The 57671-nt window shown below is 30.2% G+C and carries 55 protein-coding genes (1 of these 55 running past the window's edge); 47 read left to right on the top strand and 8 right to left on the bottom strand.

Features of this window, described 5'->3' with window-relative positions; all coding sequences use genetic code 11:
• From ACX6CF_RS11655 to ACX6CF_RS11635, 5 genes are all read left to right on the top strand, one after another.
• Nucleotides 1-859, top strand: partial view of a carbohydrate ABC transporter permease gene (locus tag ACX6CF_RS11655; protein WP_458785506.1) — the 3' portion only. Its footprint begins 128 nt before the window's first position; 859 of the gene's 987 nt are visible here — the last part of the coding sequence; its start codon lies off the left edge, out of view; the stop codon is at nucleotides 857-859.
• Nucleotides 860-1247: 388 nt separating this feature from the next.
• On the top strand, nucleotides 1248-2249 hold the full coding sequence (locus tag ACX6CF_RS11650) for a LacI family DNA-binding transcriptional regulator (RefSeq protein WP_458785505.1): 1002 nt from the start codon (nucleotides 1248-1250) through the stop codon (nucleotides 2247-2249).
• A gap of 80 nt (nucleotides 2250-2329) precedes the next feature.
• Nucleotides 2330-3412: a Gfo/Idh/MocA family protein gene (locus ACX6CF_RS11645; protein WP_458785504.1), complete on the top strand. Its 1083-nt coding sequence runs from the start codon at nucleotides 2330-2332 to the stop codon at nucleotides 3410-3412.
• Nucleotides 3413-3447: 35 nt separating this feature from the next.
• Nucleotides 3448-4413, top strand: coding sequence for a sugar phosphate isomerase/epimerase family protein (locus ACX6CF_RS11640; protein ID WP_458785503.1), 966 nt, complete (start codon nucleotides 3448-3450; stop codon nucleotides 4411-4413).
• A 121-nt stretch (nucleotides 4414-4534) separates the two neighbouring features.
• The gene (locus ACX6CF_RS11635; RefSeq protein WP_458785502.1) at nucleotides 4535-5554 is read left to right on the top strand and encodes a Gfo/Idh/MocA family protein; all 1020 of its coding nucleotides are present in this window, start codon (nucleotides 4535-4537) and stop codon (nucleotides 5552-5554) included.
• Between the two features lie 78 nt (nucleotides 5555-5632).
• On the opposite strand, the gene ACX6CF_RS11630 is transcribed toward ACX6CF_RS11635, so the two are convergent.
• From ACX6CF_RS11630 to ACX6CF_RS11620, 3 genes are read right to left on the bottom strand one after another with little or no spacing between them, the layout of a single operon-like run.
• The gene (locus ACX6CF_RS11630) at nucleotides 5633-6397 is read right to left on the bottom strand and encodes a hypothetical protein (RefSeq protein ID WP_458785501.1); all 765 of its coding nucleotides are present in this window, start codon (nucleotides 6395-6397) and stop codon (nucleotides 5633-5635) included.
• A complete protein-coding gene (locus ACX6CF_RS11625) occupies nucleotides 6397-7086 on the bottom strand; it encodes an ABC transporter ATP-binding protein (RefSeq protein WP_458785500.1) in 690 nt (229 codons plus the stop codon). Before ACX6CF_RS11625 ends, ACX6CF_RS11630 begins: the two co-directional genes overlap by 1 nt.
• Nucleotides 7087-7446: a GntR family transcriptional regulator gene (locus ACX6CF_RS11620; protein WP_458785499.1), complete on the bottom strand. Its 360-nt coding sequence runs from the start codon at nucleotides 7444-7446 to the stop codon at nucleotides 7087-7089.
• Between the two features lie 285 nt (nucleotides 7447-7731).
• Here ACX6CF_RS11620 and ACX6CF_RS11615 point away from each other — a divergent pair, with 285 nt between their 5' ends.
• On the top strand, nucleotides 7732-8376 hold the full coding sequence (locus tag ACX6CF_RS11615) for a CBS domain-containing protein (RefSeq protein WP_458785498.1): 645 nt from the start codon (nucleotides 7732-7734) through the stop codon (nucleotides 8374-8376).
• A 40-nt stretch (nucleotides 8377-8416) separates the two neighbouring features.
• Here the strand turns inward: ACX6CF_RS11615 and ACX6CF_RS11610 are convergent, their stop codons facing one another.
• Nucleotides 8417-9610 (bottom strand): FprA family A-type flavoprotein, encoded by a 1194-nt coding sequence (locus ACX6CF_RS11610; protein ID WP_458785497.1) that lies wholly within the window; start codon nucleotides 9608-9610, stop codon nucleotides 8417-8419.
• A 503-nt stretch (nucleotides 9611-10113) separates the two neighbouring features.
• On the opposite strand from ACX6CF_RS11610, the gene ACX6CF_RS11605 reads away from it, so the two are divergent.
• From ACX6CF_RS11605 to ACX6CF_RS11585, 5 genes are all read left to right on the top strand, one after another.
• Nucleotides 10114-11496, top strand: coding sequence for a TrkH family potassium uptake protein (locus ACX6CF_RS11605; protein WP_458785496.1), 1383 nt, complete (start codon nucleotides 10114-10116; stop codon nucleotides 11494-11496).
• Between the two features lie 55 nt (nucleotides 11497-11551).
• Entirely contained in the window at nucleotides 11552-12211 is a 660-nt protein-coding gene (locus ACX6CF_RS11600) for a potassium channel family protein (protein WP_458785495.1), read from the top strand.
• 14 nt (nucleotides 12212-12225) lie between these two features.
• Nucleotides 12226-13011 (top strand): TrmH family RNA methyltransferase, encoded by a 786-nt coding sequence (locus ACX6CF_RS11595; RefSeq protein WP_458785494.1) that lies wholly within the window; start codon nucleotides 12226-12228, stop codon nucleotides 13009-13011.
• A 136-nt stretch (nucleotides 13012-13147) separates the two neighbouring features.
• A complete protein-coding gene (locus tag ACX6CF_RS11590) occupies nucleotides 13148-13753 on the top strand; it encodes a DUF3793 family protein (protein WP_458785493.1) in 606 nt (201 codons plus the stop codon).
• A 16-nt stretch (nucleotides 13754-13769) separates the two neighbouring features.
• Nucleotides 13770-14201: a flavodoxin gene (locus ACX6CF_RS11585; RefSeq protein ID WP_458785492.1), complete on the top strand. Its 432-nt coding sequence runs from the start codon at nucleotides 13770-13772 to the stop codon at nucleotides 14199-14201.
• Nucleotides 14202-14354: 153 nt separating this feature from the next.
• On the opposite strand, the gene ACX6CF_RS11580 is transcribed toward ACX6CF_RS11585, so the two are convergent.
• Nucleotides 14355-15281 (bottom strand): tetratricopeptide repeat protein, encoded by a 927-nt coding sequence (locus ACX6CF_RS11580; RefSeq protein WP_458785491.1) that lies wholly within the window; start codon nucleotides 15279-15281, stop codon nucleotides 14355-14357.
• A gap of 412 nt (nucleotides 15282-15693) precedes the next feature.
• Between ACX6CF_RS11580 and ACX6CF_RS11575 the strand changes: the two genes are divergently transcribed.
• The 9 genes from ACX6CF_RS11575 (at nucleotide 15694) to ACX6CF_RS11535 (ending at nucleotide 24934) form a co-directional block, all read left to right on the top strand.
• Nucleotides 15694-16128, top strand: coding sequence for an NfeD family protein (locus tag ACX6CF_RS11575; protein ID WP_458785490.1), 435 nt, complete (start codon nucleotides 15694-15696; stop codon nucleotides 16126-16128).
• Between the two features lie 32 nt (nucleotides 16129-16160).
• Nucleotides 16161-17090 (top strand): SPFH domain-containing protein, encoded by a 930-nt coding sequence (locus ACX6CF_RS11570; RefSeq protein WP_458785489.1) that lies wholly within the window; start codon nucleotides 16161-16163, stop codon nucleotides 17088-17090.
• Nucleotides 17091-17247: 157 nt separating this feature from the next.
• A complete protein-coding gene (locus ACX6CF_RS11565; RefSeq protein ID WP_458785488.1) occupies nucleotides 17248-19083 on the top strand; it encodes an LTA synthase family protein in 1836 nt (611 codons plus the stop codon).
• A gap of 102 nt (nucleotides 19084-19185) precedes the next feature.
• A complete protein-coding gene (locus ACX6CF_RS11560) occupies nucleotides 19186-20322 on the top strand; it encodes an MGDG synthase family glycosyltransferase (RefSeq protein ID WP_458785487.1) in 1137 nt (378 codons plus the stop codon).
• Nucleotides 20312-21442, top strand: coding sequence for an MGDG synthase family glycosyltransferase (locus ACX6CF_RS11555; RefSeq protein WP_458785486.1), 1131 nt, complete (start codon nucleotides 20312-20314; stop codon nucleotides 21440-21442). The genes ACX6CF_RS11560 and ACX6CF_RS11555 overlap by 11 nt, the downstream gene beginning before the upstream one ends.
• Before the next feature lie 12 nt (nucleotides 21443-21454).
• A complete protein-coding gene (locus ACX6CF_RS11550; RefSeq protein WP_458785485.1) occupies nucleotides 21455-22156 on the top strand; it encodes a polysaccharide deacetylase family protein in 702 nt (233 codons plus the stop codon).
• Nucleotides 22157-22188: 32 nt separating this feature from the next.
• The gene (locus ACX6CF_RS11545) at nucleotides 22189-22713 is read left to right on the top strand and encodes a YkoP family protein (protein ID WP_458785484.1); all 525 of its coding nucleotides are present in this window, start codon (nucleotides 22189-22191) and stop codon (nucleotides 22711-22713) included.
• 2 nt (nucleotides 22714-22715) lie between these two features.
• Nucleotides 22716-23741, top strand: coding sequence for a lysylphosphatidylglycerol synthase transmembrane domain-containing protein (locus ACX6CF_RS11540; RefSeq protein ID WP_458785483.1), 1026 nt, complete (start codon nucleotides 22716-22718; stop codon nucleotides 23739-23741).
• 11 nt (nucleotides 23742-23752) lie between these two features.
• Entirely contained in the window at nucleotides 23753-24934 is a 1182-nt protein-coding gene (locus ACX6CF_RS11535; protein WP_458785482.1) for a patatin-like phospholipase family protein, read from the top strand.
• A 12-nt stretch (nucleotides 24935-24946) separates the two neighbouring features.
• On the opposite strand, the gene ACX6CF_RS11530 is transcribed toward ACX6CF_RS11535, so the two are convergent.
• Nucleotides 24947-26752, bottom strand: coding sequence for a sensor domain-containing diguanylate cyclase/phosphohydrolase (locus tag ACX6CF_RS11530; protein ID WP_458785481.1), 1806 nt, complete (start codon nucleotides 26750-26752; stop codon nucleotides 24947-24949).
• Nucleotides 26753-27162: 410 nt separating this feature from the next.
• Here ACX6CF_RS11530 and ACX6CF_RS11525 point away from each other — a divergent pair, with 410 nt between their 5' ends.
• Nucleotides 27163-29283 (top strand): RNA degradosome polyphosphate kinase, encoded by a 2121-nt coding sequence (locus tag ACX6CF_RS11525; RefSeq protein ID WP_458785480.1) that lies wholly within the window; start codon nucleotides 27163-27165, stop codon nucleotides 29281-29283.
• A gap of 198 nt (nucleotides 29284-29481) precedes the next feature.
• On the opposite strand, the gene ACX6CF_RS11520 is transcribed toward ACX6CF_RS11525, so the two are convergent.
• Together ACX6CF_RS11520 and ACX6CF_RS11515 are read right to left on the bottom strand one after the other, a co-directional pair.
• Entirely contained in the window at nucleotides 29482-31047 is a 1566-nt protein-coding gene (locus ACX6CF_RS11520; RefSeq protein ID WP_458785479.1) for a putative ABC exporter domain-containing protein, read from the bottom strand.
• A gap of 3 nt (nucleotides 31048-31050) precedes the next feature.
• A complete protein-coding gene (locus ACX6CF_RS11515; RefSeq protein WP_458785478.1) occupies nucleotides 31051-31746 on the bottom strand; it encodes an ABC transporter ATP-binding protein in 696 nt (231 codons plus the stop codon).
• 310 nt (nucleotides 31747-32056) lie between these two features.
• On the opposite strand from ACX6CF_RS11515, the gene ACX6CF_RS11510 reads away from it, so the two are divergent.
• The 26 genes from ACX6CF_RS11510 (at nucleotide 32057) to ACX6CF_RS11385 (ending at nucleotide 57546) form a co-directional block, all read left to right on the top strand.
• The gene (locus ACX6CF_RS11510) at nucleotides 32057-33433 is read left to right on the top strand and encodes an MATE family efflux transporter (protein WP_458785477.1); all 1377 of its coding nucleotides are present in this window, start codon (nucleotides 32057-32059) and stop codon (nucleotides 33431-33433) included.
• Between the two features lie 14 nt (nucleotides 33434-33447).
• Nucleotides 33448-34047, top strand: coding sequence for a TetR/AcrR family transcriptional regulator (locus ACX6CF_RS11505; protein WP_458785476.1), 600 nt, complete (start codon nucleotides 33448-33450; stop codon nucleotides 34045-34047).
• A gap of 283 nt (nucleotides 34048-34330) precedes the next feature.
• A complete protein-coding gene (locus tag ACX6CF_RS11500) occupies nucleotides 34331-34513 on the top strand; it encodes a ribbon-helix-helix protein, CopG family (protein WP_458785475.1) in 183 nt (60 codons plus the stop codon).
• A gap of 132 nt (nucleotides 34514-34645) precedes the next feature.
• The gene (locus ACX6CF_RS11495; RefSeq protein WP_458785474.1) at nucleotides 34646-34828 is read left to right on the top strand and encodes a ribbon-helix-helix protein, CopG family; all 183 of its coding nucleotides are present in this window, start codon (nucleotides 34646-34648) and stop codon (nucleotides 34826-34828) included.
• A gap of 140 nt (nucleotides 34829-34968) precedes the next feature.
• Entirely contained in the window at nucleotides 34969-35250 is a 282-nt protein-coding gene (locus ACX6CF_RS11490; RefSeq protein WP_458785473.1) for a DUF6809 family protein, read from the top strand.
• 126 nt (nucleotides 35251-35376) lie between these two features.
• Nucleotides 35377-35649 carry a helix-turn-helix domain-containing protein gene (locus ACX6CF_RS11485; RefSeq protein WP_458785472.1) on the top strand — a complete coding sequence of 91 codons (273 nt, stop codon included), beginning with the start codon at nucleotides 35377-35379 and terminating at the stop codon, nucleotides 35647-35649.
• Between the two features lie 115 nt (nucleotides 35650-35764).
• Nucleotides 35765-36700, top strand: a complete 936-nt coding sequence (gene argF / locus ACX6CF_RS11480) for an ornithine carbamoyltransferase (protein WP_458785471.1) — start codon at nucleotides 35765-35767, stop codon at nucleotides 36698-36700.
• Between the two features lie 103 nt (nucleotides 36701-36803).
• The gene (locus ACX6CF_RS11475) at nucleotides 36804-37784 is read left to right on the top strand and encodes a biotin--[acetyl-CoA-carboxylase] ligase (protein WP_458785470.1); all 981 of its coding nucleotides are present in this window, start codon (nucleotides 36804-36806) and stop codon (nucleotides 37782-37784) included.
• 28 nt (nucleotides 37785-37812) lie between these two features.
• Nucleotides 37813-38139, top strand: coding sequence for a DUF6145 family protein (locus ACX6CF_RS11470; RefSeq protein ID WP_458785469.1), 327 nt, complete (start codon nucleotides 37813-37815; stop codon nucleotides 38137-38139).
• A gap of 35 nt (nucleotides 38140-38174) precedes the next feature.
• Nucleotides 38175-38480, top strand: a complete 306-nt coding sequence (locus ACX6CF_RS11465; protein WP_458785468.1) for a Dabb family protein — start codon at nucleotides 38175-38177, stop codon at nucleotides 38478-38480.
• Nucleotides 38481-38632: 152 nt separating this feature from the next.
• Nucleotides 38633-39220, top strand: coding sequence for an ECF transporter S component (locus tag ACX6CF_RS11460; protein WP_458785467.1), 588 nt, complete (start codon nucleotides 38633-38635; stop codon nucleotides 39218-39220).
• Between the two features lie 104 nt (nucleotides 39221-39324).
• Entirely contained in the window at nucleotides 39325-40095 is a 771-nt protein-coding gene (locus ACX6CF_RS11455) for a type III pantothenate kinase (protein ID WP_458785466.1), read from the top strand.
• Nucleotides 40096-40104: 9 nt separating this feature from the next.
• Nucleotides 40105-41082, top strand: coding sequence for a tRNA dihydrouridine synthase DusB (dusB, locus tag ACX6CF_RS11450; protein ID WP_458785465.1), 978 nt, complete (start codon nucleotides 40105-40107; stop codon nucleotides 41080-41082).
• Nucleotides 41083-41255: 173 nt separating this feature from the next.
• A complete protein-coding gene (locus ACX6CF_RS11445; protein WP_458785464.1) occupies nucleotides 41256-42092 on the top strand; it encodes a hypothetical protein in 837 nt (278 codons plus the stop codon).
• Nucleotides 42093-42386: 294 nt separating this feature from the next.
• Nucleotides 42387-42863 (top strand): transcription elongation factor GreA, encoded by a 477-nt coding sequence (gene greA, locus ACX6CF_RS11440; protein ID WP_458785463.1) that lies wholly within the window; start codon nucleotides 42387-42389, stop codon nucleotides 42861-42863.
• A gap of 73 nt (nucleotides 42864-42936) precedes the next feature.
• Nucleotides 42937-44433 (top strand): lysine--tRNA ligase, encoded by a 1497-nt coding sequence (lysS, locus tag ACX6CF_RS11435; protein WP_458785462.1) that lies wholly within the window; start codon nucleotides 42937-42939, stop codon nucleotides 44431-44433.
• A 384-nt stretch (nucleotides 44434-44817) separates the two neighbouring features.
• Nucleotides 44818-46062, top strand: a complete 1245-nt coding sequence (locus ACX6CF_RS11430) for a putative glycoside hydrolase (protein ID WP_458785461.1) — start codon at nucleotides 44818-44820, stop codon at nucleotides 46060-46062.
• A gap of 42 nt (nucleotides 46063-46104) precedes the next feature.
• Nucleotides 46105-46482 (top strand): hypothetical protein, encoded by a 378-nt coding sequence (locus ACX6CF_RS11425; protein ID WP_458785460.1) that lies wholly within the window; start codon nucleotides 46105-46107, stop codon nucleotides 46480-46482.
• Between the two features lie 32 nt (nucleotides 46483-46514).
• Nucleotides 46515-47456, top strand: a complete 942-nt coding sequence (locus ACX6CF_RS11420; RefSeq protein WP_458785459.1) for a hypothetical protein — start codon at nucleotides 46515-46517, stop codon at nucleotides 47454-47456.
• Nucleotides 47457-47803: 347 nt separating this feature from the next.
• Nucleotides 47804-48670 (top strand): diadenylate cyclase CdaA, encoded by an 867-nt coding sequence (gene cdaA, locus ACX6CF_RS11415; RefSeq protein WP_458785458.1) that lies wholly within the window; start codon nucleotides 47804-47806, stop codon nucleotides 48668-48670.
• Nucleotides 48663-49976 carry a CdaR family protein gene (locus tag ACX6CF_RS11410; protein WP_458785457.1) on the top strand — a complete coding sequence of 438 codons (1314 nt, stop codon included), beginning with the start codon at nucleotides 48663-48665 and terminating at the stop codon, nucleotides 49974-49976. The genes cdaA and ACX6CF_RS11410 overlap by 8 nt, the downstream gene beginning before the upstream one ends.
• Before the next feature lie 334 nt (nucleotides 49977-50310).
• Nucleotides 50311-51663 carry a phosphoglucosamine mutase gene (glmM, locus tag ACX6CF_RS11405; RefSeq protein ID WP_458785456.1) on the top strand — a complete coding sequence of 451 codons (1353 nt, stop codon included), beginning with the start codon at nucleotides 50311-50313 and terminating at the stop codon, nucleotides 51661-51663.
• Nucleotides 51664-51675: 12 nt separating this feature from the next.
• Complete coding sequence (gene glmS, locus ACX6CF_RS11400; RefSeq protein ID WP_458785455.1) at nucleotides 51676-53508, top strand: glutamine--fructose-6-phosphate transaminase (isomerizing); 1833 nt, start codon at nucleotides 51676-51678, stop codon at nucleotides 53506-53508.
• Between the two features lie 111 nt (nucleotides 53509-53619).
• Entirely contained in the window at nucleotides 53620-55530 is a 1911-nt protein-coding gene (locus ACX6CF_RS11395; protein ID WP_458785454.1) for a DUF5050 domain-containing protein, read from the top strand.
• 1115 nt (nucleotides 55531-56645) lie between these two features.
• The gene (locus ACX6CF_RS11390; protein WP_458785453.1) at nucleotides 56646-57272 is read left to right on the top strand and encodes a hypothetical protein; all 627 of its coding nucleotides are present in this window, start codon (nucleotides 56646-56648) and stop codon (nucleotides 57270-57272) included.
• Nucleotides 57262-57546 carry a hypothetical protein gene (locus tag ACX6CF_RS11385; protein WP_458785452.1) on the top strand — a complete coding sequence of 95 codons (285 nt, stop codon included), beginning with the start codon at nucleotides 57262-57264 and terminating at the stop codon, nucleotides 57544-57546. Before ACX6CF_RS11390 ends, ACX6CF_RS11385 begins: the two co-directional genes overlap by 11 nt.
• Nucleotides 57547-57671 lie beyond the last annotated feature (125 nt).

Here is a 57671-nt window from a genome sequence, read left to right as displayed (position 1 = left end):
TTTTATACTTATCGTGTTTGGTTTTGTGTTTCTATACCCACTTATATACATGTTATCAATCAGTTTGATGTCCAATCTAGACTTAGTTGATAATACAGTCCAGTGGATACCTTCAAAACTGTATACCTTCAATTACAAGATGACATGGAAAGCACTTAACCTACCTTATTCCTATTTTACAACCACTTTGCTGGCGGGACTATCCATGCTATGTGTAGCTATTTCCTCAGGTATAATAGGATACGGTTTGGCAAGATTCAATTTCAGAGGCAAGAAGTTAGTGCTCATATTGATGTTATTTACATTTATCGTACCTAAAACACTATTTTTCATACCTAGATTCCAGATATATTCAGCCCTTGGACTAAAAGGCAATCTTGGAGCTATACTAGTTCCTGCACTAACTGGACAGGGAGAACAGGCAGCACTTTTTATACTTATTTTTTATCAGTTTTTCAAAATGATACCAAAATCCTTAGAAGAAGCAGCATTCATTGATGGAGCAGGACCATTCAAAACATTCATTAAAATAGCAGTCCCTATGGCAGGCCCAGCACTAATTATTGTATGTGTATACAGTTTCTCACTATACTGGAATGAGACCTTCTTAACATCTCTCTATCTTGATGGAAAGATAAAGACAGTACCCATGCTATTAGGCAACTTACAAAATAATTTTGGGCAAGTAGTCTCACAGAGCGTTAAAGGAGACTTCAGCAGAAATCCTAATCTGAATTTTACAGAAGCCAAGATATTCGCCGGAACCATACTATCAATTATTCCCCTTGCAGTTTTTTATCTGATTATACAAAGATGGTTCGTAGAAAGCATTGATAAAACAGGTATCACAGGCGAATAATACCTATATAATTTCATACATTAAAGTAATATTTTTTTACTAATTAAGAGTGGCTATAATACAAAAAACCATATATAGTGATAATAACGACTTTTACGGCTTGTTGTCATACCCTATAAACAGATAAAAACAACAAACGTAACGAGAGTTATTATCACTATATATGGTTATACTCTATAACCGTTGTCTATCACCAACTCAACATTTTCCACAAATACTTTTTACATAACCATAAAACAAATTTTTTTTCTGCCAAAATACATATTGACATTTGTAACGATCTGTTGTAAATTAAATGTAACGGATTACATAAGATTTTACATAAGGATACATCATATAAAATAATAAATATATGTAAACAATTACAATGATTATTAGGAGGTTAAATATGCCAACTATACAAGAGGTGGCTAAACAAGCTGGAGTATCTGTAGCTACTGTTTCTAGAGTGTTGAATGACAATGGACCAGTTTCATCAAGTACCAGAAAAAGAGTTCAAGCAGTTATAGACGAACTTAACTACCAACCTAATCTACTAGGAAGAAACCTAAGAAGATCAGAAACTAGAATGATACTAGTATTACTAGAGAATATCTCCAATCCATTTTATTCTAAGATAGTAAAAGGGATGGAAGATACAGCCCATGAAAATGGTTATAATGTATTGATCTGCAATACTAATACAGATATTGATTTGGAAAGCATATATTTGGATTTTCTAAAAAACAAGTTGGTAGATGGAGTTATCTTTACTTGTACGGCTATGGTTACCAAAGAATTCAATAAATTAGCCAAACATTATCCTGTTGTATTATGTAATGAATATAATAAGGACATAAAAGCCCCTATTGTAACTATTGATAATGAAATTGCAGGTTATGAAGCAACATCCCATCTAATAAAGCTAGGACATAAAAAGATTGGAATGATATCCGTTGATAATGTAGGATCATCTTATGACAGAATGAAAGGTTATATTAGAGCTATTGAAGAAGCAGGTTTAGTGGTTAATGATGATTATATTGTTTATCATACATTTTCATATAAAGGTGGAATGAGAGGAATCAAACAATTATTTGAAGTGGATGATCCGCCAACAGCAATATTTTGCATATCAGACTTAATAGCAGTTGGAGCTATAAAAGAGTTGAAAAGTATGGGACTTAGTGTTCCTAAAGATGTGGCAATCGTAGGATTTGATAATAATAGTATTGCACCTATGTATGATCCATCTATTACTACAATTGCTCAGCCTAGATATGATATTGGTAAAAAAACAATGGAAATCATGTTGCAAAGGATTAAAGGTAATGCAGAGAATAATTCTGTTGTAAAACTAGAGCATGAACTTATCATAAGAGATTCAACTTTACCATCTGTCAATTACTAGTATTATAATTCGTTTAATGATTACGCTATTAAAAATATAAAATTTATATAATTTAAAACAATTCAATAGGAGGAATAATAATGAGTGACAAATTAAAAGCAGGAATCATAGGTTGTGGAGGCATAGCTAATGGAAAGCATATGCCAAGTATCAAAAAGGTAGAACAAATCGAAATGGTTGCTTTTTGTGACATTATAGAAGATAGAGCAGTGGAAGCAAGCAAAAAATTTGGAAATGAAAATGCAAAATATTATACAGACTATAAGAAAATGTTATCAGATAATAATTTAGATGTTGTATATGTATGTACACCTAATAGAGAACATAGTTTCATTGCAATCGATGCGCTTGAAGCAGGTTGTCATGTTATGTGTGAAAAACCAATGGCTAAGACAGTAAAAGAAGCAGAAGAAATGCTAGAAGCTGCTAAGAGAACAGGTAAAAAATTAACAATAGGTTATCAAAATAGATTTAGAGCAGATTCACAATACCTTAAGAAATCTTGTGAAAGAGGAGATCTTGGAAATGTGTATTTCGCTAAAGCTCATGCGATAAGAAGAAGAGCAGTACCAACTTGGGGAGTATTCCTTAACGAAGAAGAACAAGGTGGAGGTCCATTAATTGATATTGGAACACATGCTCTTGACTTAACACTATGGTGTATGGATAACTACAAACCAAAAAGAGTTGTTGGTACTACATATAAGAAATTAGGAGATCAAAAAGATACTGGTAATGCTTGGGGAGACTGGAACCAAGATGAATTCACTGTAGAAGATTCTGCATTTGGATTTGTTACTATGGAAGATGGTGCGACTATTATCTTAGAATCAAGCTGGGCACTAAACACTCTTGAAACAGGTGAAGCTAAGACAACACTTTGTGGAACAAAAGCAGGAGCTGATATGAAAGACGGACTTAGAATCAATGGAGCGGATCTTGGTAAATTATATGTGAAGAAGCCAGGACTTAGTGCTGATGGTGTTGATTTCTTTGAAGGAGATAGCAATAATCCAGCAGATGTTGAAGCTCAAAGTTTTGTAGATTGTATAATCAATGATACAGAACCAGTAGTAAGACCAGAACAAGCTCTAGTTGTTACTAAGATATTAGAAGCAATCTATAAGTCAGCAGAATTAGGAAAAGAAATTATATTAGATTAATAATAATGATAGAGATACGAAAGGAGTAAATAAATATGAAATTAGGAGTTTTTACACCATTACTAAACAACCAGCCTCTAGATGAAGCGCTTAGTTATTTAAACAAATTAGGCGTAACTATGGTAGAGATCGGAGCAGGAGGATATCCAGGAACATCACATGCTAATCCTGATATATTACTTAATGACGATGCAAAATTAGAAGAATTCAAAAATACTATCAAAAAACATAATATGGAAATAAGTGCACTCAGCTGTCATGGAAATCCAGTACACCCTAATAGAGAAGTAGCTAAAAAGTTCCATGAGGATTTTGAAAAAACTATATTACTAGCTGAAAAACTTGGATTAAAACAAATAAATACTTTTTCAGGTTGTCCAGGTGGTTCAAAAGAAGATAAGACACCTAACTGGGTAACATGTCCTTGGCCAGAAGATTTTACAGAAGTTCTAGATTATCAATGGAATGAAGTATTGATTCCATACTGGAAGAAAGCTGTAGCTTTCGCTAAAGAGCATGGTGTTACTATGATAGCACTTGAAATGCACCCGGGATTCTGTGTATACAATCCATATACATTATTGAAGCTTCGTAATGCAGTTGGAGAAGAGATTGGAGCTAATTTTGACCCTAGTCATCTATTCTGGCAAGGAATCAATCCAGTAGCGGCAATCAGGGAATTAAGAGATTGTATTTTCCATTTCCATGCAAAAGATACTAAGATAGACGATATTAATTGTGGTATCAATGGTGTTCTTGATACAAGACACTATTCAGATGAAATCAATCGTTCTTGGATCTTTAGATCAGTTGGATATGGTACTGATTATGCTACATGGAAAGATATAATCAGCGCACTTAGAATGGTTGGATATGATTATGCCATTAGTATAGAGCATGAAGATTCATTAATGTCAGTAAATGAAGGTTTGACAAAAGCTGTAACATTCTTAAAAGAAGTCATGACTTTTGAAAGTACAGGTGGTATGTGGTGGGCATAATTTCATAATTATGTTTCATTGCCAAGTAGCACTTGATTAATATGATAAAATAGTTTATAGTGTGATAAAAAGCAACAAAAAAATCAAACAAAAATTATATTAATGATGGAGATGAATGACAATGTTTAGAGTTGGGATTGTAGGATGTGGAAATATTTTTCCAATGCATGCATATCCTGTAAATGAACTTAGCTGTACAGAATTAGTGGCTGTTTGTGACATCAAAGAAGATAGGGCTAAGGCAAAGGCACAGGAATTAGGTTGTAAATATTATACAGATTATAAAGAAATGATTGATAAAGAAAATTTAGATGTTGTACATATTTGTACACCACACTATATGCATCCATTAATAGCTATCTATGCAGCAGAAAAAAAGGTAAGTGTATTAACTGAAAAACCAATGTCAATTAAACTAGAAGACGCTAAGAAAATGATTGATACTGCAAAAGATAATGATGTAACTCTTGGTGTAATCTTCCAAAATAGATATAATAAAGGCTCACAGCTTATTAAAAGTACTTTGGAATCAGGTGAATTAGGTAAGATAATCTCTGGAAAACTATCTGTTACTTGGGATAGATCAGATGAATATTATACTAACAGTGATTGGAAAGGGACTTGGGACAAAGAAGGCGGCGGAGTTATTATTGACCAAGCTATTCACACTATGGATTTGATGCGTTGGTTCATGGACAGCGAAATTGAATATGTTGATGCCAATATAAGCAATAGAGCGCATGAAATCATTGAAGTTGAAGATTCAGCTGAAGGTGTTATAAAATATAAAAACGGTATATTTACAGGATTCTATGCTATTAATTATTATGGTTATGATGCACCTGTAGAGATAGAGATCTACTGTGAAAATGGAATTGCCAGTATGGTAGCAGATAAGGGAATAGTTAAATTCAAAGATGGTAGAACTTTGACAGCTGATTCAGACCCTAATGAAATATTCAATTATGGAAATGTGAAAAGTTATTGGGGAGTAAGCCATGTAAAACAAATCAAGAATTACTATGATAGCCTTACTAATGGTACTGAACCAGAGATAACAGGTGAAGAAGCTTATAAGACTCAAAAAATGATTTGTGCAATTTACGATGGTGGAAAAGAGAAGAAAAGAATAAATTTCTAAATGTAAACTAATAAAATATATAATAATAAGGGGCTGTCATCTTGACGCCCCTTGAATTTATCCTATGTTCTATCTATTTTATAAATCTACACCTTTGGATAGTAATGTAGATGATGATATATACAGGATTATACTAACAATAGAACTATATATTAATGAGGTAGTAGAATAATCCATAGTTGCACCTTTGCCTATACTTACACCAGTATCTATACTACCAACTATTTTATACTGTACATAAGTTATTAGAACTTGAAGTATCAAGAAGAATAAAAAGCTAAATATTCCACCTAGTTTAACATTCGCTAATAATGTTTTCCTTATAGTTATAGCTAGATAAATAGTTAGTATTAAAGCAAACCAGCCAATAATAAATGATACAATACCTAAAATTATTTCACTAGGTGAAGGTAAAGCTGAAAAGCTTTCAAAGAAATCCATTATCATACGTGCATTACTAGCAGGGTCATTTAGATATTTAGCATATACTATTTTATAATTAAGTAGCATAAATCCGATATACATACCTAAGCCGATAGTAGCTTCTATTAAACTAATAATTAATTTTGAACCAATTATTTGATATGAATTAGTAGGTGTCAAAAATAACATATATCCGGGTTTTTTATATAAGTCCGATGAGTACATATTAATACTGTCTATAAGTAAAAATATCAGGCCTCCAAAACCAAGTAAAAATATTAAGATTACTGTAAAAACAAGGGCTATTCCGCCTTTATAAATAGTAAAAAGTATTGCTAATTCAATTAAACCAAACATAACTAGGGCGATTACAATTAATTTTGCTTTTTTAAGTGATTCATATTTCATTAATCTAAGCATTATGCGTATACCTCCTTATAAAGATCTACAATAGATTTACCTCTTTCTTCTCTTACCGTTTCAGCATCTCCCATAAGTACTAATTCACCGTTTTTGATAAAAATAACTTCGTCAAGGATTTTCTCCATTTCATCTACTAAATGACTAGATACGATAATTGTATTTTCATCATTAGAACATTTAACTATAGTATTTAATATTTTTTCTCTTGCAACCAAATCAATACCATTTAATGGTTCATCTAACATAATTAATTTAGAATCTCTAGAAAGAGTTACAGCAATTTTCATTTTTGAAGCCATTCCAGAAGATAAAGAAGATACTTTCATATCCATTTCAAGATCCATATAAGCAATTAATTCTTTGTATCTTTCCATGTTGAAATCTTTATAAAAATCTTGATAGAAATCGCCTACAGTTTTTATTTTCATATATGGATATATGAAATTCTCAGTTGACATGTAAGCAGTCTTTTGCTTAGATTTTACACCAACATTATTCCCTTCAACTAAAATATTACCAGATGAAGGATTCAACAATCCTGCTACCATTTTCATGAATGTAGTTTTACCACTACCGTTAGGACCCAAAAAACCATATATTTTACCTTGTTCTACAGTTAATGATAAATTTTTAACTGCTTTTTTTGATAAATAACCTTTTGATAGATTTTTAATTTCAAGTAACATCTATTTTTCCTCGCTTTCTTTTTTTATTATTGATATGAGCATTTCACTAGTATAACCAAGTTCCGTCATACCTTTTATGAAATCATTGATTAGTTCTTTTGCCATATCATTTCGTATATGTTCTATTTTAGATTTTGATTCTGTAACAAAAGTTCCTAAACCTCTCTTAGTAAAAGTGATTTCTTCCCTTTCCATCTCTTTATATATTCTGCCAGAAGTGTTAGGATTAATACTATATTTAATAGCTAACTCTCTTGTTGAGGGGAGTTTTTCTCCAGGTGATAGTTTCCCAGTTATAATATCTTTCTTTAGCTGATTGATTATTTGTATATAGATAGGAATACTATTATTAAAATTCACTTATCCACCTCCATAAACTTCATGCAACAACTAGTGCACTAGGTATATAGTACACTATGAAAATAGACTTGTCAACACTTATTTTTAATTCTTCCCATTTTTTTAATTTGCTTGCATAATACTTGCTGATATAAGTATATTTTCGTTTTATAAAGAGAAAAAGAAATATATCTTATAAAAAAAGGTTTATAATAGATAATAAAGAATACTATAGTATATAGAAAAATAATATTTTAATAGTTATTATAATTATCATTTTAGCTATTAATAAAAAGAGGTGATTAAATGAATATCGGTACAATCATAAAAAAAGCAGAAGAATTAAATACTATTTCAATTGATGATACTTTAGGAAAAGGTCTTAAGATCATTGAAGAGAATGACTTGCTTTCGCTACCTGTAGTAGAAGGAAAGAAGTTCATAGGTATATTATCAAGACGATATGTTTATGAAACTTATTTCAAGGAAGACGGGGGAGACAAGAAAGAATTTCTAGAAAGAAAAGTAGAGGAATTCATGAAAACAAAAGTTCCTTCTGTTGATAATCTGAATATGCTGATCGAAGAAGCTGCTGCAATGTTCTTTGCTAATAATAAATTAAGATTTATACCTGTTGTTAATGAGAATGAAGAATTATTAGGAATAATAACTAAAAAAGCTATATTAGAAAGGTTTAGATTCATATATGGCATGAATGAACCTAGACTAGTTATTTACATATATGATTTTAAAGGAAAACTTGCTAAGATAACTGATATCATTGCAAAAGCAGGTGGCAATATTAAAAATATTGTTCAAGCTGACACAGAAGTATTAGGTTTGCAAGAAATATCCCTAAGAGTTAAAGCTAATGACATACGCAAAATTGTTAAGAGTTTGAACAGTCATGGATTCGAAGTAAGAGAATTCAATGAAAATAATTATAAATAAATTAAGAGGGGCTGTGAAACAACACAGCCCCTAATATTTACTATCCTATGACAGCTTCACCAAATTTTTCACCAAATTCATAAGCTTCTTTTAATTGTTCATCTGAAGGATTGAATTTGATCTTAAGACCTTCTACAGGCATTTTAAAACGAAGTTGTTTAAAACGACCTTCCATATTAGGAACTGCTTCACCGCTCCAGCCATATGAACCAAATGCTCCAGCTAATTTTCCTTTATGGATTATTGGATTAAGGGAAGTAAGGATATCCCATATTGGTGGTAGAGCATCAGATACAATTGTAGGCGAACCAAGTAAGAGTCCTTTGGCTAGATTGATTTCTTTCATGACTTCATCTTTTTTGGTTTCTACAAGATCATAAAGTAATACATCCAGACCATCGCTTTTTTTAATACCTTCTGCAATTTTATTTGCAATCTTTTCAGTATATCCGTAAGCTGATACATAAGCTATAACAACACTTGGTGTTTCTCTTTTATCTTCAGTTGCCCATGTTTTATATAGCTTCAAGTATTTATCAAGATCTTTTCTAAGGATTGGACCATGACCAGGGCATATGATATCAATATCAATATTATTTATTTTTTTAAGTGCTTGTAGAACATAAGATTTGAAGGGACCTATGATGACATCAAAATAATATTTATAACTGTCTAAAAAATCGCCTTCTATTTCATCATTGAATAATTTTTCATCACAGTAATGACATCCAAAAGAGTCACAAGTAATTAATGTTTTTTCTTCTTTTATATAAGAGTACATTGTATCTGGCCAATGAAGAAATGGTGCCATGATGAATTCTACGGTCCTGTCACCTAATTCAAGAGTAGAACCTTCTTTAGTTACAATTGATTTAAATGATTTATTGGTAATTTCTTTCAAGAATTTTATAGCCATTGCTGTTCCTACTATTGTTACATCAGGATTCATTTCCAAAATCTTAGAGATAGAACCAACATGATCTGGTTCTGTATGATTAACAACAATATAATCTATTTCATCTATTGATGAAACCTCATTCAATCTTTCTAAAAACTCATCAAAGAATTTCACTTTTACAGTCTCAAATAATGCTGTTTTATTGGAGCCTTTCACTAAATACGAATTATATGTAGTACCATATTCTGTATACATTACTACGTCAAATAAACGTATATCATAATCAAGAGCTCCAACCCAGTAAATTCCATTGTTTATTTCTTTAGCTTTATTCATAATAATCTCCTTTCACCCTATTTTATATAGTTATAGTATTTTTCCTTTTACAGAAGTTATACTTTTAATTTAAAAGTTTAATAAGAAAGTCATATTTTCTAGTTACTAATAGTTAGTTGATAATTAGTATTACTTAGTAGTAGATTAACACAGCTTTTTATTAAAGTCAATATAAGTATAACATTAATAACCATATAATAAGTATAATTAATTTTTGTAGTATAATATGAGAATTCAATTTAATATATTAAACTAAAATATCTATACACCCATTTTAATAAGTTCAACATATCATTGATTTTATGAGCTTATTAGAGCTAAAAGATTGCTGTTTCTATATCAATTATTTAATTCATCTGATATAGATGAATTAAATAAAATGATAACAAGTTATAAAAGTAGGTTGAAAATTATCTTTGTCCATAATGAATATTATGTTATAATGAATTAATTAAGAAACGCTTAACGTATCTTATCTTAATAACATAGCGGAGGATAAAGTAATGAATAAGAAGGGATTAAGTAAATTAAAGATTGACATAAAACCTACACAAATTCTTGTGTTAGGATTTTTATTTCTAATAATTGTCGGTGCAATATTATTGAATTTACCTATAGCTACTAATAATGGAGGAAGTATCGGATTCATAGATGCTTTATTTACATCTACTTCTGCAGTATGCGTAACAGGACTTGTTGTTGTTAATACTCTGGAATATTGGAGTATGTTTGGTAAGATTGTAATTATAGTATTAATCCAAATCGGTGGACTTGGATTTATGACTTTTGCAACAACTTTCTTTATAATCATGGGAAGAAAAATAAGATTGAAAGAAAGACTTATCATACAAGAAGCATTAAATCAATACACTTTATCTGGTATGGTAAGATTAACTAAGAATGTATTACTAGGGACTCTATTAATAGAAGGAATTGGAGCTGTGCTTTTATCTATAAGATTTGTTCCCAAAGATGGAGCGTATGGTATATTTAAAGCAATTTTCCATTCTATTTCAGCGTTTTGTAATGCAGGATTTGATATTGTAGGTGATAGTAGTTTGAGTCCTTTTGTTGGTGATATCATTATTAATATAACTATAATGTTACTAATAATATTAGGTGGACTTGGATTTACTGTTTGGATTGATATACTTAGAGTAGTGAAAGAGAAGTTTAATAATAAGTGGAATCTAAAAAGAACATTTAGAAAATTTACTTTGCACACTAAAATAGTATTAGTTTTAACATTATCATTAATAGTGATGGGATTTGTGTTCTTCTTTATATTAGAAACTACTAATCCTGATACCCTTGGTAATTTATCTATGAAAGATAAAATATTAGGTTCGCTTTTCCAAGCAGTTACACCAAGGACGGCAGGATTTAATACCATGCCTCTAGGGAATATGACTCATGGTTCAAAGTTCATGACAATAATCTTAATGTTTATTGGTGGTTCGCCAGCAGGTACAGCAGGTGGTGTGAAAACAGTAACTATGGGTGTCATTATACTGACTGTTATATCAGGCATTAGAGGTAAAGAGAGAACAGAAGCATTTGAGAGAACTATACCTGAAGATATAATAAAAAGAGCATTAGCTGTTATAACTATAGGTATCGCTGTTGTTATCACCGTAACTATGATATTATCAGTTACAGAAACAGGAAGCTTTATGGATATACTATTTGAATCTGTGTCAGCTTTTGCAACAGTTGGATTGACTCTAGGAATTACAGGGAGTTTAACGACTATTGGAAAGATTGTTATCTGCATTACTATGTTTATTGGTAGACTTGGTCCATTAACAATGGCGGTAGCTCTTTCAATGAGAGCTAGATCAAAAGCCAGTATGAAAAAACCAGATGAAAAAGTAATGGTAGGATAAATGATTATATAGATGTTTATGGTTAATATATATATTGAAAGGAAGGTAAATGGTAATGGGTAAAAAAAGAGATTTTGTGGTATTTGGATTAGGAAAATTCGGACAAAGTGTTGCACAAACACTCAGTAAGAATGGTTGTGATGTCCTTGCGATTGATAAAAACGAAGCAATTATACAAGATATAGCATCTTCGGTAACCCACGCTGTACAGGCAGATGTTACAGATCAAGATGCATTAAGTGCTCTAGGGGTTAGGAATTTTGATGCTGCTATAATTGCTATATCAAATGATATGCAGTCAAGTATTATGGCGACTATATTAGTAAAAGAATTAGGAGTTCCATATGTACTTGCAAAAGCACAAAATGATATCCATAAGAAAGTTCTTGAAAAAGTTGGTGCAGACAAAGTTGTTTTCCCAGAAAGAGAAATAGGTGTTAGAATAGCTAATAACCTAATCTCAGAAAACTTTGTGGATTATATTGAATTATCAGAAGACTATAGTATTGTGGAGGTCTCTATACTAGATGAATGGATAGGTAAGAGTTTGAAAGAACTAGACATGAGAGCTAAATTTGGTATGAATGTCATGGCTATTAGACAGGGCGCTAATATCAGTATCACACCAGGTCCTGATGTAACCCTAAAAGATGGGGATATACTAGTTGTAATTGGTAGCAATAATGATCTGAAAAAGATTAATATAATAAAATAGTAGGAATGAAGTATATGATTACAAGTATGCAGAATACGAAAGTGAAAAAAATAATACAGTTACTTAATAAGTCCAAGGCAAGAAAAAAAGAAGGATTATTTATTGTTGAAGGCAAAAAAATAATTAGTGAGATAGAAAAGAGTCGTATCAGTGAAATTTTTGTTACTGACAAATACTATGAAAAAGAACGTATGTATGTAGATAAATTGATCGAGGAAAAAATAAAAGTTGAGATTGTTAACGAGTCTATTATGAAACATATATCTGATTCTGTAACACCTCAAGGAATACTTGGCATCATTAAGATAGTTCCTATGGAATTAAATATTTTGATGGATGAAAAGCCGCTTATCATCATATTAGAGAATATACAAGACCCAGGGAATCTTGGAACTATTATTAGAACAGCAGACGCAGTAAAAGCAAGTGGTATCATTATATCAAAAGGTTCTGTTGACGTATATAATCCAAAAGTCATAAGAGCCACTATGGGTTCTATATTTAGAGTACCTGTTATTGCAGAGAGTAATTTGATAGAAGACATCAATACTCTTAGAAACAATAATATAGAGATACTAGCGTCTCATCTACAAGGTAGTCTTAATATATATGATTGTGATTTGACCAATGGTGTTGGTATATTGATTGGTAATGAAGGTAATGGCTTAACAGAGGGTATTACTAAACTTGCTCATAAAAACATTAAAATTCCAATGATAGGAAAGTCAGAATCTTTGAATGCAGGAGTTGCTACAAGTATAATAGCATATGAAGTATTAAGACAAAGAAATTACATTTAATGATAGATTAATAAGGATTTGAATATAATTATAATAAGAAATTGTAAAGAATTTGAAAATAACTCTTTTCAACTTCTTTTTTTTATGTTATTATGTATTTGATAATGAATGTCATTATCAAAATGGAGGTGTCTTTATGAGAACTTGTATAAATAACAAAGAATGTATACTTAATCATGTGTGTAATGATTATGAAAAGCGATTAGTGAAAACCATAAGTCCGGTAATAAATGGAATAAAGCCAGCAGAAATAATAAGCCTACCGAAAAAAGAAGAAGATGTTAAAGGTAAATTAAAATTATTAACTAACATGTATACCAGATGTAGTAAAATAAAAGGTGAAATCATTAATTACTCTAGTAAGAGTATTAAAGTATTTATCTATAATGAATATGCTCTAAAGAATATATTACATAAAAGAAATATAATAAATTTTCTAGCAACATGCGGGTATAGTCCTAGTTATTCTTTCAATGATTACTTAAATAAACTGTTTGCAAAAATAAGTATGGGACAGATACCTGATGAAATAGGTATATTTCTAGGGTATCCGCTAAAAGATGTAATGGGATTCATGGGAGTTGTTAATTTGCCTTTGACAAAAGTTAATTATTGGAGAATTTATGGTGATGCAAATATATCAGATAAACTATATGATAATATCCAAAAAGTAAAACATCATACAGAAAAACTACTTACACATAAGACACCTCAACAAGTTTTTGAATTACTAATAAGTTAATATGGAGGTCAATATAATGGATAAAGCATTAATTATTTATTGGAGTGGTACAGGTAACACAGAGGCAATGGCTAATGCTATTGCAAAAGGTATAGAATCAGAAGGTAAAGAAGTTCAGATCGTACCTGTTGATTCAGCTAACAAAGACATGGTGAAAGAAGCAACACATGTAGCTCTTGGATGCTCAGCTATGGGAGCAGAGGTATTGGAAGAAGATGAGATGGAGCCATTTGTTGAAAGTTTAGAAGATATTGATTGGTCAAATAAAAAATTAGCCCTATTCGGTTCTTATGACTGGGGAGACGGTGAATGGATGAGAAACTGGCAGGAAAGAATGGAATCATGTGGTGCCACTTTAATTAAGGATGGTCTTACAGTTAATCTAGATCCACAAGGGGAAGAATTAGAAAATTGTATTGATTTAGGTAAATCACTGGCAACTGCATAATTCTATAATTATAAAAGGAGCAATTATTACATTTATAGAAATGAAATAAGCTCCTTTTTATAATATTTTAATATAACATGTACACAATTAATATTTGAATACCGATCGTAGGTAATATTTCCCTATACTACCTATGCGACTGTTAGCCTAGATCTAACTATATTTCTCCAATTTTCTCTCAACATCTTTACGTGTAACAGTATTAAGAGCATTAATATTACAAGAAGCAGTTTTCTTGAAGTATTTTCTAGCTTCTTCAATATCATTTTTCTTTTCAAATATTAATCCCATATAATAGTTACTATCAGCCATATTAGGATTAATCTCTAATGCAGACTTTAGATATTTGATTGCTTCACCGTAATCGTTTAATTCATAATATATCTGTCCAAGATTATCAAGTGCAGGAGCATGTGTTGCATTTAACATTAAAGCTTTTTTACTATTTTCAATAGCTTTATCATAATCTTTTTTAAGTAAATACAAAAATCCTAGAGTCGTATAATCCTGAGCATATACATATGAATTAGTTGTTATGATATATTCTTTGGTTTGCTCATTATCATCTATTGATTCTTCTAGTTCTTTTGGTTCATCTTCATCTGTGTCTGTTGCTTTTTCAAAGTCTTTGAATACTTTTTCATACATATTGATGGCTTCATCAATATTACCAAGCTTCCAATGACATATGGCAATATTACATTTTATAATTTTATCTGCAAGAAACTGAGGTTTAAGGCTAAGGGACTTATTAAAAATTTCAATAGCTCCATTGATGTTGTCTTTTTTAAGTAGAACCAATCCATATGAAGTTATGATACTAATATTATTGGTATGTAGTTTATATGCTAACCTATAATATTTATATGCTTTTTCATCATTTTTAAACGCCGCTTGAACTAATATTCCTATAAAACCTATTGTAGTACCTAAGAAGAGAAGAATTGTTAAAAGTATAAAACCAGCATAAAAGAGTAATAATGTACTTAATGGCATATGTTTTATAACTATAACAAAGATGTAACAAACTATAAAATAAACTATTGCAACTAATTTCCATTTTTTTCCTAAAAATTCCATGCTTTTTCATCTCCTATACATAGCTATTTATAAATGATACTACATTAATATAAGGTTTTCAACATTAATAATATTTATTTATAAAAATTACCATGTAAATGTCAATAAATATAAACGAAAACATAATTATAAATTAAACAGTTTTTAATTAAAAATTAATATATATATATTACAATTATTATTATCATATAAAATAACCTCAAAAATTATCAAAAAGTTAAGTTTTAACTTATAAAAACTATATCTATGATAATAAATCAATCCAATAGTAGCACAAAAATAATAAAGTTGCATTATGTAAGTTTTTTTTGTAAAATATAATAAGGTAGAATCATAATAGCTAGCATAAATATATTAACATAAGATTATGATAGAACATATCAAACTCTTTACTAAAAGGAGGAAGTAAGATATGCCAGAACCATATTTAATTTGGCTTGGAGTATTAATTATATGTATAGTACTTGAAGCTGCTACACTTGGATTAACAACAATTTGGTTTGCATTCGGAGCTTTGGCTTCACTACTAGTATCTTTATTTGGTGCAGGAATTATTATTCAAGTATTAATTTTCATCATTGTTTCCATATGCCTATTGTATTTTACAAGACCAATAGCATTGAAAGTACTTAAGATTGGTCATGTAAAAACTAATTATGAATCAATAATAGGTAAAGAGGGAATAGTTATAGAAGATATTGACAATCTTTCTGCAAAAGGTCAAGTAAAAGTTGACGGACAAATATGGAGTTGCCGTTCTTTTTACGGTAGTTCAATAGAAAAAGGTATGAAAGTAAAAGTTAACGAAGTAAAAGGTGTTAAATTAATTGTTGAGAAAGTCAAATAAAAATTTGTATAATTTATGAGGAGGAATTCAGTATGGAATATGTAGGAATTGGAATTATTGCTATTATAGTTATTCTAATTATAACTAGTATCAAGGTGGTACCACAGGCACATTCTTATGTAATTGAAAGACTTGGTGCATTCCAAACGGCATGGTCAGTGGGATTACATATTAAAATACCACTAATTGATAAAGTAGCAAGAAAAGTATCATTAAAAGAACAAGTTTTGGACTTTCCACCACAACCAGTTATTACAAAAGATAATGTTACTATGAGAATAGATACAGTTGTATATTACCAGATAACTGACCCGAAAGCTTATGCATATGGTATAGTCAATCCATTATCAGCAATTGAAAACTTGACAGCAACAACACTTAGAAATATAATTGGTGATTTGGAACTTGATGAAACATTAACATCTAGAGAACTTATCAATACAAAAATGAGAAGTATTCTTGATGAAGCAACAGATCCTTGGGGAATAAAAGTTAATCGTGTTGAACTTAAGAACATCATACCACCTGCTGAGATTCAAGATGCAATGGAGCGTCAGATGAAAGCGGAAAGAGGTAGAAGAGAAGCTATCCTTCGTGCAGAAGGTGAGAAGAAATCAGCTGTCTTAGTAGCAGAAGGTAGAAAAGAATCAGCAATACTTGATGCGGAAGCGCAAAAAGCAGCAGCAATCCTTCGTGCAGAAGCTACAAAAGAAGCAGCCATAAAAGAAGCAGAAGGTGAAGCACAAGCTATCTTAACAGTTCAGACAGCTACAGCAGAAGGTATTATCAAGATTAATGAATCACATCCTTCAAGAGAAGTAATATCAATAAAAAGCCTAGAAGCATTTGCTAAGGCAGCTGATGGAAAAGCAACTAAGATAATTATTCCATCAGAGATTCAAGGATTAGCTGGTTTAGCTAAATCCGTTGTAGAAATTGCAAAAGATGATAAAGTTGACTAAGATATATACTATTTAACTTAGTAGATACATTTAAATTATGTCAAAATTTTAATATAAGTTAAATAATATAATGGGCTAGCTTATTAAGAGGATAATTTTATGGTTAGCCCATATAAAATGTATAATTTTAGTGTGTCAAATAAGGGAGAAATATTGAATGAAAGAATTGAAAAAAATATCGTATAAAGATTTTATTATGTTAGCTATATTATTAACAAAAATAACTTGTTTTTATTTGTTAATAGGATTCAACAAATCTAGTATTATTATAGGGAGTATAACATTTTTATTTTTTGTAGTAATTTTTATTTCATATTTATTTAGTAATAGTAAACATTGCAATAGATCATTTTTAATTGTATACTCTTTACTTACATTATTGATGTTTGCAGATTGTTTATATTACAGCTATTTTAATCAATTACCATCAGTTAATCAGGTGGCACAGATGAATAATTTAATTGTAGTAGATGAAAGCATCAAATTTACTACACCACCAATAAGTATTCTATTATTTCTTGATATACCTATATACTATATCTATTTTAAAAAGAAAAGAGAACAAATAACAGGTAATGATGCTATAAAGTTCAAACCATATAAGAAAGTTCTTACATCACTATTATTAGGCTTGATGTTATTAATGTCATGGAATCCAATGAATGCAGATGCTATAAAAGCAGTTAGTAATACGGAATTCTTAACATATCATATAAATGATATATACACTAAAGTATTTGGCTATAAAGATAATCAAGTTAAGTCAAATGAAACTGTTGACAAAGTTCTTAACGAATTAGAAGAAAATAGATCATTAGATAATAAATATATTGGAATTGCAAAAGACAAGAACTTAATCGTTATTCAAGTTGAATCATTACAGGATTTCCCAATCAATGCTTATTATGAAGGTCAGGAGCTGACACCTAATCTTAATAAACTAATTAAAGGAGATTCATTATACTTTGAAAACTACTACCAGAATATTGGAAGAGGAAATACATCGGATGCAGAATTTTCAACACAAAATTCGATCTATCCAGTAATTGATGGAGAATGTTATAGATTATATCAGGATAACACATTTTATGGTCTACCATGGATTATGAGAGATCAGGGATATAGTACTAAGGTATTTCATGGTTACGAAGCAAGCTTTTGGAATAGAGAAGCTGCATATCCTAACCAAGGATTTGAAGATTATATAAGTCTTGAAGATATGGAACTTGATGAGAAGATTGGCTTTGGTCTATCTGATGTTAGTATGTTTGAACAAGCGGCAGAACATATTGAAAAAATGGAAAAACCATTCTATTCTTTCTTGATAACATTATCATGTCACCATCCATATTTACTACCTGAAAAATATAATACCATTCAGTTGAATGAATATGATGAAGGAACAGTATTTGGTAACTATTTACAAGGCGTACATTACTCAGATATGGCTATTGGAAAATTCTTAGATACATTAAAAGAAAAAGGATTGTATGATGATACAATCATAGCTATATACGGTGACCATCATGGACTTAATTGCAAGGACGCAAGTAACTACGAATGTATGACTAGATATCTAGGCAAGGAATACGACTATAATGAAATGCTTAATATTCCTTTGATTATTAACATACCGGGTTCAGGTGTTAATGAAACTATCTCTACAGTAGGAGGGCAAGTTGATTTCTTACCAACTATAGCTAATCTATTAGGCGTAAAGATAAAGAATGAATATATACTAGGACAAGACATTGTTAATGCCAAAAAAGGGTACGTTGCTTCTGTGACATATATGTTAAGAGGATCTTTTATAGCAGATGATGTTATATTTGAAATGTCAAGAGAAGCACTATTTAGTACCAGCAAAGCAAAAGATTTAATGACTAATGATGAAATTAAGGATAATACAAGTTTAGAGACTTACTATAATAAAGCATTACAATTATTGGATACATCTAAGTACATACTTGAGAATAATCTAATAAAAAGATGATAATAATTCATAGCACAAACTTATATGCATCTAAATTATAAGAAAAAAGTAGTTCTAATTACTAAACTGACTTTTAGCTTGAATTAATTTAGGGGGATAATTATGAAGAAAACAATAGTAATAGTATCAGCATCTACAGGTTATGGACATAATCAAGTAGCTGGTGCATTAAAATTAGAATTTGAAGAAAAAGGATATGAGGCTATAATTGTTGAGCCATTAAAAGAAGTAAGTAAATCATTAGATATATTGGTATCAGATGGTTATAAGATACTTGCAACTTTAATGCCCAAGATGTATGGAACCATATACAAGATCAGTAACAATGAGACTATGAATAAACCTGTTGCTAAGATATTCATAAAAGCATTGAGAGATAAAATAGAAGAAATAGTTGATTTTGAAAATGCGAGGATGATAATAAGTACGCACCCTTTATTGGTAGATGTAATCTCTTCACTAAAAGGTGATGGTATTATTGATATACCATTTTTATCCATAGTAACTGATTTTCTTCCGCATCAAAGCTATATAAGTGATAATGTAGATGCTTATCTCGTAGGTAGCAGTTATACTAAAAATGGTATAGTAGCTAGAGGAATATCTCCAGATAAAGTTTATAGCTACGGTATACCTATTAAGAGGATTTTTAGAGAAGATGTTATAACTGAGAAAAAAGAAGACATATTTACCATCTTATTAATGGGTGGAAGTATGGGAGTAAGCTCTATTAAGAAGGCACTGAAAAATCTGCTTAATATCGAGGATAAGCTTAAGATAATTGTTGTCTGTGGTAATAACGATACTCTAAAAAACTCAATAGATGAAAAATATAGTGAGTATATTCCTAATAAGTATATAGAGATACTTGGATTTACTGATAAGATACCTGAACTTATGGAGTTATCAGATGTAATTATAACTAAGCCAGGTGGTCTTACAGTAACAGAGGCTCTTACTAAGAATATACCTATGATTATACCTTATTTCATTCCAGGTCAAGAAGAAGAAAATGCAGAGGTTCTTGTTAATGCTGGAGCAGCGATAAAAGTAGATAGTGTTAAAGAATTAGACGAAGTCGTAGGAGTTTTGATGAATGACCCTAGTAAAATAAAATGGTTAAAACAAAATATGAAAGAAATGTCCAAGGATCATTCAATAGATAAAACCATTAATCTATGTCTAGAATTAATGGAAGAATATAAACCCTTTACGGAGATAATAAAAGATGCAAACTAAGTGTGATATTCTGATTCTTACTGCTAATTTTGGAAGTGGACATAAATCTGTTTCAAATGCAATCAAAAGTTATATAAATGATGTAGATAGGGATGTAAATATTCAAATTGTTGATATGTACCAGATTATTAGACCAAACCTTTATAAGTATATTTATAAAGGTTTTGGGCTGCTAATCAAGTATGGTACCCCTATATATAACTTGGATTATTATAAAAAGAATAATAACGATAACTTTGGTAAGTTGCACTCTTGCTATAAATCTAGTTCAAAAAGATTAGCTAGGTATTTGGAAGATGTGCAACCTTCCATTGTTATATCTACTTTTCCTACATGTTCTGCATATATAACCAAATACAAAAATGATGAAAACGTTAGTATACCATTGATAACATGTATAACTGACATTGTAAAAGGTTCAGAATGGCTACATGAAGGAAATGATATGTATTTGGTTGCTACAGATAGTGTAAAAAAGAGTTTAGTTGATAGAGGAATAAGAGAAGACTCAGTAATAACAACAGGTATTCCTATTCGCCAAGAATTTTTAGAAGATAAAAACATACAGAATCTAAAAAAAGAATATAAAATATTACAAGATGATTTTGTTGTACTAATGATGGGTGGAGGCTTAGGTCTTATACCAAAAGAAGTTTCTTTTTATAATTGGATTGCTTCTAATAAGCAAATAAAACTATATATCATTACTGGAAATAACACAGATCTATACAACCAAATAAGTAAGTATAATGAATATGACAATATTAATATTCTGAAATATACTAATAAAGTGGCTGATATAATGGCTGTAACTGATCTGTTAATAACAAAACCGGGAGGGATTACTTTGTTTGAATCAATAGCAAGTAATTTGCCATTTATTATATATAAACCAGTTTTGGGACAAGAACTAGAAAATTGCCGTTATATAGAAGAAAAAGAACTAGGATATGTTGTTTACAATGATAAGGAATTAATAGATAAAATAAGTTTAGTCATGAATAATGAAAATATTAGATATAAAATGCTTAGAAGTATAGAAAAAGAAAAAAAGAATATTGATATGCAGTCATTGACAAATAATATTATGGCTGTTTATAATAAGCATTTACTAAGGTAAGGTGATTTTACTATGATAGCATTATATATTTTCCCAGCATTATTACTTGTATTCATATTTTATATGGTTATACCTAATTACATTGCAAGAAATAGATCAAAAGAAGTAATAAAAACTATTAGTGAAGGTACTAAAAAAACTATAGCTTTGACGTTTGATGATGGTCCTGATCCACTATATACAAATAGGTTACTCGATATACTTAAAAAGTACAATGTAAAAGCAACATTTTTTTTAGTGGCAGATAAAGCAGAACAAAATAAAGAGATAGTAGAGCGAATGACAGAAGAAAACCATGGAATAGGTATGCATACATTGTATCATAAATCTGCATGGTTAAGTTTACCTCATGAAACAATAAATGAATTTAAAAAAGGCTTAGCAATATTTGATGGGCTAGGACTTGATATTACATATTATAGACCACCATGGGGAACATTTAATGCACTAACTCTAAAAAATGCCATAAAGAATAATCTTAAAATAATTCTATGGACTGTAGAGGCTTATGATTGGAGAAAAAACAATTCATCATCCAATATAGAAAAAATTCTACTTGATAGAATCAAGGATAAGGATATCATTGTTTTACATGATAGTGGAGGTGCCAAGGGTGCTCCAAATAATACACTTGGTGCATTAGAATCTACCATACCGAAGTTGTTAGATTCAGGATTTGATTTCATTACAATTGATGAAATGATTAAAGGTTAAGTTGGTTATAATAATCTGTATAGGAGAAAACGATGAAAAAATTATTAAAAAAGTTTTTTACTTTCATGAATAAAAGATATATAAAAACCCATAATTTGATTTTTATACCTGGTTCAGAATATGACTACGTCTATATGGATGTTCTAAAACATAAAGGGAAAGAAGTAAGATTATCTGATGGTACGGTTATCAATAAAGGAGATACAGTAGCCGAGATACACATTAATAACGATACAATTAAAGAGGTTCCTGTTACAAAGGTCATAAGAGTATTTCAAGCTGAAGTAGTGGCAATGGCAAAACTACTTAAGAATAATGAAGAATATAAAGATATAAAAGCAGTATTTGGAAGAACTGTTTTGTATCCTTTAACTAAAAGATTAGGTTTTGAAGTATTTGAAATGAAAAATGGTTACATGAAGAAATTTTTAAAAGTATGGGATAATTTGATTAAAGTTGTATTTTCTTCAACTGAAAAGGATAAAGTCAAATTTAGAGAACCAAGAGAAGTATGGATGTCTAAAGAGGCTATTATTAAGAATTTGGGAGAAAAATAATTATGAAGAAAAAGATAATAGGAATTATTATAGTAGTAGTATTTACTGTAATAACGCTATATCTACTAGCCAATAGTAAAGAAATAGCTGAGTTTCCTGAACTAATAAAAAGATTAGACATGAAATTTTTGTATATAGCAATAGGATTAATGTTATTATATCTAGTAATTAATTCGACAATAATATATATAATAGGTAAAGAAATAAGTAAAGAGATGACATTTTTGAAATCAGTATATCTATCATTTGTGGGACAATACTATAGTCTAATTACTCCTTTTGCAGCGGGTGGACAACCTGCGCAAATAATAGCGATGAAGACGAGATATAATATCCCTATTTCTGTAGGTACAACGATTACGGTTAAAAAGTTCTTGATATTTCAAGTTGTAGTTTCTCTTTATGCAATTAGTATGTTTTTTACTAAGATCCATTTTATAATGAATAAATATAGCGGTATCATAGTCTTTATAGTCATCGGTCTTAGTGTTAATCTTATTGGTGGAGTACTAATTATTTTACTATCTTATTCTAAGACGGTAGTTGTTAAGATACTTGATGTTATAATAATAATTGCTAATAAATTTCATCTAGGAAAGCGTATCAAGAGAGATTTAATAATTGAACATATAGACGATTACGTAAAGAACATTGAAGAGATAAAGAATAATAAGAAAACCATGCTATCATTAATTGTCATGACTTTCATACAATTGACTATTTATTTTTCTATAACTTATTTTGTATATTTATCATTAGGATCAACAGGTGCTAATTATATTGATATATTAGGTATACAAACTATTGTGTATGTAGTAGTCAGTTTTATACCTACACCAGGAGGCGCTGGTGCATCAGAAGGAAGTTTTTACTTGTTGTTCAAAGTATTCTTCTCAAGAGATGTACTATTATATGCTATGGCACTCTGGAGAATCATTACCTACTACGGAAATATGATTTTTAGTGGATTAGTATTGCTGTTAGTAAGAATCTTCGGATACTTCAAGAAGAAAAAGAAATATGCTTAGAGGGTGAATGAATGGATCTAAGATTAGACATAAACAAGGAATACGGAGTTGTTCTAGAAGGTGGGGGAGCCAAGGGTGCTTATCAAATAGGTGTCTTAAGAGCATTAAAAGAATTAGATATTAATATAAAAGCGGTGGTAGGAACATCTGTAGGAGCTCTCAATGGTGTTTTCATTGCTCAAGATAACCTAGACAAAGCAGTTGAACTTTGGCAGAATATTAAATACTCACATGTCATTGACGTTGAAGATGATATATTAGAAAGAATAACTAGACTAGATTTCAAAGAGCTAGATTTCAAGAGAATTTTTAATAAAGTCATGCAAGTTATAATGGATAGAGGCGTGGATGTAACTCCTTTAAAACAAATGATTGCAGAAGCGGTTGATGAAGAAAAAGTAAGAAATTCAGATATAGAATTTGGTTTAGTCACCATATCTTTATCTGATAGAAAGCCTTTGGAACTATTTATTGAGGATATTGAAGAAGGAAAACTAAATGATTTCTTATTAGCTAGTTCTTATTTACCTGTTTTCAAAAGTGAAAAACTAAATGGTACAAGATATCTAGATGGAGGATTTTATAATAATTCGCCTATGAGTATGCTGATAGATAGAGGCTATAAGAATTTAATCGTCATTAAAATAAAAGGTATAGGATTTGATAAAAAGTCAGACCTTAGAGATATTAATGTGTTTGAAATAGCCCCGTCCGAGAATCTAGGTGGTATACTAGAATTTGATACTAACAAATCGAATTATAATCTTAATCTAGGTTATTATGATGCTATTAGAAGGATTAAAGGATTAAGAGGAAGACATTACTATATTGATACAGACAAAGAAGAAGAATATTTTATTAGTACACTTATACAAATAGATAATGAGAATAAAGCTAAATACTGTAGCGCTAGTAATCTTAAGAATAAATCGGTGAATCGTGCAATTCTAGAAGATGCAATTCCTAGATTAGCAAAAAAATTAGGTATTAGAGATAGTTGGGATTACGGAGATTTTTTTATTGAATTACTGGAGTATTTTGGTAAGAAATTAAAGGTTGAAAGATTTAGAGTATATACTTTTGAACAATTCTTTACATTAATCAAAAATAGATTGAGGAGAACTAGATTAGAGATTGAAGAGGATGAAAAAATGTTTAAAAACTTATTAGAGGAGTTGGTTCTTATTTCATAAGTCCAACTCCTCTTAAATGATTTCAATGAATTTATAAACTATAAAAGGATCAAATTGTTTACCTGCACATCGTTTTAACTCTTGTATAGCATCTTCTTTGGAGATTGCTTCTTTATATGGTTTATCAATAATCATTGCTGTATAACTTTCCACAATAGAGAATATACGGCATTCCAACGGTATGTTATCGCCCTTAATGTTAAGGGGATATCCCTCGCCATTCCACCATTCATGATGCTTCAATATTAAATCAGCAATATGAAAAAGGTTAGGTATGGACAACGAAATTTTATATCCGACTTCACTATGTCTCTTGATGATGTTAAGTTCTTCTGTTGTTAAAGGTTCGGTTTTATATAAAATATTATTTGGGATGCTTACTTGACCTAGATCATGGAAGTTAACAAATAATTTTAGATTATCGATGTTATGTTCGGGATAATTTACAGCTTTAGCTAGTTTAACAACATGATCTAGTAAAAACTGTTTGGTATCTTCATTTTTATATTCTTTGCTGGATAATGATTTTATCAGACCTTGAACAATATTATTTCTGTTTTTTATACCCTGTAATAATTTTTCGTGATACATATTGTTGTCTGCTGCAATAAATATGGTTTCCATATCTGTATCTACAGTTTCTTTTAGACTGTATCCAATCGAAAAGCTAAGAGGCAGTTTTGGATTAGATAAATTATATTTGTCTAATCGTTCAAGGAGTGTTGCTTTATATTTCTCAAGTAAAGATTTACTACAATTTGGAAAGAAAATAGCAAACTCATCGCCGCCGATTCTACAGGCTTCTTCATAGCTACTGAGAGGGAATTTGATAATATTAGCGGATTCTTTTATTATAGTATCACCGAATGAATGACCAAGGGTATCATTAACCAGTTTTAGACTGTTAAGGTCGCATATGACCAATCCCATTGGCAAAAATGCAGGGTCATTATAATATTCTAATTTATTTTCAAAATAGGCTCTATTAAAGAGACCTGTAAGCGGATCATAAATGTTTAGATACTCCAATTTATTTTCTATAGAAATTTTTTCGGAGATATCTCTAGCAAGACACATAACATGTTCATCAATGTCTGGATAAATTCTAATTATAAAATAATAATTTTTTTCATGAAGTAAAATATTTGATTTGAAAGAACTAGGGTTTTTAGTGGATAAAACTTTATCTAAAGTTGTTTTTATCTGTTGTGCAGTATCAATAGGAAGTACCTCGAAAATATTTTTAGTAATTATTTTATGAGGATTAATGTCAATGTCTTTGGTTAATCCGCAGTTAAAATACGTGATATCACCTTTTTTATTGAGCCGCATTAATACATCAGGAGTATTATTAACAAGTATATCGTATTTAAGTTTCGAAATTTCTAATTGTTGTTTGAGATTTTTTTCAGTGGTTATATTTTTTAGAGTTACCATTAAATAAGTATTATTAGAAAGAGTATTAAAAGTAATATTGTATGTAGAGATTTTGTTATTAGAATATGTGAATTTATAATCATAATCATCAATTTTTTTAATAGTTGTAATATTTTTATGTTGAAATAATAACGAGATATCTTTGATATTATAATCTTCTTTATGTAAGTTAAGTGCTCGTTTGGCTTCATTGTTCATAAACAGTATATAATTGGAACTGTTCATAATCATTACTCCATAATCTATTTGCTGAATCATTTCTATTAACATAGTATTGTCAAAAAAACTATCATCAGGTTTCTTAAAGGTGTTGTCGGTATTTAATTTTTGGACGTGAGATAATATAAAAGATATAAATTCATTTATATTTTCGGTATTCATAATAAAGTCCCCTTAAGATATATATTATAGATAAAATGTTTTTTAACCCATAAAAAACATTATAAATCCATTATAGCATATAATAAAGAAAAATAAATATAAATTACAGAACTTGTAAAGCAAAATAATATGTTATAATGAATAACAAATAATGTGCTATTGCAATAAAATATAATATATAAGATGAATTAAATAATTGCTATGGAGCCAGCAATTATTGGATTCTATTTAACTTATAAAATAAAGAAAGTATATTGAACTTATTGAAATGGGTGTATAGATGTTTAAGTTCAATATATATAGATATTTGGTTTAACAATTGGAGATAATATCTATAATGAAGTTATTTAACATTTTAATATCATAAGATATAATTAGTAAATATATATTTTGAAAGGGATGTAAGTAGTATGGTAGAAAATACATTTGATAATCCTTTATATTTTGAAAATAGAGAACTAAGTTGGTTAGAATTTAATCAAAGAGTACTCGATGAAGCTAAAAATTCAGATAATCCATTATTTGAGAGATTGAAATTCATGTCTATAGTCGGTTCTAATTTAGATGAATTCATTATGGTAAGAGTGGCTTCGCTAAAGGAGCAATTAAATGTTGGACTCAATAAACCTGATATTGCAGGTCTCACACAAAAACACCAGTTAAAAAAGATTTCTGCGAGAACTCACAGGTTGGTTGATGAACAGTACAGTCATTACAAAAGATCGATAGTTCCTCTTCTAAAAACGAAAGGTATAAATCTTATACATACAAAAGATTTAAACGAAAAGCAGAAGAATTATTTAGAAGAATATTTTACAGAGGTGATTTATCCTGTACTTACACCTTTGGCAGTTGATTCAAGCAGACCATTTCCATTGATACTTAATAAAAGTTTGAATTTGGCTATTCTTATAAAGCGAAATGGAGAAGAAGTATTTGCAACCGTTCAGGTACCAGCTATGTTATCAAGGTTCATAGAAATACCTAATAATGGTGATAAACATACTGATTTCATACTCTTAGAAGATGTAATGAAATTATTTATGCAACGTTTATTTGTAGGTTTCAAGGTAATATGCACTTACCCATATAGAATCACTAGAGATGCAGATCTTACAATAGATGAAGAGGATACGCAAGATTTATTGATAGAAATTGAAAAATCTGTTAAGAAGAGAAAATGGGGAGAAGCTATAAGATTAGAAGTAGCTTATGACATGGATGAAAGACTAGTGAATATTCTAAAAGAATCTCTCTCAATCAATAACAAAGATATATACTATATTAACGGTCCACTGGATCTAACATTTTTAATGAAATTATATGATTTGAAGGGATTTGACCATCTGAAATATGATAATTATAATCCTAGTACTCCTATGGATTTATTAGGAGAAGAGAATATATTTGAAGTAATAAGAAAAAGGGATGTATTTCTTCATCATCCTTATGAATCTTTTACATCGGTAGTAAAATTGATTAAAAAGGCAGCAAGAGATGAAAAGGTATTGGCGATAAAGCAAACCCTTTATAGAGTAAGTGGAGAATCTCCAATAATTAAAGCATTAGCTGAAGCGGCTGAATCCGGTAAGCAAGTAACTGTGTTAGTTGAGCTAAAAGCTAGATTTGATGAAGAAAATAATATACAGTGGGCAAGAAGATTAGAAAAATCAGGTTGCCATGTTATATATGGTCTAGTTGGATTGAAGACTCATTGTAAAATTACTCTCATCGTTAGAATGGAAGAAGATGGAATAAGAAGATATGTGCATCTTGGTACAGGTAACTATAATGATATAACAGCAAAATTGTATACCGATATGGGAATATTGACTTGTAATGAAAAGATAGGCGCAGATACATCTGCGGTGTTCAATACATTATCAGGATACTCAGAACCACCAAAGCTCAATAAATTAACAATGGCACCAACTGGACTTAGAAAAAAATTCATGATGCTTATTGAAAGAGAAGAAAGTAATGCCATATTAGGTAAAAAAGCTAAAATTATCGTTAAGATGAATTCTATATGTGACCCTGGTATCATGAAAGCTCTATACAAAGCTTCATCTGCTGGAGTAGAGATTGAACTCATAGTCAGGGGGATCTGTGGAATAATTCCTAATATAGAAGGAGTAAGTGATAATATTACTGTTAGAAGTATAGTTGGAAGATATCTGGAGCATAGCAGGATATTTTATTTCTATAATAATAAAAATGAGGAAATCTATCTATCTAGTGCAGATTGGATGCCTAGGAATCTTAATAGAAGAGTGGAATTGATGTTTCCTATAGAAGATCAAAGAATTAAACAAAGAATCATAGATATTCTAAAGGTCATTTTAAAAGATAATTTGAAAGCTAAGACCAAGAATAGAGATGGAGAATATATTAAAATCAATAAAAAAGGGAAGAAGATTATTAACTCACAGGAATACTTTGCTGGATTTGCCCAGAATACTATGAAGGAATACACTGTGGAGAAGGAGCATGATATATTTATTCCTATAATGAAGAATCATAAGTCATAGATTGCTAGGATATGTATGATTTAAAGATATAAGTGTAGTTGTTGAGGGACAACGGCAGTGAGAGAAGAACATATATATGTTTCTTTGTGTGTTCTGCCACTTTTGGGGTGTGTGAAAAAAGTAGTTAGTTAATATAATTGAATAAAGAACTATATGTATGGAAAATATAGGTAATAAAAAAGGACGTTACGTCCTTTTTTATATTTCGGAGATTTCGAATATTTTTCTTCCTGATAGTAGAAGCAGGAATGATATAGTGAGGTTATAGGCTACCATGATGATGTAATTGAAGAATGCGCCAGAGGATGATCCTCCAAAGACGAGATATTCAACTAGAGAACCGCCAACTATACCAGGTATTATAATAACTAGTATGATTAGCATTTTCATGATTAGTCTAAATACTTTACTATGTGCTGAACCGAATAATCTTCTGGCTAGAACATCATTGTAGACGAATAATGCTCCAAAAGAAGTATAGGTTATGGCACATAATAGTATAGTGATTATATCAGATTTAAACATAAATCCTGATATAGCAAATAATATAAGTCCATCAACAAAATTTTTAAGATGATTTGCTAATGTTCCATAGAATATTTTTTCAATGGAATCAGCTGGTATCAAGTATATGTAATGTGCTTTCATTTCTTCTATCCATTTTCCTTGCATAGAAAAGATAAGTAACATATATATACTAAAATACAGAACGGTTTTTATACTTGAATGCTCCATAAAAAATCTGGAGGCAATACCAAAAGCAACAATTCCAAAGGTTTCCTTACCAATGAAAAACATACCATTTTTTCTATACTCCATCATATGTTTGTAAAAAATTGCTTTTGCTCCACCAGAACCGAAGTTGCTTTTAATTTTTTTGACTTTGTCAGCTTTGATTTCTTTAACTGATGTACCGGATTTCTTAGCAGCTAGTAGCTTTTCTTTTCTTAGAGTAGCTCCAAGAACATCTTCATAATAATCAGAATTAAGATTATAGAGTAACAACATAAGTAAAACCATAGTTATTACAATGAATACAAGGTTCATATAGAATGTACTATCTAGTTCTTTGGCTGAATAAGATAAAACTACTTTGAACCAACCTACTACTGGGATTGAACTGAAGATTTTACTTTCAAATACATTATTAGCAGCAGTCAACATATCTTTTACATTGATTAAAGTTATTGTGAACCAGGAAATAAAAGCAATATAAATGCCGTTAATTATTCGTTTCGCTAGTACTCTATAACTGTTCTTTTTAGAAGTAATAGAATAGAGTATAAGTGATATCAATGACATACAAAAGAATAAAATCACAACAGATAAAATTAATATTATGATACCTACATTAGATATAGGATAATAATTTTTTAGATTGGGTATTTGGAATACTAAAAAAAATATTATCAACAAGGTTGTAAGCATTTCCTTTATAAATCCGTATATCAAAACCTTTTTTCTGGATATTGGAGAGGTAAATACAAAATTCACATCTGATTGCCTGAAAAAACTATTTCCTTTTTCTATACCTTGATTAAGTTGGAAATATGTTATTATCAAAACACATGCAGTAGAAATCAGTTCAAAAGAGATTTTTGGGCTCTTTGAAACATTCTGAGCAGGCATGATAAAACTTATAACAAAAAATCCACCTATAAAAATTATCAAAAATAAATAGAAAATTAAATATGAAGGTTTTTTAATGATTTCTTTGACTCTATTAACAAAACTTCTTTTCATGATATAAAATAATGGTTTCATATATTATGCCTCCGTAACATCAAAGAATATTTCTTCAAGAGTTTCATTATTAGCAGCTATCTCTTTTCGTGTTCTTGATAACACGATTTGACCATCTTTCATGATTAATGCTTTATCCCATACTTCATCTATACTATCAATGATATGTGTACTGATTAGTATACTACGATTCATTTTTTTTAGTTTCATAAAAGTTTCTTTTAATTCTTTTATGGCTTTTGGGTCAAGTCCAATCATAGGTTCATCGAATAAGATGACTTTTGGGTCTAACAATAAGGAACAGCAGATACTAACTTTTTGCTTCATTCCTTTTGATAAATTTGCTCCCAACTTATCTTTTTTATCCCATAAATCAAAAGTCGTTAGTAACTCTTTCGCTTTTTCTTCATAATTTTTTAAGTTATAGGCAGCAGCTATAAATTTGATATGCTCGTTAATGGTTAACATATCATATACGGCAGGGGCTTCTGGTACGTATCCAAAAACTCTCTTGGCTTCTACGGTTTTATTGTTCATATTATTGATTGTGATATCTCCTTTATATCTAAGAAGACCTGCAATAGATTTAATAGTTGTACTTTTACCAGCACCATTAGGTCCTAATAATACTGCTATTTCACCATCGTTGACACTAAAACTTATGTCATCTACTGCTTTGACTTTATCAAATTGTTTAGTTAAATTTTTTACTTCTAACATTATTATTCACCTCTTATTGTATTTTTTTGTTATACCATTGTCAGTACGACTAGTAGAACTCCACTACATAAAATTATATCCCCAAATCTATACATTAATTCAACTTCTCAGAAAAATTAGATATAAAGCTAAGTATTTTACAACTGTATATATGGGATATAAACAGAATACACACTTATGTCCGAAAAGTCAAGTTAAAAAAAATAAAAAAAGCTTGACTTATTATGAACATGTTCATATAATAGTGATGAGTATAAGATGAACGAGTTCATAAAAATGAAATTGTTATACGAGAAAGGACAGACCGAATATGGAACATATAGATGATAGAAGTAAATTTTTAGGGCAGGAGAAAGTATCAAAAGTAATCACAAAATTAGCTATACCAGCAATAATTGGTATGCTGGTGAATGCGGTATATAATTTTGTGGATACAATGTTTGTCAGTTGGATTGGGACTAATGCAATGTCTGCCGCTCAAGTTGGATTTCCAGTATTTATGGTATTAGTGGCATTTGGACAGTTATTTGGTATTGGAGGTTCTTCATATACTTCAAGGCTATTGGGAGAAAATAATAAAAAAGAAGCAAGTAAAACTGTAACAGTCGTTTATATAACAACTGTCATCACAGCAGTTATTCTAGGGGTATGTGGTCTAATATTTTTGGATCCTCTAGTTAAAATGTTTGGAGCAAATAGTGACAATATAAGTTATACATTAGCTTACACATCAATTTTATTTATTGGAGCACCTTTTATACTTGGTAACATGGCACTTAACAATCTATTAAGAGCTGAAGGTAGTTCAATTATTTCAATGTTTGGACTTATGCTAGGAGCAATACTTAATATTATATTAGACCCTATATTTATATTTGTATTTGACATGGGAATTGCGGGAGCAGCTCTAGCAACAATTATCGCTCAAGCTATTACAACTATATTTTTACTCAGTTACTATATCAGGAAAAAAAGCTTGATACCAATGAAGTTAAGCATGTTTAAACCATCTAAGAAAATATACAATCAAATATTAACAATTGGTTTACCTACATTAATAAGACAATTACTTGCTAGTTTTTCTATAGGTTTACTGAATAAAGCAGCTACAGGATATGGTACAGAAGCAGTAGCTGCTATAGGAATAGTTTCAAAAGTATTTATGTTAGGCTTCTATGGGTTACTAGGATACACACAAGGATTCTTACCTGTAGCAGGATTTAACTATGGAGCTAAAAAATATCAAAGAGTATTGGATTCAACAAAAGTAAGTACGAAAGTAAGTACTATATATTGTATAATTGTTTTCGCTTTTTTTATGATTTTTGCTGAACCTATTGTTATGATTTTCAGACCAGAGGCAGAAGTAGCAAGCATTGCGATTAAAGGATTAAGGATATGGTCAATCTCATTGCCTTTATTAGGGTATTCAATGGTTATTAATATGTTATTTCAAGCTATCGGTAAAGCTAAAGAGGCAGCCATATTATCTATTTCAAGACAGGGAATCATGTTAATACCACTAATTCTCATCTTACCTTCAGTATTTAATTTGAATGGAGTTTTACTTGCACAACCTATTGCTGATGTACTTACCTTTATTTTGACAGGAATTCTTGGTATAATTGTTAATAAAGGAATATATCAATTACGAGATGGAAGTAATGGGCTTCCTAATGCAGCTTAAAGGGGATGGAAGTAGTGCCAAAAATAATTAAGGATCTAAGAGAAAATATAATAAAGACTGCAATTACAATTTTTGATGAGCAAGGGTTTGATGCTATAGATATAAGGAAAATTGCAAAGGAGTGTAATGTTGCAGTAGGGACGCTATATAATTATTTTCCTAACAAGAAAGAAGTTATGTATGAAGTTTTTAATGAACTCTGGTATGAGTCTATGAGTAAATTGAATGAGTTAATTGATTCATCTGAGGGAAATGAGGATTTATTTGTTGAGTATGTATTGAGTTTATATAAGGAAATGAAAAAGAAAAAAGGAATAGGTCTGTATTTATTAAGGATGGAGATAATTGAGTCCAAGGATGACAAGGTGGAAGAGGGGAATTTTCTCGCTCATTCTAAATTTCATAAGAGGCATGCGGATCAAATAGAAAAAATGTTGATAAAAAGCTATGGGCTTAGTGATGCTGGGGATGATAATAAGGAGTTTGATAATCTGATAAATACTGTGGCTAGTTTGATTATAACTAATAAAGGTGCGGATGTTGATTATGTAATGTTTATTAGAGATATGGTTAGTAGTTATGTAAGGGATTATAGGGATAGGTTGTGTAAATAGGTTGGAGGATACCTTGTTGTTTTTAGTAAAAAAAATATTAAAACTTACCTATTGGCTATCAGTAAAATTAGTTTAATATATGTCAAAAAGCTTAATTTAATGATATTGTTCTATGGCACAGTTACTACTTTACTTCTAAGTATACATTAAATATCAGAAATATATCTTTTACTAGTCTGATGAGTTATTTACTTAATGCATCAATTATTTTATGATAAATACTTGACTTTTTGTTGTAACAAATATACAATATTATTGTGCTAACAAAAAGTGAGGTGAAATAATGGCATTAAAGAAAATGGGTCGTCCGCTTTCTGATAATCCGAAGAATATAAGACTACAGTTAAGAGTTGATAAGGAAACTATGGATATGCTTGATGAATGTGCCAAAGAGCTTAATAGTAACCGCTCTGATGTAGTTCGTAAGGGTATAAAGAAAGTTGCTGATGACCTCAAGGGAATATAGCATTAGATAAAAAACTTCATATAAATTTAGATAAGCTAGACCGACTGCAATAATGTAGTTGGTTTTTTATATTTCTAATATTTTATTGGTAAATATTTGACTTTTTGTCATGGCGTAAAGTGAGGTGAAACAATGTCGTCAAAAAAGATGGGTCGTCCACCTTCTGATAACCCGAAGAACATAAAATTACAAATAAGAGTGGATAAGGAAACTATGGATATGCTTGATAAATGTGCCAAAGAGCTTAATAGTAACCGCTCTGATGTAGTTCGTAAGGGTATTAAGAAAGTTGCTGATGATCTCAAGGCAAAATAAAAGAAGCAGTGCCAAAATCTCTGAACAAGAACACTGCTTCTAACTTGCCTCCACAACAATAGAGGTAAATATATTATACATCTGTTTGTTGTAGAATTCAATTTAATCTTAAGATATTTGTAAATATTAAGGAGGCATATATGGAATCAATAATAGAACAACTATTTAATGGAGAAATTGATTCATTTGAGAATTTCTGTCGAACAGATGAATACATAAACGCTACTTCAGAAGTTATTAAAGTAGAAGGTGAATTTCTAGAACTAATAAACCAAGAGCAAAGAGAAGTTTATGAAAGATTACTAGATATAAAATCTGAACGTTCTGTAATTGAATCTAAAATTCATTTTGTGTATGGTTTTAAGATAGGATTCAAGTTAGCTTTTGAATTATATGGTGAAAGAGAAATAAAAGATTTATAAGCTATGATTTAACTACAAGCTTTGGAAAAACAACATTGACAATATGCTATATATAGCATATTATACCACCAAGAGAAATTCAAAAGGCGATAAGATATAAGATGGAGTTTGAAAGGAGGCATAGCAATGACTGATTTTAACGATTACTTAGATGAATGTATGAAAGATCCTGAATTTAAGAAAGAATACGATGATTTAGCAGTAGAATATGAAATAAAACAAGCTATGATAGATGCAAGAAAAGAAAAAAAGCTCACACAGAAAGACCTATCAAGACTGACAGGAATACAACAAAGTCACATAAGTAGGTTGGAAAATGCTAATTATAATCCAAGTATTGCTTTTTTAAAAAGAATTGCTGATGCATTAGATAAAAAACTTCATATAGAATTTAGATAAACTAATCCGACTGCAATAATGTAGTCGGTTTTTTTTAATACTTGACAAAATGAACTAATATTAATAGAATAATAATTAATAAATATGAATAATTATACATAAAGGAGAGATAGCTATGGCAGTTAATTTGAAGGGTAGAAGTCTATTGACTTTGAAAGATTTTACTAAAAATGAAATTGAATATTTATTAAACTTAGCAGGAGATTTAAAGCAAAAGAAGAGAATGGGTATTATTGGAGAAGGTATGAAGGGAAAAAATATAGCATTAATATTTGAGAAGCCTTCTACAAGAACAAGATGTGCTTTTACGGTGGCTTGTATAGATGAAGGAGGACATCCTGAGTATCTAGGAAAGAATGATATACAGTTGGGTTATAAAGAATCGGTTGAGGATACTGCGAGAGTGTTAGGAAGATTATTTGATGGAATAGAATTCAGGGGATTCTCACAAGACCATGTGGAAAAATTAGCTAAGTATAGCGGGGTTCCTGTATGGAATGGACTAACAGATGAATATCATCCAACTCAGATATTAGCTGATATGTTGACAATCAAAGAGAAATTTGGAAAACTAGAAGGACTTAATTTTGTCTATGTAGGTGATGGACGTAACAATATGGCTAACAGTCTAATGATTGGATGCAGTAAGATGGGAATGAATTTCACATTAATCGCTCCTAGGCAGTTATGGCCTATAGACCAGTTAGTCGATGAATGTAAAGCTTTTGCAAAGGAATCAGGAAGTATAATAAATATATCAGACGATACTGAGGAAGTAGCACAAGCTGATATCATATATACAGATGTATGGTGCTCAATGGGGGAAGAGACCAAAGCAGCCGAGAGAATTCAGTTATTACACCCATATCAAGTAAATAAAGAGCTACTAACTAAAACCAATAAAAACGACACAATATGCATGCATTGCCTACCAGCAGTCAAAGGCAACGAAATAACAGAGGAAATTTTTGAACAGTACTCACAGGTAATATTCGACGAAGCTGAAAATAGAATGCACACCATAAAAGCTGTTATGGTAGGAACAATATAGGTATTGATGGGACAGATGATGAATTCTCTGTCCCTTTCTAATTGACACTAATTATTTTATTCTGATATAATACATAAAAAAGAATGTAAGTAGGGAATTCATTATGAAAGAGAAAATAATACAATTGTTGAATGAAGCTGAAGACTATATTTCTGGCGAAGAGATAAGCAGACAACTAGGGGTTTCCAGAACCGCTATATGGAAAGTTATTAATCGTTTGAAAGAAGAAGGTTATGAAATTGAATCCGTTACGAGAAAAGGTTATAGACTTCTATCTTCTCCTGATATATTGAACAGCGAAGAATTACATTATAATCTTAAAACTGAAATCATCGGCAATAAAATAATTAATTTTGATAAACTAGACTCTACCAATCAACAGGCGAAAAAATTAGCTTTAGAAGGCTCCAAGGACGGGACTGTTGTTATTGCTGAAGAACAAACAGCAGGCAGGGGCAGAAGAGGCAAGATGTGGGTTTCTCCACCTGGTACAGGCATATGGATGTCTATAGTCTTAAGACCTAATATAATGCCCGAGAATGCTTCTATGATAACTCTAGTAGCAGGTATAGCAGTATGCAAGGCAGTAAGAGAAATAACCAGCTTAGAAGCGTTAATCAAATGGCCTAATGACATAGTTGTAAATGGTAAAAAAATATGCGGACTATTAACAGAAATGAACTCTGAAATAGACTTTATTAATTTCGTAGTAGTAGGAATAGGGATTAATGTGAATATAGAAAAATTTCCACTTGAGTTAGACGACATTGCAACTTCATTAAAGATAGAAGGAAGCCAATCCTACCAAAGGAAAAGATTATTTAAAAGAACATTGGAAATTTTTGAAGATTATTACAAGAAATACCTTGAAACAGAAGATTTAACTAAAATTATTCAAGAATATAATGAATCTTGTATTAACATAGGCAGAAATGTTAAGGTTACAGGTAAAAGCCAAAATGTAACTGGAAAAGTAAAATGTGTTACCAATAAAGGTGAACTTATAGTAACTAATCAACAAGGACAAGATATTGTAGTCACTTCAGGAGAAGTTTCTGTAAGAGGAGTATACGGATACGTATAATTATTAATAATGAAAGGGTTTGATATTAATGTTTGATGAAAGAGTAATACTATGTGTCTCTAATGTGTATACTAAGAAGTATTTTTTGAATCAAGACTTTGAACAGCTTCCTCAACAAATTAAAGATGAATTAAAAATATTATCTGTGTTATATACTGAAGATGTAGGTGGAGTTTTAACTATTGGGTTTGAGGAAAATGGAGAATTGTTCTTAGAAGTAGAAGCTAATGAGAATGATTTGTTATTTGATGAGATAGGCAGCGGACTTAAAATGAAACAACTGCAAACTAATAAGAAAGAATTATGGGAATCTCTAGAAACGTTTTTTAAAGTATTTTATTTAGGTGAAGAGTAAAAATCAAATAAAAAAGTATAACAAAGGAGAAAAATATGATAAGACATTTAGTTATGTTTAAATATCTAGAAGAAGCAGAAGGTAATGGAAAAAAATATAATCTAGAAAAAACAAAAGACTTATTAGAGAATCTAGATGGTGAAGTAGAAGAAATAAAATATTTGCATGTAGGATTAAATGACGATGAAGCGGATGAAAGTAATTATGATCTAGTTCTTACAGTAGATGTAGAATCCATCTTAGGACTTAATGCTTATCAGGTTAATCCCAAACATGTAGAGGTAGGCAAATTTATTAAGAAAGTTGCTATGGCAAGAGCTTGTGTTGATTATAAGTTCTGATTAATCCACATTAAGTAGTTGTTATTTGATGAAATTATGTTATAATATGACTGATATTTTTTCATTAGTCTTCATAGTAACTAATGAGACTATGAAAATAAAAATACAAAATGTCTTGTATCCTTAGGGAATGAGAACAGGAGGTTATGACAATGAAAAAAAAGGTAAACACTAGGAAGCTTGTATTGGCTTCGGTAATGGTAGCTATCACTATTATTTTAGCATATACACCATTAGGGCTGATTCCTTTACCACCAATTAACCCAACAATATTACATATTCCTACAATAATAATAGCAATTGTTGAAGGACCTATTATGGGACTAGTAGTTGGAGTAGGATTTGGTGTCGCCACTTTGATTAAAGCATTCACAATGCCAGCTTCACCATTAGACCCATTATTTATGAATCCACTTATTTCTGTATTACCAAGAATATTTATAGGGATTACTTCTTATTATGCATATGCATTAATTAAGCGCCTACTAGGTAAAACTCGAAAATCTGAATCTATAGCTATTGGTTTTGGAGCAGTTATTGGTAGTTTTACTAATACCATAGGTGTATTGGGTATGATATTTATAGTATACGCTGACTTTATAAAAGACAAATTGGGGATTGAGGCAAAAACCTTAGTTTACTCGGTTGCTACAACAAGCGGTATAGCAGAAGCTGTTATAGCAGCAGCGGTATCTATTGGAGTGGTTTTATCCCTAAAAAAAGCTTTTTATAAAAAATAAATCATAGAATTAATAGTGGTGGTAGCCTTTTGGGTATTACCACTTTATTTAAGCAACATTATGTTTAAGTTCAATATATATAAATTATCAAAGGAAGTGATTAAATGTTATTAGTTATTGATATCGGCAATACTAACATAGTATTAGGAGCTTATAAAGAAGATAAACTAGTGGCAAATTGGAGAATGACAACAAAAACACCTAGGACATCAGATGAATATGGATTATTCATGTATAATTTATTTTTACATAAAGGAATTGATGTAAATGAAGTAGAAGATGTAATCGTAGCTTCTGTAGTTCCTAATATCATGTATTCACTGGTAAATGGTATTATCAAATATTTTAAGACTACCCCAATAATAGTTGGACCTGGTGTAAAAACAGGTATTAATATACGAACAGATAATCCAAAAGAAGTTGGAGCAGATAGAATTGTTAATATAGTAAGTGCGTATTATATATATGGAGGTCCAGCAATAGTTATAGACTTTGGAACGGCTACCACTTACGATATAGTTACAGAAGACGGGATATTCAATGCAGCAATAACATCACCAGGGCTAAAAATCAGTGCTAATGCATTATGGCAAAAAGCTGCTAAACTTCCAGAAATAGAAATTAAAAAGCCAAAAACCATACTTGCAAAAAATACAATAACCAGTATGCAGGCAGGACTAGTTTATGGTTATATCGGGCAAGTTGAATATATAGTCAAAAAGATAAGAGAAGAAATGAATATACCTGATATGAAAGTAGTTGCAACAGGTGGTCTTGCGAAGATTATCTATAAAGAAACAGATTATATAGATGTCTATGACCCAATGTTAACTTTAAAAGGACTTAAAATTATTCATGACAAAAATAAAAACTGAGTTGATGCTATGAAGATTAAAATAGGAAATCTAGAACTTAAGAACAATGTAATATTAGCTCCTATGGCAGGGGTTACTGATTTGCCATACCGAATTTTGTGTAAAGAAAAAGGATGCGGATTGGTTTATACTGAAATGGTAAGTGCAAAAGCTATATATTATGATAATAAAAACACAAAACTATTAATGCGGATTGATGAAAAAGAGCGACCAGTGGCAGTACAGCTTTTTGGGGCAGATCCAGATCTAATGGCTGATATGGCAAAAAGGATTACTGAAGAAAATCCTCATATAGATATTATTGACATCAATATGGGTTGTCCAGTACCTAAGGTAGTGAATAACGGTGAAGGTTCGGCTCTTATGAAAAAGCCTGAGTTAATAGGGAAAATAGTTAGAAAAGTATCTGAAGCAATAGACAAACCGCTGACAATCAAGATTCGAAAAGGTTTTGATGATAGTAATATTAATGCTGTAGAGGTTGCTAGGATAGCAGAAGAAAACGGAGTTTCTGCTATTGGAGTTCATGGTAGAACTAGAGTACAGTATTATAGTGGAAAAGCTGATTGGGATATAATAAAAAAGGTTAAAGAATCAGTGTCAATACCAGTACTAGGTAATGGAGATGTTTTTACACCAGAAGATGCTAAGAGACTGATAGATGAAACTGGATGTGATGGTATGCTTATTGGAAGAGGAGCACAAGGTAATCCTTGGATATTTAGTAGGATAATCCATTTTTTAGAAACTGGAGAAGAATTACCTAAGCCCAGTGCTACTGAAATAGTAGATACAATATTCAGGCATCTACAGATGTTATCTGAGTACAAAGGTGAATACACAGCGGTTAGAGAAATAAGAAAGCATATTGGATGGTATACAAAAGGATTATATGGTTCATCAGCTATAAGAAAAGAAATCAATTGTATAGAGACTATGGATGAATTAAAAGAAAAAATATTAGAGATAAAATTTCTTGAATTATAAAAAACATGTATAAAAAACGGGTTATGATAATAAGTTATACTAAAACATAATTTGAAGTGAATTATATGTATAAGAAATATGCAATCATAAGTTGTAATAAAGAATTTAGGGACATTAATTTTCGCAACCCATTTATTAGATGCTTTCCTAAGAAAATGGTAAGGAATTATATAGTGAAAAAACTTCCACTAAACATATCAGAAATTGATTATTTGGGTAATGTGGGATTAGATATAAAATTACCCATTACAGAAGAAGAAATCACTGACGTAGAATATATAAAGGCAATTATTGATGAATTCAATAAAAGACATTTGATCTATAATATCAATTCATTAGTTATTTCAAAAGAATTAAAAGACTACAGAGATGAATTTGAATCAATTATAGCTAATGAAAAAGCTATTCAGTTTTTATACATGGATAAAATTATAAAAAAAATTATAAATTTGATAAATAAAGAATTAAAAGAGATGAATTTTGTTATAATAGATGGAGATAATAGTAAAACAAGATTTATTATTGATCACCTATATCAAGGAATTAACTCCTTGACTATTGTAACATCTAAGCCAGAGGTATTTGAAGAGAGAGTTGAAGAAATATATAACGAAACAGGTTTAGCTGTTGGTTTAACCAATTATAATGTAAACCAAGAAATAGCAAGTGATATAATTATAAATTGCAGTAGCGATAAAGATAAGATATTTTACTCCTTTGATGAAGGCTCATATATTATTGACTTCATATCAGAAGATGATAAAGTCAGGAATATTCTAATAAAAAGAAATGATATTAATATGATAACTGATGTAGATATGTATGTTGATGGTCATTTAATGAGCAAAGAATTGTTTCATGGTATTTTGCTTAACGAAAATAGATTGCTAAGAAGCATGTTCCTATATGGTTACAAAACAAATATGTGTGATAGGTTAAGCAAGATAAAAAGCAAATATCATGTTAGGATTGGTAATATATATCAGAGGGGGGAAGAATTGCAATCTTAAGCTAAACAAGAACTATTTTTATATTGACAACTTGTTATTATTAAGTTATAATACCTTGAATATGAATAATATAACATTACAAATATTGCAAACACAGTATTGGGGAGTCATTAAGGTTGTATGTTGTATTAATAATTTGATATATAATGTTTGATTGATTTATTTGCATATATTGATTAAATGTTTTATCTTGATAAACAAGGTAATTGTATTGAACTAGAGATATAAAGATAGTTCAGATATTACTAGTTTTTATTATTATATAAAATATATTAAGAGGAAGGGTGTAGCAAGATGCCTGACAAAAAAGTAATACTAACATATAATGGTTTAAGGGCTTTGGAAGATGAATTACAGAATTTAAAAGTAATAAGAAGAAAAGATGTTGCAGAAAAGATAAAGGAAGCCAGAGCTCAAGGTGATTTATCTGAAAATGCAGAATATGATGCAGCAAAAGAGGAACAAGGCGAGATTGAAACTAGAATAGTAGAAGTTGAAAAAATACTTAAAAATGCTGAAGTAATTGACGAAGAAGATATATCATTAGAGATTATTAGTGTAGGATGTAAAGTAAAGATATATGATTTAGAATTCGAAGAAGAAATTGATTATGCAATTGTAGGTTCGACAGAAGCAGACCCATTAAAATATAAAATATCTAATGAATCACCAGTTGGAAGTGCTCTATTAGGTTCCAAAATCGGGGATTTAGTTGAAGCTGAAACTCCTAATGGAGTTGTAAAACTCAAAGTATTAGACATTCATAAATAAGTAACATTAAAATTGTTAAATATTAAAGATATAAACAAAAGAGTAAACTATAATATACAAGGAGGACTTGTAAGTGTCAGATAACAATAGGAATAACCAAGGCAAGGAACAGGACCTTAATGAACTCCTAAAAATTAGAAGAGAAAAACTAGCTGAATTACAAGAAAAAGGGAAAAACCCTTTTGAACTTACTAAATTTAGTGTAGATTGCCATAGTAATGACATTATTGATGGTTTTGAGGAGTTAGAAGGTAAAGAAGTTACCGTTGCAGGTAGGATAATGACTAAACGTGTTATGGGAAAAGCCTCTTTTTGTCACATAGCTGATAGAAATGGACAAATTCAATCTTACGTTAGAAAAGATGCAATTGGTGAAGAAGATTATGCAGATTTCAAACATTATGACTTAGGTGATATCGTTGGTATCAAAGGTGAAGTGTTCAGAACTCAAAAAGGTGAAATATCAATTAAAGCTCATGAAGTGACTTTGCTTTCTAAGAGTTTACAGATTCTACCTGAAAAATATCATGGATTAAAAGATACAGATACAAGATATCGTCAAAGATATTTGGATTTGATAGTTAATCCAGAGGTTAAAAATAATTTTATAACTAGATCTAATATTATAAAAGAAATAAGAAACGTACTTGATAATAAAGGATATTTAGAAGTAGAAACGCCTGTACTTAACACAATATCAGGTGGTGCTTCTGCAAGACCATTCACTACACATCATAATGCTCTTGATATGGAATTATACATGAGAATAGCTCTTGAATTACCATTAAAGAGATTGATTGTAGGTGGTTTCGAAAGAGTATATGAAATAGGTAGAGTATTTAGAAATGAAGGATTATCAGTAAGACATAACCCTGAGTTCACTTTACTTGAACTATATGAAGCATATACAGATTATCATGGTATGATGGATTTAACTGAAGAACTTATTCGTACAGTAGCAAAGAAAGTATTAGGTAATACTACTGTTACATATGATGAGACAGAAATAGATCTTGGTAAACCGTTTGCTAGACTTTCAATGTTAGATGCAGTAAAACAATATGCTAATGTTGATTTTGATGAGATAGAAACAGATGAACAAGCAAAAGAATTAGCTAAAAAGCATCATATAGAATATGAAAAGCATCACAAAAAAGGTGATATACTTAATCTTTTCTTTGAAGAATATGTTGAAGAACATCTTGTTCAACCAACATTTATCACTGATCATCCAGTAGAAATCTCACCTCTTGCTAAGAGAAAGCCTGAGAAACCAGATTATACTGAGCGATTTGAATTATTTATTACAAAAAGAGAATTTGCTAATGCCTTCTCAGAGTTGAATGATCCAATTGATCAAAGGCAAAGATTTGATAGACAAGAAGAACTTCGTGCAGCTGGAGATGAAGAAGCCAGCATGATTGATGAAGATTTCCTTACTGCATTAGAATATGGAATGCCTCCAACAGGAGGACTTGGAATAGGTATTGACAGATTGGTTATGCTATTAACTAATTCGTATTCAATCAGAGACGTATTATTATTCCCAACAATGAAAAATAAAGAATAAATTATAAATAATGAATGAAAAACCTCTATAAACGAGGTTTTTTTATTTATAGAAGTTGTAAATTTTTTTCCTAATTATGATGGTTTGTTTACATCACTAAATATATTATGGTATACTGTATAAGTTATTTACATAAGTTCCATATCAATTAAGATTATTATAACACACTAAAAAATAGACAATAATAGCAGCATTTGGAAGAAGATAACAATAAATATGATTAAGAAATCTAATGAGTGTTATAATATAAATAAAGTAATGTATCTGCTAAAAAAGTGTCGAAAATAAATTTTTTATGTGCTATAATTTAAATGATACGATATTCATTACTGATACAATTGATCAAAAGAGTAAATAAATTAATTGAAGAGAGGGAATGAATTAATGGCTTATCGTAAGAGACAACGTAATACAAAAAAAATCTGGTATTTGGTTTTAATAGTAGCATTGATAATTTGTGTTCCATTTATATATAAATTCTTGTCTAATAAAAACGGTGATGGTAACAATTTTATCAGTAGTATTATTAATCCAGGACAACCAACTGTGGAAACATTAGAAGTTGGATTTGATGATTATTTGGAGACTCCTGGTGTAAGCTATAATTTATACAGTAAAGCACCAATCGTAAAGGGGCTATATGTGAATGCATCTGCAGTAAGCAGTAAGGAAAGATTCAATACATTAATAGATATAGCTAATACTACAGAGGTTAATGCGTTTGTTATAGATGTTAAAAATGATTCAGGTAGAATTACATTTGATATGGATAATCCACAATCAGATGAAATTAATGCAGAAGTAAAATATATGAGAGACATTAATGTTGTCATGGATAGACTATATGAAAATGATATCTATCCAATAGCACGTATTGTAGCTTTCAAAGACCCTTGGTCATCAAAAAAAATAACCGATCTTGCTATTAAAAATAAAGACGGCAGTCTTTGGATGTATGATGAAGTATCATGGCTTAATCCGTATAATAAAGATACTTGGGATTATGTTCTTAATATTGCTAAAAAAGCCGCAGAAGTTGGATTCAAAGAAATTCAATTCGACTATATAAGATTTGAAGCTACAAGAAGTCTGAATAACGCAGATTTTGGCGAGGATGCTGAGAACAAAACAAGAATGGAAGTAATCTCAGAATTTGTAGCATATGCAATGAAAGAATTAGAACCATATAATGTTAAAGTATCAGCTGATGTGTTCGGTACTATCATTACAAGTAAAGTTGATGCGAAAGCTATAGGACAAGATTATTTAGCAATGGCAGAAAAATTAGATGTCATATGCCCAATGGTTTATCCCTCACATTATGGAAAAGGTTTCTTTGGAATACCAAGAGATAAACATTCAGACCTATATCCTTACGAAACGATACTTGGATCTATGAAAGCTTCCAATGAAAAATATAAAGAATTAAATGGTAAGAAAGGTGCTATAGTAAGACCTTGGCTTCAAGCTTTTACAGCATCATACCTAAGAAAACCAAATTATAAATCTTATGGTCCAGAAGAAATACGTGCTCAGATACAAGGAGCATACGATGCTGGTCTTGAAGAATGGATTCTGTGGCATGCAGGTTCAAAATATAATAAAGATGGATTATTGAAAGAACAATAATCTTGGAGGGTGACTGTTACTTCATTGAAACGGGGTGAGTACTTGAATAAAGAAAAAGTAAAGATTATGACTAATTTGGCTATATATGAAAAAAATGTAGGAAAAGAAGATTTCTCTGTAAATGGTCATTTCAAGTCAAATTATATATCCTATAATAATTTTAAAACACGATTAGGCATTTTGATAGCAATGTGTATCATATTTGGCGGGGACTTAATGAAAAGAGTTACTAGAGATCTTAATAGTTTAGGAGATATAAATTATTTTAATATAGGTATCAGGTATCTTGTAATATTAGCCATTGTACTAGCAATTTATACAATCATTTCAACAATCATTTATAGGAAAAGATATAAAAGCGCTGAAATAAGAATTGCAAAATATAAGAAACTACTTAGTAAACTGAATGACTATAAGTAGTGTAGATTTTATTCAAGGAGGAAATATTAGGTATGACTAAGCTTTATGAGATAAGGGAAGTGCTCATAACACTTTATAAGAGATATGAAAGATATGTAGTGCCTATAACTAGATTTATATTGGCATTATTGGTATTTGTAAGATTAAATGGATTTTTGAATTTTGCTAAAGTACTTAATAAACCAGTGGTTAATATTTTATTAGCAGCTGTAGCAAGTTTTATTCCTGGTAATTGGTTAGTACTGTTATTAGTATTTATAATAAGTACTCATCTATTCTATGTTTCAATTGAAGCTTTAGCGATAATATTTGTAATGATGATAATTGTATACTTGATGTATATTAGGATATTTCCTAAGATGGGTTATTTCATAGTGGCAGTTCCATTGCTATTTTCATTAGGAATTCCATATGTAGTACCTATTTTTGCAGGTTTATTCGTTGGTCCAATAGCAATAGTACCTGTTTGTATTGGAGTTGCTGTTTATTTTTTCTCAGGACACATGTCAACTATTTTATCAATAAAAGCAGCAGATTTGACAGATTTACCTGATTCACTTATGAATATGTATAAATCAATTACGGATTTACTACTTAATGATAAAGCTATGATGCTAACAATTATAATATTTATTGCAGTTATATTAATTACATATTTTATAAGTCGCTTAGAAATTGATTATGTATGGTACATTTCCATTATAGCAGGTAGTATTACCAACTTGTTAGGATTTACGATTGGTACTATTATATTGAAAACTGATATAAGTATAGTAGGAGTTGTATTCGGTTCCATACTATCAATAATTTTTGTTTCCGCTTGTCAATTCTTAAAAGTATGTTTACACTATACAAGAGCTGAAAAAGTACAATTTGAAGATGACGATTATATCTATTACGTAAAAGCGATACCAAAAATTAAGATTGGAAAACAAATTAAAAAAGTAAAGCGAATAAATAATATAACGAAATAATGCAAAATCTATTGATTAATAATGAATTAACATAACGAAGTGGTCTTATGACTCTTCGTTTTTTTCTAAAGATATAACAATTTTATAAAATTAAATTATGGAATATATTTTTGAAAAAAATTTACAAAAATCTATTTTTATAAAGTACAAATAATGATATAATAAGTTACATATAAGTTAATCTATTGTAACTTGAGGGGTATCAATAATATACGCCCATTGACCTTATAATATTAAAATAATACAATGAATTTGTTTATTAACAAAAGCATGAATAAGGTATAGGTTAGTATTAGTAGAATGAATAGTCGAAGATTGATAGAAGTATGGTTAAAGAGGGTGTAATATTGGAAGATTTAAATAACTTCTGGGATAATTTGAAAATGATACGTTTTGATTTACCTATAATAGGAGTAAAAGATGTTATAGAAATAGTGTTAATTGCATTTGTTATATACCAACTTTTAAAATGGGTTAGGGGAACTAGAGCCTGGACATTATTTAAAGGTTTATTAATAATATGTATCATTGCATTTATTTCAATGATACTGGAACTGAATACTATTACGTTTATATTTGTTAAGACAATAAATACCGGGATTATAGCCTTGCTAATTGTATTTCAACCTGAGCTTAGAAGTGCTTTAGAACAGCTTGGTCGTAGGAATTTTTTCTCAACGATTTTAATATTTGATGAGCAGAAAGATAAAAAAGAAAAGATTTCAATTAAAGCAATAGAAGAGATTGTAATAGCAATAGAAGAAATGTCAAAATTCAAGACAGGTGCACTTATAGTTATTGAGAGAGAAGTAAAGCTTGGTGAATATGAACGGACTGGAATACCATTAAATGCGACGATAACAAGCCAATTGCTTATAAATATATTTGAACATAATACACCACTTCATGATGGCGCAATTATTATTAGAAATAATAAGATAGTTTCAGCAACTTGCTATCTGCCTCTATCAGATAATATGAGCCTTAGTAAAGAATTAGGAACAAGGCATAGAGCGGCAGTTGGTATTAGTGAAGTTTCGGACTGTATTGTTATTATAGTCTCAGAAGAAACTGGAAAAGTATCTATGGCATTAGGTGGTAATATAATTAGAAATGTAGATAGTGATTATTTGAAGAATAAATTAGTCTATCAAAAGAGGACAACTGACATAAAGAAATTTAAGATTTGGAAAGGTAGACAAAGAAATGGGTAATGTATTTACAAGAAACATAGGATGGAAAATTGCATCAATTGTAATAGCCTGCTTTGTCTGGTTTGCAATTGTAAGGGTTGAAGATCCTTATATAACTAAGGATTTTAAGCATATCCCTGTAAAAGTTCTTAATGAACAGGTAATCACGTCCAAAAATCAATATATTAATTTTGTAGAAGGTCAATATGTGGATGTAACTCTTGGAGGGAAACGTACAATAATTGAACGATTCAATAAAGAAGATATAATAGCTACTGTTGATATGCAATACTTATCCTTTACTGATTCATTGGTTATTGAAATAAAGACAAATAATGAGGCAATTACAGTAGTTAAGAAAAGCCCTAATGATATGAGAATATCAAGAGAAAATGTTAAATCAGAAATTAGACAGATAACATATGAATTTGAGGGTAATCCTAAGGAATCATATATTCATTTGGATCCTATCATTACTCCAAATACTGTTGAAATAGAAGGACCTGAATCTAAGATGAATCAAGTGCAAGAAGTTAAAGTAACCCTTGGCATTGATGGTGCAACTAATGATGTTACATCTGTTGGTAAAATAAGACTACTAGATAAAAATGGTGATGAAGTTAGTGATATCGACAAGAGTATAGAAGAAGTTAATTACCAAGTTCCTATAAGGAAGTTAAAAGAAGTCAGTGTTCTTGTTAAGACTACTGGCAGTCTACCTTCAGGATACAAATTAAATGGAAGTGAAGTTATTCCTAATAAGGTAACTCTTATTGGAAAAGAAGAAGATATTGATAAAATAAATAACATAGTATTACAAGTTCCACTTAATAATGTTACTGCTGATGTTAACAAAGAAATTGATCTAGCCACAGTACTACCAATAGGAGTGTCTAGATATCAAAATACTAACATTGTAACGGTTAAATTAAATGTAGACAAAGTTCAAGAAAAAGAGGTAGTTATATTAACTCATGATATTAGTATTGAAAGGTTGCCAGAAAATCTAAATATATCTATAGTTAATACAGAAGATATTAAGGTGAAGTTTCGAGGAATTCAAGAAGAGCTGAACAAAATTACAGTATTCAGTCTTAAACCTACGATTAATCTTAATAACTTAGAGGAAGGGCGACACGAAGTTACTTTGACTCTTACATACCCAAGAAGCGTTGAACTTGTTACTGAAATTCCAAAAGTAGTAATAGAACTAACTAAACAAGATCAAGGTGATGTATCTGAAAATATACAGGATAATGTAAGTAACATTGATGATAGTAATACAGGGAATAATGAACCAGTTGATGATACATCAAATAATGAATAAAAATTATATATAGGGTCTGTCTAGTAATACATTCTTAGATATAAGCTTAGTAAGATGTATTATAGACAGTCTTTTTTTTTATTACCAAGTAACAAAAATAACACTTATTTCATATTACTATAATATATACCACTTTAATAAGTGGTATATACCAGACCTAAAACAAAGGGTTATTTGTTGGATAATTCATTGAAGGTAAATATAGGGAGTGTTATAATTATAAAAGTGTAAAGAGGTACTAATACCAATATTTTCATAAAACAATATTGTAATCAAATAAACTAAAGAATAGATAAAACATAGATATCATACGAATATGAAAGGAAATATAATAATGGGTAAATTATTTGGAACTGATGGTGTAAGAGGAATTGCTAACAAAGAACTTACTATAGAGATGGCATACAAATTAGGTCAGGCAGGAGCTTACGTACTTACTAAAGAGAAAAAGCATAAGCCAACCATACTGATAGGTAGAGATACCAGGATATCAGGAGAAATGTTAGAAGCGGCACTTATCTCAGGTATATGTTCAGTTGGGGCAAATGCAGTAAGTATCGGTGTGGTACCTACACCAGCGGTAGCATATTTAACAAGATTATATAATGCAGATGCAGGAGTTGTTATATCCGCTTCTCATAATCCTGTAGAATACAATGGAATAAAATTTTTTAATAATAAAGGATATAAGTTATCAGATGAACTAGAAGAAGAAATAGAAGATATAATGTTGAACAACAGTGATAAATTAGAGTTACCTACAGGAACTAAGATAGGAAGAGTAAAACATAAGAGAGAAAGCATTACAGATTATATTGACTATGCTAAGAGTGTAATAGATATTAACTTAGAAGGAATAAAAATAGTTATTGACTGTGCTAATGGTGCATCCTATGTATCTGCACCAGAAACATTAAGACAACTAGGTGCAGAAGTTTTCATTATTCATAATGAGCCTGATGGAACTAACATAAATAAGAAATGTGGTTCAACTCATATGGAAGACTTACAACACTATGTGAAACAAGTAGGTGCTGATATGGGGCTGGCTTTTGATGGTGATGCAGACAGATGTCTTGCAGTAGATGAACTCGGAAACATGGTTGATGGTGATAGGATTATGGCTATCTGTGGTCTATACATGAAAGACAAAGGATTATTAAAAAAAGATACCGTTGTTGCAACTGTAATGAGTAATCTAGGATTATTTATTATGGGGAAAGAAAAGAATGTACATATAGAGCAAACAAAAGTTGGCGATAGATACGTTTTAGAGAAGATGATAGAACAAGGATACAATCTAGGTGGAGAACAATCAGGACATATCATATTCTTAGAAGAAAATACAACAGGTGATGGACTCCTAACAGCTATTCATCTATTAGAAGCACTTAAGCACTCAGATAAAAAACTATCTGAATTAGCTAATGTAATGGAGGTTTTACCACAAGTATTAGTTAATGCAAAAGTAAGTAATGAAAATAAATATGATTATCTAGAAGATGAAGTAATAAAAAGTGAAATAGAGAAACTAGAAGCAAAATTTGATGGTGAAGGAAGAGTATTAATAAGACCTTCTGGAACAGAGCCATTAGTAAGAGTAATGATTGAAGGAAAAGACAGAAATATATTAGCTGATGAAGCAGAGTCATTGGCGAAATTAATTGAAAGTAGACTTAATAATTAGGAGGTAAACATTTTGTGCGGTATTGTTGGTTATATAGGAAATAAAGAAGCTGCCCCTATCTTGATTGATGGGTTAAAAAGCTTAGAATATAGAGGATACGATTCAGCAGGTGTGTCCATATACGATCATAAAATTAAATGTGTCAAAACAAAAGGAAGATTAATTAATCTTGAAGAAAGATTAGATAACAACATGTTACATGGTAATTTAGGGATAGGTCATACTCGTTGGGCAACTCATGGTGAACCTTCCGACATTAATTCACACCCACATATGAATAGTACTAATACTATATCATTGGTTCATAACGGGATTATAGAAAACTACATGTCAATAAAAGAAAAACTAGAATCAAAAGGACAAAAGTTTTTATCAGAAACAGATACTGAGGTAGCTGTACAATTAATAGATTATTATTATAAAAAAACACATAATCTATTAGACTCAGTTTTGAAATCTATGGATAAAATAGAAGGTTCTTATGCATTTGGTGTCATATGTAATGATGAACCCGATAAAATAATTGCTGTCAGAAAAGATAGTCCATTGATTATTGGTATAGGTAAAGGTGAGAACTATATAGCATCTGATATTCCTGCCATTCTAGAACATACAAGAGACGTATATCTATTAGAAGATAAGGAAATCGCAATTGTAACTAAAGATAATGTGAAGATAATAGATACAGATAAAAACGAAGTGACAAGAGAGATATACAATGTTACATGGGATTTAAAAGCCGCTAGAAAAGAAGGCTTTGACCATTTTATGTTAAAAGAGATATTTGAACAGCCAAGAGTAGTAAAAGATACTTTGACTCCAAGATTACCTCTTGACGTTAATGATATAGTCCTAGATGACATCAATATGTCAAAAGAGGTTCTTGAGAGAATCAACAAGATATATATAGTTGCTTGTGGAACAGCTTCCTATACAGGCTTAGTAGGAAAATATCTAATTGAAAGAATAGCTAGAATACCAGTAGTAGCAGAGGTAGCATCAGAATTTCGTTATAGAGAACCAATACTAGATGAAAACACCTTGATGATCGTTGTTTCACAATCAGGTGAAACAGCTGATACACTTGCAGCTCTTAGACTTGCTAAGAAAGCAGGGGCATATGTTATTGGTGTCGTTAATGCAGTTGGTTCAACAATATCTAGGGATGCTGATGATGTGTTATATACCCTTGCAGGACCAGAAATCGCTGTAGCTTCTACGAAAGCATATTCAGCTCAGTTATGTGCCATGTATCTACTATCAATTAAGATAGCTATGGAACTTGGAAAGATATCTAAGGATGAATTCCTAGAGTTAAGAGAAGAGTTATATGCGCTACCTGATAAAGTAGGTAAGATATTAGAGCAAGTAGATAAAATCAAAGAATTAGCTAATAAATATATTAACTCCAAGAACGTATTCTACATTGGCAGAGGTCTAGATTACGCTGTATCAATGGAAGGTGCATTGAAGTTAAAAGAGATAGCTTACCTTCATGCAGAGCCTTATGCTGCTGGTGAGTTGAAACATGGTCCAATAGCACTTATAGAGGATAATTCATTACTAGTTGGACTTACAGGTCACGAAGAGCTATTTGAAAAGACGGTAAGTAATATAAAAGAAGTAAAAGCTAGAGGTGCTAATGTATTAGCAATAGCTCTAGAAGGTAATAAAAAAATAGGTAGTATTGCAGATGATGTAATATATGTTCCAAGAACTCATTGGATGTTTACATCACTACTTGAAAATATTCCACAACAGATATTTGCTTATTATATTTCTGTGGGGCTTGGGCATGATGTTGATAAGCCTAGGAATTTGGCTAAGAGTGTTACGGTGGAGTAGGGGATTGGAGATTGAAATAAATACGTGTGGCTATTTCTGGGAAATTTCAACTTTCTAGCATTCAAGCGAATATATAAGCAATATGAGGAGACATGAAGGGAGACAATGTAATTGAAGAAATGTAAAGTGATTTTGATGTTGGTAATATCCATTATATCAGTAACAATTATAAATAGTAATATCTATGCAAATAGTAATAAAGAAAACAATGCTGTAAGCAAAAGATGCTCGGTATTTATTAACAGTGAGGAAGTCAGGTTTTCAACACTTAAGAAGGAGGGGTTATCACCAATTACCTATAATGATGAGATTTATATTCCTGTTAGAAGTTTTGCAAACTATATGGGATATTCGGTAAGTTGGAACCAACTGACGAAAACCATATCTTTTTCAAAAGGGAGCAAGTTTAAAGGTATGATTCGACCTATTGACGACTATATTGATTATCATAGTAATAAATATATCGATGTTGAAGAAAAGGTAAATATAAAATTTGAGATTGAAGGTATTGAATTTATTCCTTGTGATAATAATGGAAATAAAATAAATCCAATATCTTATAATAATCACACTTATTTTTCGTATGCATGTTTAGGTAAGTTATTTAATTTAGAAGTATCATATGATAAGGAACATGATAGGGTTGTTTTTGGTGAACAAATTAAGAGTCAGCAAGAACCAGATCTCAATAATATAAATACGACAAAAGTGGCTAATATGGAAGAGTTGGTCATGCAATTAAATCAATATCCTTACAATAATAGCTATACACCTTTTGTCAGAACAGTTGTAGAAAATAGTATCAAACTTGAAGAAGACGTATATAAAGGTTTTCCCGATAAAGATTACGTTGAAGCTAAGATGGCTCATCTTTATGATTCGATAGCTCAATATATGAATGGATTTTTTACCCGTGACTATCGATCACTCGATGAAGAAACATTTATAGAAGACTATATGCCATATTTTAGTGGTTGGTTAAGTTACAAAGAACAAAAATTTCATCAAGAGTCTTTAGTTAAGGAATGGTTAAAGGATACAAAAGAATATAGAATTATTCAATTATCAAATTTCATAACCGATAAAAGATTAGTATATGATTCATGTGATGCTGTATATTCCATAAGGGGTAGATGGCAATTTAAGTATGATAGTCATACCAACCCAAGTAACATAAAGTTTGAAATAGAAAGTGATATCCCTATTGAGGTAGGTCAGTGGTATGAAGTAGACGTGGATGTATTACTTTATACACCCATGAGTAATGCACCCCGTATAGTACAACCCAAAATGAGGTGGATAACAGGTCAATACATATTTAGTTTAGGCATTGAAAATTATAAATTCTTAAGTGATATTAGAAAAATTGATGAGGAAGAAGTTATCCATTTTAATAACTATAAAAAGATTGTAAATAGAAGTATGAATAGGACAGAGATATGTAGTTACCAAGATTGGATTTATTATTTCGATGAGAATTTGAGTCAGCTATGCAGAATAAAAAAAGATGGTTCCGAATCCAATGTCATCTACGACAATTTTTCAAATTTTAAAATGGATAGATTTCATGTTTATGATGATGCGATTTATATTTTAAATAAGGATCAGGAATTAATGAGATATTGTCTTAAAAAAAATACGTTTAACCTAGTGCTAGAGCTGGGCATATATAGGTTAACTGGTATTAACGATAGCATATATTACTTAAAAGGGGATATAGCTAATAATCTTTATCGAATATGTTTGGATAATCTTGAAGAGATAGAAGTTGTTAGAAATATAGAAGCAAGGTACTTAAACGATAAGAAGCATATATATTATATCGAGAGCGATACAAACCATTTGATAAAATATGATATAAAAAATGGAGAGAAAAACATCCTCTGTCAGGATGCTGATTTTGTAGAGGTTATTTTCAATAATTGGATATATTATAATAATGATAAGCGAGTTTTAATTGATGGTTCTAGGATACAAACAGCTTTTGATGAATATCAATGGGTTGATATTAAAGTTGAGTAGAAGCAAAGCTGTCAAATAAAATACAGTAACTATACTTATGAATACAAAAGTAACGTCTTATACAATAAGTATAATTAGAAGCAAGGATTATACATGAAAAAAAATCTAAAGTCATATCAATGGTAACATTGTTTAGCATACTAAAATTATATTGTTATGGAGTATTTTAATACGCCCACCTACCACATATACTTATATATAGCTTTCTCCACACAAACATCATGTTAATCCAGATTGGGAAAACCATATATTGAAGTATGATGATTATGTGCCATGATTTTTAGCGTATAATAAAAAACAAATAGTCGAATTATTAGGTAGACAAATCTATACCGAATGACTATCTTCTTATTTAACCAAAGTCCACTATTTTGCAATAATTGAAGCAACAAAGAAGTAAAGCATGTCTATTCACAAAAATTAGCGAAAAGATCTATAAGAGCTTTTCGCTCTGTTTGGAAGGGCGTTTATGAAGAGGCAAAAACGTCGCATTATTCACGGTTTTAATTGTCATACTTCAAAGCATAACAGCTATAGTATAGGCATGAGTACTAGGAAATCTTGCACTCATGCCATAAAATTATCATAGAAAGCAAAATTTAAGAGAAAAATGCCATAATGGTAACATTAAGGCACACGCCAATTAGATAATATTCTAGATAAAAAAGATTGCCCTATGAAATATTATGCAAATAATGGGCAATCTTTTTTATTTCAAATCAATAATTTTTTAATATAGATGTTCTATTTAGGGCAAACTTTATTCTCCCGCCACAAATACAAAAATTTAGAAGTGTATGAGAAAGAGATTTAAAGTATAAGGTAATAATTAACGTTTAAGATTAGGTAGAAAGTATAAGCTAATAGATAAGAGAAAAGGCATCTTACTGTTAGCTATTTTTCTGTCCTTTTTATATTAAATTAAAAAGGAGTTTAATGTTACTATTTTACAAGATATATTCCTATGAAATTTGTTGTTCAATAATAACTAGATTTCATAAAATATGTAGTAATAAAATAAAAGTGTTTTTAACCACAAAATTCTACAAAATTTTTATAAATTTAGTGATATAATCAAATAGTTCAAAATATTTAAAATTGAAAGGAAAATTTTTATGAAAAAAATAATAAGTATTTTAACAATTTCATTAGTATTACTCAGTAGTAACTTATGCTTTGCGACAGAATATAATTTAAATGAGGCTGATTCACAATTTATTTCAAATGATATAGTTGTTCCTTATGGGGATACATTTGGAACTCATTATCGTATGAGATTTAGTAAGAAAATACCATTAAAAATTGATGGAGTAGAATTAGAGGGTGTATATGTAAAACCTCAATTAATGGCTAATCTTTACAAAGATAGAACTGGTAAAGTAAGTGTTGTAAGTATAGATGAAGTAGCACCTGGTTCAAGAAATTGTACAATTACATCATATACTTTTGTAGAAGTTAATAATAGAAAACATCGTATATCAATAGATTACAAAGGGAATACTGGAAGTACAGGTATTGAGCAAAAAATGACAGTAAAAGCAGCTCAAACATTAGTTATGAGTGGTGAGGTAGGTTTCAAAAGTGTTTTTGGTTCTGTAAGTACAAAGGCTGAGCTAATGGCATCTGCAGAAGAAGAATCAATGGTTACATTTACCTATACATTAGATGGTTCTTATTCTGACAATATTGAAGCAACTTTTTATATAAATGAAGAGGGAGAGGCTATTGTAAGTGTGCGATAAAAATATTAAAATAATTTTAGGATTTATATCTATAGTAATCAGTGGAATGATTTATGAATTTGAAAGATTTCTGTATGTTCAAATTTGGGAAACAAGATGCCAAGCATTAATTAATTTAGGAGATGGACCAGGTAATTTTGCACCTATATTTAGTGAAATAGTTGATTTTAGAACTAGTCCTAGCTTTTTAGATAACAAAATATCAATAGCATTTTTAATACTTGGCATATGTTTTTTTATAAGTATGTTTTTTAAAAACAAAAAAAGGATTTAAAAGTAATGTATATTATTGCTATAAACTCTTATAACGGACTAGGGTTACATAATATATCATGATATATATCTTAGATTCAAATAATATAATGAAATATTGAGACTAAGCCTGAAAGGGGAGATAAA

It is taken from the genome of Vallitalea sediminicola (genome assembly GCF_054408565.1).
This window is presented reverse-complemented; position numbering and strand designations above follow the sequence as displayed.

What these genes read in the sequence shown, in the direction of transcription:
- ACX6CF_RS11650 (WP_458785505.1), top strand. Translation starts at nt 1,248, where the DNA reads ATGCCAACTATACAAGAGGTGGCTAAACAAGCTGGAGTATCTGTAGCT.
- ACX6CF_RS11645 (WP_458785504.1), top strand. Translation starts at nt 2,330, where the DNA reads ATGAGTGACAAATTAAAAGCAGGAATCATAGGTTGTGGAGGCATAGCT.
- ACX6CF_RS11640 (WP_458785503.1), top strand. Translation starts at nt 3,448, where the DNA reads ATGAAATTAGGAGTTTTTACACCATTACTAAACAACCAGCCTCTAGAT.
- ACX6CF_RS11635 (WP_458785502.1), top strand. Translation starts at nt 4,535, where the DNA reads ATGTTTAGAGTTGGGATTGTAGGATGTGGAAATATTTTTCCAATGCAT.
- ACX6CF_RS11630 (WP_458785501.1), bottom strand. Translation starts at nt 6,397, where the DNA reads ATGCTTAGATTAATGAAATATGAATCACTTAAAAAAGCAAAATTAATT.
- ACX6CF_RS11625 (WP_458785500.1), bottom strand. Translation starts at nt 7,086, where the DNA reads ATGTTACTTGAAATTAAAAATCTATCAAAAGGTTATTTATCAAAAAAA.
- ACX6CF_RS11615 (WP_458785498.1), top strand. Translation starts at nt 7,732, where the DNA reads ATGAATATCGGTACAATCATAAAAAAAGCAGAAGAATTAAATACTATT.
- ACX6CF_RS11610 (WP_458785497.1), bottom strand. Translation starts at nt 9,610, where the DNA reads ATGAATAAAGCTAAAGAAATAAACAATGGAATTTACTGGGTTGGAGCT.
- ACX6CF_RS11605 (WP_458785496.1), top strand. Translation starts at nt 10,114, where the DNA reads ATGAATAAGAAGGGATTAAGTAAATTAAAGATTGACATAAAACCTACA.
- ACX6CF_RS11600 (WP_458785495.1), top strand. Translation starts at nt 11,552, where the DNA reads ATGGGTAAAAAAAGAGATTTTGTGGTATTTGGATTAGGAAAATTCGGA.
- ACX6CF_RS11595 (WP_458785494.1), top strand. Translation starts at nt 12,226, where the DNA reads ATGATTACAAGTATGCAGAATACGAAAGTGAAAAAAATAATACAGTTA.
- ACX6CF_RS11590 (WP_458785493.1), top strand. Translation starts at nt 13,148, where the DNA reads ATGAGAACTTGTATAAATAACAAAGAATGTATACTTAATCATGTGTGT.
- ACX6CF_RS11585 (WP_458785492.1), top strand. Translation starts at nt 13,770, where the DNA reads ATGGATAAAGCATTAATTATTTATTGGAGTGGTACAGGTAACACAGAG.
- ACX6CF_RS11580 (WP_458785491.1), bottom strand. Translation starts at nt 15,281, where the DNA reads ATGGAATTTTTAGGAAAAAAATGGAAATTAGTTGCAATAGTTTATTTT.
- ACX6CF_RS11575 (WP_458785490.1), top strand. Translation starts at nt 15,694, where the DNA reads ATGCCAGAACCATATTTAATTTGGCTTGGAGTATTAATTATATGTATA.
- ACX6CF_RS11570 (WP_458785489.1), top strand. Translation starts at nt 16,161, where the DNA reads ATGGAATATGTAGGAATTGGAATTATTGCTATTATAGTTATTCTAATT.
- ACX6CF_RS11565 (WP_458785488.1), top strand. Translation starts at nt 17,248, where the DNA reads ATGAAAGAATTGAAAAAAATATCGTATAAAGATTTTATTATGTTAGCT.
- ACX6CF_RS11560 (WP_458785487.1), top strand. Translation starts at nt 19,186, where the DNA reads ATGAAGAAAACAATAGTAATAGTATCAGCATCTACAGGTTATGGACAT.
- ACX6CF_RS11555 (WP_458785486.1), top strand. Translation starts at nt 20,312, where the DNA reads ATGCAAACTAAGTGTGATATTCTGATTCTTACTGCTAATTTTGGAAGT.
- ACX6CF_RS11550 (WP_458785485.1), top strand. Translation starts at nt 21,455, where the DNA reads ATGATAGCATTATATATTTTCCCAGCATTATTACTTGTATTCATATTT.
- ACX6CF_RS11545 (WP_458785484.1), top strand. Translation starts at nt 22,189, where the DNA reads ATGAAAAAATTATTAAAAAAGTTTTTTACTTTCATGAATAAAAGATAT.
- ACX6CF_RS11540 (WP_458785483.1), top strand. Translation starts at nt 22,716, where the DNA reads ATGAAGAAAAAGATAATAGGAATTATTATAGTAGTAGTATTTACTGTA.
- ACX6CF_RS11535 (WP_458785482.1), top strand. Translation starts at nt 23,753, where the DNA reads ATGGATCTAAGATTAGACATAAACAAGGAATACGGAGTTGTTCTAGAA.
- ACX6CF_RS11530 (WP_458785481.1), bottom strand. Translation starts at nt 26,752, where the DNA reads ATGAATACCGAAAATATAAATGAATTTATATCTTTTATATTATCTCAC.
- ACX6CF_RS11525 (WP_458785480.1), top strand. Translation starts at nt 27,163, where the DNA reads ATGGTAGAAAATACATTTGATAATCCTTTATATTTTGAAAATAGAGAA.
- ACX6CF_RS11520 (WP_458785479.1), bottom strand. Translation starts at nt 31,047, where the DNA reads ATGAAACCATTATTTTATATCATGAAAAGAAGTTTTGTTAATAGAGTC.
- ACX6CF_RS11515 (WP_458785478.1), bottom strand. Translation starts at nt 31,746, where the DNA reads ATGTTAGAAGTAAAAAATTTAACTAAACAATTTGATAAAGTCAAAGCA.
- ACX6CF_RS11510 (WP_458785477.1), top strand. Translation starts at nt 32,057, where the DNA reads ATGGAACATATAGATGATAGAAGTAAATTTTTAGGGCAGGAGAAAGTA.
- ACX6CF_RS11500 (WP_458785475.1), top strand. Translation starts at nt 34,331, where the DNA reads ATGGCATTAAAGAAAATGGGTCGTCCGCTTTCTGATAATCCGAAGAAT.
- ACX6CF_RS11495 (WP_458785474.1), top strand. Translation starts at nt 34,646, where the DNA reads ATGTCGTCAAAAAAGATGGGTCGTCCACCTTCTGATAACCCGAAGAAC.
- ACX6CF_RS11490 (WP_458785473.1), top strand. Translation starts at nt 34,969, where the DNA reads ATGGAATCAATAATAGAACAACTATTTAATGGAGAAATTGATTCATTT.
- ACX6CF_RS11485 (WP_458785472.1), top strand. Translation starts at nt 35,377, where the DNA reads ATGACTGATTTTAACGATTACTTAGATGAATGTATGAAAGATCCTGAA.
- argF (WP_458785471.1), top strand. Translation starts at nt 35,765, where the DNA reads ATGGCAGTTAATTTGAAGGGTAGAAGTCTATTGACTTTGAAAGATTTT.
- ACX6CF_RS11475 (WP_458785470.1), top strand. Translation starts at nt 36,804, where the DNA reads ATGAAAGAGAAAATAATACAATTGTTGAATGAAGCTGAAGACTATATT.
- ACX6CF_RS11470 (WP_458785469.1), top strand. Translation starts at nt 37,813, where the DNA reads ATGTTTGATGAAAGAGTAATACTATGTGTCTCTAATGTGTATACTAAG.
- ACX6CF_RS11465 (WP_458785468.1), top strand. Translation starts at nt 38,175, where the DNA reads ATGATAAGACATTTAGTTATGTTTAAATATCTAGAAGAAGCAGAAGGT.
- ACX6CF_RS11460 (WP_458785467.1), top strand. Translation starts at nt 38,633, where the DNA reads ATGAAAAAAAAGGTAAACACTAGGAAGCTTGTATTGGCTTCGGTAATG.
- ACX6CF_RS11455 (WP_458785466.1), top strand. Translation starts at nt 39,325, where the DNA reads ATGTTATTAGTTATTGATATCGGCAATACTAACATAGTATTAGGAGCT.
- dusB (WP_458785465.1), top strand. Translation starts at nt 40,105, where the DNA reads ATGAAGATTAAAATAGGAAATCTAGAACTTAAGAACAATGTAATATTA.
- greA (WP_458785463.1), top strand. Translation starts at nt 42,387, where the DNA reads ATGCCTGACAAAAAAGTAATACTAACATATAATGGTTTAAGGGCTTTG.
- ACX6CF_RS11430 (WP_458785461.1), top strand. Translation starts at nt 44,818, where the DNA reads ATGGCTTATCGTAAGAGACAACGTAATACAAAAAAAATCTGGTATTTG.
- ACX6CF_RS11420 (WP_458785459.1), top strand. Translation starts at nt 46,515, where the DNA reads ATGACTAAGCTTTATGAGATAAGGGAAGTGCTCATAACACTTTATAAG.
- ACX6CF_RS11410 (WP_458785457.1), top strand. Translation starts at nt 48,663, where the DNA reads ATGGGTAATGTATTTACAAGAAACATAGGATGGAAAATTGCATCAATT.
- glmM (WP_458785456.1), top strand. Translation starts at nt 50,311, where the DNA reads ATGGGTAAATTATTTGGAACTGATGGTGTAAGAGGAATTGCTAACAAA.
- ACX6CF_RS11390 (WP_458785453.1), top strand. Translation starts at nt 56,646, where the DNA reads ATGAAAAAAATAATAAGTATTTTAACAATTTCATTAGTATTACTCAGT.